56 protein-coding genes and 1 rRNA gene (1 of these 57 only partly in view) are annotated in these 55,470 nt (G+C 70.1%); 41 read left to right on the top strand and 16 right to left on the bottom strand.

Annotated elements, in window-relative coordinates:
• Positions 1–764: the 5' portion of a hypothetical protein gene (locus ABZW60_RS12115; RefSeq protein ID WP_355475998.1), read on the bottom strand. Its footprint begins 199 nt before the window's first position; the window shows 764 of its 963 coding nt (coding positions 1–764); the start codon lies at positions 762–764; the stop codon falls past the left edge of the window.
• A 61-nt stretch (positions 765–825) separates the two neighbouring features.
• Between ABZW60_RS12115 and ABZW60_RS12110 the strand changes: the two genes are divergently transcribed.
• From ABZW60_RS12110 to ABZW60_RS12100, 3 genes are all read left to right on the top strand, one after another.
• On the top strand, positions 826–1,791 hold the full coding sequence (locus ABZW60_RS12110) for a WYL domain-containing protein (protein WP_355475996.1): 966 nt from the start codon (positions 826–828) through the stop codon (positions 1,789–1,791).
• A gap of 91 nt (positions 1,792–1,882) precedes the next feature.
• Positions 1,883–2,521 carry an NAD(P)H-binding protein gene (locus tag ABZW60_RS12105; protein WP_355475994.1) on the top strand — a complete coding sequence of 213 codons (639 nt, stop codon included), beginning with the start codon at positions 1,883–1,885 and terminating at the stop codon, positions 2,519–2,521.
• Entirely contained in the window at positions 2,521–3,006 is a 486-nt protein-coding gene (locus ABZW60_RS12100; RefSeq protein ID WP_355475992.1) for an anthrone oxygenase family protein, read from the top strand. Before ABZW60_RS12105 ends, ABZW60_RS12100 begins: the two co-directional genes overlap by 1 nt.
• Here the strand turns inward: ABZW60_RS12100 and ABZW60_RS12095 are convergent.
• Positions 2,992–3,984, bottom strand: coding sequence for a P1 family peptidase (locus ABZW60_RS12095; protein ID WP_355475990.1), 993 nt, complete (start codon positions 3,982–3,984; stop codon positions 2,992–2,994). The two genes, ABZW60_RS12100 and ABZW60_RS12095, sit on opposite strands and share 15 nt — an antisense overlap.
• An 18-nt stretch (positions 3,985–4,002) precedes the next feature.
• Between ABZW60_RS12095 and ABZW60_RS12090 the strand changes: the two genes are divergently transcribed.
• The 4 genes from ABZW60_RS12090 to ABZW60_RS12075 are packed head-to-tail and all read left to right on the top strand — an operon-like array spanning position 4,003 to position 6,397.
• Complete coding sequence (locus ABZW60_RS12090; RefSeq protein WP_355475988.1) at positions 4,003–4,695, top strand: MBL fold metallo-hydrolase; 693 nt, start codon at positions 4,003–4,005, stop codon at positions 4,693–4,695.
• 49 nt (positions 4,696–4,744) lie between these two features.
• On the top strand, positions 4,745–5,008 hold the full coding sequence (locus ABZW60_RS12085; RefSeq protein WP_355475986.1) for a phosphoribosyl-ATP diphosphatase: 264 nt from the start codon (positions 4,745–4,747) through the stop codon (positions 5,006–5,008).
• Positions 5,009–5,066: 58 nt separating this feature from the next.
• Positions 5,067–5,915 (top strand): ATP phosphoribosyltransferase, encoded by an 849-nt coding sequence (hisG, locus tag ABZW60_RS12080; protein ID WP_355475984.1) that lies wholly within the window; start codon positions 5,067–5,069, stop codon positions 5,913–5,915.
• Positions 5,916–5,929: 14 nt separating this feature from the next.
• Positions 5,930–6,397: a PH domain-containing protein gene (locus ABZW60_RS12075; RefSeq protein ID WP_355475982.1), complete on the top strand. Its 468-nt coding sequence runs from the start codon at positions 5,930–5,932 to the stop codon at positions 6,395–6,397.
• Here the strand turns inward: ABZW60_RS12075 and ABZW60_RS12070 are convergent.
• Positions 6,375–7,259, bottom strand: a complete 885-nt coding sequence (locus ABZW60_RS12070; RefSeq protein ID WP_355475980.1) for an aldose 1-epimerase family protein — start codon at positions 7,257–7,259, stop codon at positions 6,375–6,377. The genes ABZW60_RS12075 and ABZW60_RS12070 overlap by 23 nt on opposite strands.
• A gap of 84 nt (positions 7,260–7,343) precedes the next feature.
• On the opposite strand from ABZW60_RS12070, the gene ABZW60_RS12065 reads away from it, so the two are divergent.
• The 3 genes from ABZW60_RS12065 to ABZW60_RS12055 are packed head-to-tail and all read left to right on the top strand — an operon-like array spanning position 7,344 to position 9,399.
• Entirely contained in the window at positions 7,344–7,679 is a 336-nt protein-coding gene (locus ABZW60_RS12065) for a YciI family protein (RefSeq protein ID WP_355477597.1), read from the top strand.
• Complete coding sequence (locus tag ABZW60_RS12060) at positions 7,679–8,905, top strand: RNA polymerase sigma factor (RefSeq protein WP_355475978.1); 1,227 nt, start codon at positions 7,679–7,681, stop codon at positions 8,903–8,905. Before ABZW60_RS12065 ends, ABZW60_RS12060 begins: the two co-directional genes overlap by 1 nt.
• Before the next feature lie 41 nt (positions 8,906–8,946).
• Positions 8,947–9,399 (top strand): group II truncated hemoglobin, encoded by a 453-nt coding sequence (locus ABZW60_RS12055; RefSeq protein WP_355475976.1) that lies wholly within the window; start codon positions 8,947–8,949, stop codon positions 9,397–9,399.
• Here ABZW60_RS12055 and ABZW60_RS12050 read toward each other — a convergent pair.
• Positions 9,378–10,052, bottom strand: coding sequence for a hypothetical protein (locus tag ABZW60_RS12050; protein WP_355475974.1), 675 nt, complete (start codon positions 10,050–10,052; stop codon positions 9,378–9,380). The two genes, ABZW60_RS12055 and ABZW60_RS12050, sit on opposite strands and share 22 nt — an antisense overlap.
• Positions 10,039–10,536 (bottom strand): hypothetical protein, encoded by a 498-nt coding sequence (locus ABZW60_RS12045; protein WP_355475972.1) that lies wholly within the window; start codon positions 10,534–10,536, stop codon positions 10,039–10,041. Before ABZW60_RS12045 ends, ABZW60_RS12050 begins: the two co-directional genes overlap by 14 nt.
• Before the next feature lie 88 nt (positions 10,537–10,624).
• On the opposite strand from ABZW60_RS12045, the gene ABZW60_RS12040 reads away from it, so the two are divergent.
• Complete coding sequence (locus ABZW60_RS12040) at positions 10,625–11,119, top strand: SseB family protein (RefSeq protein ID WP_355475970.1); 495 nt, start codon at positions 10,625–10,627, stop codon at positions 11,117–11,119.
• Between the two features lies 1 nt (position 11,120).
• On the opposite strand, the gene ABZW60_RS12035 is transcribed toward ABZW60_RS12040, so the two are convergent.
• Positions 11,121–11,546, bottom strand: coding sequence for a DUF1707 domain-containing protein (locus tag ABZW60_RS12035; RefSeq protein ID WP_355475968.1), 426 nt, complete (start codon positions 11,544–11,546; stop codon positions 11,121–11,123).
• 117 nt (positions 11,547–11,663) lie between these two features.
• On the opposite strand from ABZW60_RS12035, the gene ABZW60_RS12030 reads away from it, so the two are divergent.
• A complete protein-coding gene (locus ABZW60_RS12030; protein ID WP_355475966.1) occupies positions 11,664–12,371 on the top strand; it encodes a TetR/AcrR family transcriptional regulator in 708 nt (235 codons plus the stop codon).
• Here ABZW60_RS12030 and ABZW60_RS12025 read toward each other — a convergent pair.
• Both ABZW60_RS12025 and ABZW60_RS12020 read right to left on the bottom strand, forming a co-directional pair.
• A complete protein-coding gene (locus ABZW60_RS12025) occupies positions 12,368–13,531 on the bottom strand; it encodes a glycosyl hydrolase (RefSeq protein ID WP_355475964.1) in 1,164 nt (387 codons plus the stop codon). The genes ABZW60_RS12030 and ABZW60_RS12025 overlap by 4 nt on opposite strands.
• A gap of 167 nt (positions 13,532–13,698) precedes the next feature.
• Positions 13,699–14,715, bottom strand: coding sequence for a LacI family DNA-binding transcriptional regulator (locus tag ABZW60_RS12020; protein WP_355475962.1), 1,017 nt, complete (start codon positions 14,713–14,715; stop codon positions 13,699–13,701).
• A gap of 83 nt (positions 14,716–14,798) precedes the next feature.
• Between ABZW60_RS12020 and ABZW60_RS12015 the strand changes: the two genes are divergently transcribed.
• Genes ABZW60_RS12015 through ABZW60_RS12005 form a run of 3 tightly spaced genes read left to right on the top strand, consistent with a single transcriptional unit; the run spans position 14,799 to position 17,874 of the window.
• Positions 14,799–16,094 (top strand): sugar ABC transporter substrate-binding protein, encoded by a 1,296-nt coding sequence (locus tag ABZW60_RS12015; protein ID WP_355475960.1) that lies wholly within the window; start codon positions 14,799–14,801, stop codon positions 16,092–16,094.
• Positions 16,094–16,972, top strand: coding sequence for a sugar ABC transporter permease (locus ABZW60_RS12010; protein WP_355475958.1), 879 nt, complete (start codon positions 16,094–16,096; stop codon positions 16,970–16,972). The genes ABZW60_RS12015 and ABZW60_RS12010 overlap by 1 nt, the downstream gene beginning before the upstream one ends.
• A complete protein-coding gene (locus ABZW60_RS12005; RefSeq protein WP_355475956.1) occupies positions 16,969–17,874 on the top strand; it encodes a carbohydrate ABC transporter permease in 906 nt (301 codons plus the stop codon). The genes ABZW60_RS12010 and ABZW60_RS12005 overlap by 4 nt, the downstream gene beginning before the upstream one ends.
• Positions 17,875–17,883: 9 nt before the next feature.
• On the opposite strand, the gene ABZW60_RS12000 is transcribed toward ABZW60_RS12005, so the two are convergent.
• The gene (locus ABZW60_RS12000) at positions 17,884–18,744 is read right to left on the bottom strand and encodes a phosphotransferase (RefSeq protein ID WP_355475954.1); all 861 of its coding nucleotides are present in this window, start codon (positions 18,742–18,744) and stop codon (positions 17,884–17,886) included.
• Between the two features lie 53 nt (positions 18,745–18,797).
• Here ABZW60_RS12000 and ABZW60_RS11995 point away from each other — a divergent pair, with 53 nt between their 5' ends.
• Entirely contained in the window at positions 18,798–19,172 is a 375-nt protein-coding gene (locus tag ABZW60_RS11995) for a MerR family transcriptional regulator (protein ID WP_355475952.1), read from the top strand.
• On the opposite strand, the gene ABZW60_RS11990 is transcribed toward ABZW60_RS11995, so the two are convergent.
• On the bottom strand, positions 19,157–20,134 hold the full coding sequence (locus tag ABZW60_RS11990; RefSeq protein WP_355475950.1) for an aldo/keto reductase: 978 nt from the start codon (positions 20,132–20,134) through the stop codon (positions 19,157–19,159). The two genes, ABZW60_RS11995 and ABZW60_RS11990, sit on opposite strands and share 16 nt — an antisense overlap.
• 59 nt (positions 20,135–20,193) lie before the next feature.
• Entirely contained in the window at positions 20,194–20,574 is a 381-nt protein-coding gene (locus ABZW60_RS11985; RefSeq protein ID WP_355475948.1) for a DUF1844 domain-containing protein, read from the bottom strand.
• Positions 20,575–20,873: 299 nt separating this feature from the next.
• Here ABZW60_RS11985 and infC point away from each other — a divergent pair, with 299 nt between their 5' ends.
• The 5 genes from infC to ABZW60_RS11960 all read left to right on the top strand — a co-directional run bounded on the left by infC (position 20,874) and on the right by ABZW60_RS11960 (position 24,015).
• The gene (gene infC, locus ABZW60_RS11980; RefSeq protein WP_355475946.1) at positions 20,874–21,551 is read left to right on the top strand and encodes a translation initiation factor IF-3; all 678 of its coding nucleotides are present in this window, start codon (positions 20,874–20,876) and stop codon (positions 21,549–21,551) included.
• An 83-nt stretch (positions 21,552–21,634) separates the two neighbouring features.
• Positions 21,635–21,829 carry a 50S ribosomal protein L35 gene (gene rpmI, locus ABZW60_RS11975; protein WP_184842517.1) on the top strand — a complete coding sequence of 65 codons (195 nt, stop codon included), beginning with the start codon at positions 21,635–21,637 and terminating at the stop codon, positions 21,827–21,829.
• 79 nt (positions 21,830–21,908) lie between these two features.
• Positions 21,909–22,298: a 50S ribosomal protein L20 gene (gene rplT / locus ABZW60_RS11970; protein ID WP_131296281.1), complete on the top strand. Its 390-nt coding sequence runs from the start codon at positions 21,909–21,911 to the stop codon at positions 22,296–22,298.
• A gap of 20 nt (positions 22,299–22,318) precedes the next feature.
• On the top strand, positions 22,319–23,122 hold the full coding sequence (locus ABZW60_RS11965) for an RNA methyltransferase (protein ID WP_355475943.1): 804 nt from the start codon (positions 22,319–22,321) through the stop codon (positions 23,120–23,122).
• Positions 23,119–24,015, top strand: a complete 897-nt coding sequence (locus ABZW60_RS11960; RefSeq protein WP_355475941.1) for a CehA/McbA family metallohydrolase — start codon at positions 23,119–23,121, stop codon at positions 24,013–24,015. Before ABZW60_RS11965 ends, ABZW60_RS11960 begins: the two co-directional genes overlap by 4 nt.
• On the opposite strand, the gene ABZW60_RS11955 is transcribed toward ABZW60_RS11960, so the two are convergent.
• Entirely contained in the window at positions 24,005–24,709 is a 705-nt protein-coding gene (locus ABZW60_RS11955) for a TetR/AcrR family transcriptional regulator (protein WP_355475939.1), read from the bottom strand. The genes ABZW60_RS11960 and ABZW60_RS11955 overlap by 11 nt on opposite strands.
• A 56-nt stretch (positions 24,710–24,765) precedes the next feature.
• Between ABZW60_RS11955 and ABZW60_RS11950 the strand changes: the two genes are divergently transcribed.
• The 9 genes from ABZW60_RS11950 to ABZW60_RS11910 all read left to right on the top strand — a co-directional run bounded on the left by ABZW60_RS11950 (position 24,766) and on the right by ABZW60_RS11910 (position 41,231).
• A complete protein-coding gene (locus tag ABZW60_RS11950) occupies positions 24,766–26,280 on the top strand; it encodes an MFS transporter (RefSeq protein WP_355475937.1) in 1,515 nt (504 codons plus the stop codon).
• Positions 26,281–26,292: 12 nt separating this feature from the next.
• Complete coding sequence (locus tag ABZW60_RS11945; RefSeq protein ID WP_355475935.1) at positions 26,293–26,445, top strand: hypothetical protein; 153 nt, start codon at positions 26,293–26,295, stop codon at positions 26,443–26,445.
• The gene (locus tag ABZW60_RS11940) at positions 26,438–26,782 is read left to right on the top strand and encodes a hypothetical protein (RefSeq protein ID WP_355475933.1); all 345 of its coding nucleotides are present in this window, start codon (positions 26,438–26,440) and stop codon (positions 26,780–26,782) included. Before ABZW60_RS11945 ends, ABZW60_RS11940 begins: the two co-directional genes overlap by 8 nt.
• An 89-nt stretch (positions 26,783–26,871) precedes the next feature.
• Complete coding sequence (gene pheS, locus ABZW60_RS11935; RefSeq protein WP_355475931.1) at positions 26,872–27,981, top strand: phenylalanine--tRNA ligase subunit alpha; 1,110 nt, start codon at positions 26,872–26,874, stop codon at positions 27,979–27,981.
• Positions 27,981–30,554 carry a phenylalanine--tRNA ligase subunit beta gene (gene pheT / locus ABZW60_RS11930; protein WP_355475929.1) on the top strand — a complete coding sequence of 858 codons (2,574 nt, stop codon included), beginning with the start codon at positions 27,981–27,983 and terminating at the stop codon, positions 30,552–30,554. The genes pheS and pheT overlap by 1 nt, the downstream gene beginning before the upstream one ends.
• A gap of 67 nt (positions 30,555–30,621) precedes the next feature.
• Positions 30,622–32,163 carry a gamma-glutamyltransferase gene (locus ABZW60_RS11925; RefSeq protein WP_355475927.1) on the top strand — a complete coding sequence of 514 codons (1,542 nt, stop codon included), beginning with the start codon at positions 30,622–30,624 and terminating at the stop codon, positions 32,161–32,163.
• Between the two features lie 40 nt (positions 32,164–32,203).
• On the top strand, positions 32,204–33,190 hold the full coding sequence (locus ABZW60_RS11920) for a glycosyltransferase family 2 protein (RefSeq protein ID WP_355475925.1): 987 nt from the start codon (positions 32,204–32,206) through the stop codon (positions 33,188–33,190).
• Positions 33,187–35,397, top strand: a complete 2,211-nt coding sequence (locus ABZW60_RS11915) for a hypothetical protein (RefSeq protein WP_355475923.1) — start codon at positions 33,187–33,189, stop codon at positions 35,395–35,397. The genes ABZW60_RS11920 and ABZW60_RS11915 overlap by 4 nt, the downstream gene beginning before the upstream one ends.
• 182 nt (positions 35,398–35,579) lie before the next feature.
• Positions 35,580–41,231 carry an Ig-like domain-containing protein gene (locus tag ABZW60_RS11910; RefSeq protein ID WP_355475921.1) on the top strand — a complete coding sequence of 1,884 codons (5,652 nt, stop codon included), beginning with the start codon at positions 35,580–35,582 and terminating at the stop codon, positions 41,229–41,231.
• Between the two features lie 4 nt (positions 41,232–41,235).
• Here ABZW60_RS11910 and ABZW60_RS11905 read toward each other — a convergent pair whose 3' ends face one another.
• Genes ABZW60_RS11905 through ABZW60_RS11895 form a run of 3 tightly spaced genes read right to left on the bottom strand, consistent with a single transcriptional unit; the run spans position 41,236 to position 43,213 of the window.
• Positions 41,236–41,754: a GNAT family N-acetyltransferase gene (locus ABZW60_RS11905; RefSeq protein WP_355475919.1), complete on the bottom strand. Its 519-nt coding sequence runs from the start codon at positions 41,752–41,754 to the stop codon at positions 41,236–41,238.
• A gap of 44 nt (positions 41,755–41,798) precedes the next feature.
• Entirely contained in the window at positions 41,799–42,662 is an 864-nt protein-coding gene (locus ABZW60_RS11900; protein ID WP_355475917.1) for an RNA polymerase sigma-70 factor, read from the bottom strand.
• On the bottom strand, positions 42,659–43,213 hold the full coding sequence (locus ABZW60_RS11895) for a carboxymuconolactone decarboxylase family protein (RefSeq protein WP_355475915.1): 555 nt from the start codon (positions 43,211–43,213) through the stop codon (positions 42,659–42,661). Before ABZW60_RS11895 ends, ABZW60_RS11900 begins: the two co-directional genes overlap by 4 nt.
• Before the next feature lie 105 nt (positions 43,214–43,318).
• Between ABZW60_RS11895 and argC the strand changes: the two genes are divergently transcribed.
• From argC to ABZW60_RS11855, 8 genes are all read left to right on the top strand, one after another.
• Positions 43,319–44,350: an N-acetyl-gamma-glutamyl-phosphate reductase gene (gene argC / locus ABZW60_RS11890; RefSeq protein ID WP_355475913.1), complete on the top strand. Its 1,032-nt coding sequence runs from the start codon at positions 43,319–43,321 to the stop codon at positions 44,348–44,350.
• Positions 44,347–45,549: a bifunctional glutamate N-acetyltransferase/amino-acid acetyltransferase ArgJ gene (gene argJ, locus ABZW60_RS11885; protein WP_355475911.1), complete on the top strand. Its 1,203-nt coding sequence runs from the start codon at positions 44,347–44,349 to the stop codon at positions 45,547–45,549. The genes argC and argJ overlap by 4 nt, the downstream gene beginning before the upstream one ends.
• Positions 45,546–46,421, top strand: coding sequence for an acetylglutamate kinase (argB, locus tag ABZW60_RS11880; protein WP_355475909.1), 876 nt, complete (start codon positions 45,546–45,548; stop codon positions 46,419–46,421). The genes argJ and argB overlap by 4 nt, the downstream gene beginning before the upstream one ends.
• Positions 46,418–47,620 (top strand): acetylornithine transaminase, encoded by a 1,203-nt coding sequence (locus ABZW60_RS11875; protein WP_355475907.1) that lies wholly within the window; start codon positions 46,418–46,420, stop codon positions 47,618–47,620. The genes argB and ABZW60_RS11875 overlap by 4 nt, the downstream gene beginning before the upstream one ends.
• Entirely contained in the window at positions 47,617–48,552 is a 936-nt protein-coding gene (gene argF, locus ABZW60_RS11870; protein WP_355475905.1) for an ornithine carbamoyltransferase, read from the top strand. Before ABZW60_RS11875 ends, argF begins: the two co-directional genes overlap by 4 nt.
• Positions 48,549–49,058: an arginine repressor gene (locus ABZW60_RS11865; RefSeq protein ID WP_355475903.1), complete on the top strand. Its 510-nt coding sequence runs from the start codon at positions 48,549–48,551 to the stop codon at positions 49,056–49,058. Before argF ends, ABZW60_RS11865 begins: the two co-directional genes overlap by 4 nt.
• 10 nt (positions 49,059–49,068) lie before the next feature.
• Entirely contained in the window at positions 49,069–50,496 is a 1,428-nt protein-coding gene (gene argH / locus ABZW60_RS11860) for an argininosuccinate lyase (protein WP_355475901.1), read from the top strand.
• 168 nt (positions 50,497–50,664) lie between these two features.
• Positions 50,665–51,351 (top strand): DNA-3-methyladenine glycosylase, encoded by a 687-nt coding sequence (locus ABZW60_RS11855; protein WP_355475899.1) that lies wholly within the window; start codon positions 50,665–50,667, stop codon positions 51,349–51,351.
• Here ABZW60_RS11855 and ABZW60_RS11850 read toward each other — a convergent pair.
• Positions 51,348–52,295, bottom strand: coding sequence for an LLM class flavin-dependent oxidoreductase (locus ABZW60_RS11850; protein ID WP_355475897.1), 948 nt, complete (start codon positions 52,293–52,295; stop codon positions 51,348–51,350). The two genes, ABZW60_RS11855 and ABZW60_RS11850, sit on opposite strands and share 4 nt — an antisense overlap.
• A 109-nt stretch (positions 52,296–52,404) precedes the next feature.
• On the opposite strand from ABZW60_RS11850, the gene ABZW60_RS11845 reads away from it, so the two are divergent.
• The 3 genes from ABZW60_RS11845 to ABZW60_RS11835 all read left to right on the top strand — a co-directional run.
• The gene (locus tag ABZW60_RS11845; protein WP_355475895.1) at positions 52,405–53,442 is read left to right on the top strand and encodes a phosphatase domain-containing protein; all 1,038 of its coding nucleotides are present in this window, start codon (positions 52,405–52,407) and stop codon (positions 53,440–53,442) included.
• Positions 53,443–53,502: 60 nt separating this feature from the next.
• Positions 53,503–54,795, top strand: a complete 1,293-nt coding sequence (tyrS, locus tag ABZW60_RS11840) for a tyrosine--tRNA ligase (RefSeq protein WP_355475893.1) — start codon at positions 53,503–53,505, stop codon at positions 54,793–54,795.
• 582 nt (positions 54,796–55,377) lie between these two features.
• Positions 55,378–55,470, top strand: a 16S ribosomal RNA gene (locus ABZW60_RS11835); the annotation flags it as partial.

The raw sequence follows: 55,470 nt of genomic DNA, 5'->3' as shown, positions 1-55,470 counted from the left end.
TCGAGGCGGCCGCGTTGGCTGTTGATCCAGTGGATGGACCAGGTTTTCGCTTCGGGGTCGTACAGGCGGAACGTGGCGCCGCGGAAGCCTTCGCTCGGGAACCAGCCTTCGTCGAAGCTGATCGCGCCGTCGAAGTAGGTGGTGGCTTCCATCGTGGCGTCGTGTTCGTACCACTCGAAGGGCTCGCCGAGTACGGGGCGCCGGCGGCGGTTGTGGAAGGACCAGCGGCCGACGAGGAAGTCGAAGTCGTCGGTCAGTTTCGGGACGTCGAGGGCGGGCGGGGGCGTCGGGCGCCGGGTGAAGTCCATGATCCAGTTGGTTTCCCAGGTCTCGCCGCCGTCGTCGGAGTACGCCTGCTCCCAGTGGGCGGTGTCCGCGGTGATGTCGGACCACTCGTAGCTGCACAGGATCGGGCGCCCGTCGTGGGTGTCCTCGCCGACCAGGCGGCAGCGTGAGCCGTCGGCCGCCCAGCCGCCGTGCACCGGTGGGTACAGCTTCATCGTCGTGCTGTTGACCCACCAGATGCTCCACTGCTCGCTCACCGGGTCGAACAGCCGCAGCGACAGCCCGTACGAGCCTTTGGTCGGGAAGCGCATCTCGTCGATGCTGATCTGGCCGTCGAAGTACGTGCGCGCGGTGGTGGTCCCGTCGTACTCGAGCCACTCGTCGCACCCCGCGAACGCCTCTTTGAGCGTGCGGTGGCGGACGTCGAAGTACCCGTTGAGGAAGTCGAAATCGCCGGTCACCTTGGTCCAAGTCGTCATGCTGCCAGCCTGCGAGCAAAACCTGACAACCCATGGCAGTGATCAGGACTAACCTCGGAGTATGCGTTCGAGCCGGCTGTTGTCGATCCTGCTGTTGCTGCAGACGCGGCGGCAGCTGACCGCGCGTGAGCTCGCCGACGAGCTCGAGGTGTCGCTGCGGACGATCTACCGCGACGTCGAGGCGCTCGCCGCGGCCGGGGTCCCGGTGTACGCCGACCAGGGCCGCGCGGGTGGGTACCGGCTGGTGGAGGGCTACCGCACCCGCCTGACCGGCCTCACCGAACAAGAAGCGGCCGCGCTGTTCCTCGTCGGCATGCCGGGCGCCGCCGCGGCACTCGGGCTCACGGCAGAGACCAGTGCCGCCGAACTCAAACTGCTAGCAGCGCTGGCGCCCGACCAGCGGGACCGCGCCGGGCGGCTGAAGAACCGCTTCCACCTCGACCTGCCGGCCTGGTACCAGGAGGCCGAGGACTCGCCGCACCTGTCCGCGATCGCCGACGCCGTGCTGCACGACCGCCGGGTCAAGGTCCGGTACCGCCGGTGGGAGGAGCCGCGCGAGGTCGAGCGGATCCTGGAGCCGTACGGACTCGTCCTGAAGAACGGCAGCTGGTACGTCGTGGCCTCCACGCCCGGCGGCCTGCGCACGTATCGCGTCTCGAACATCCTCGACCTGACGCCGACCGACGAGGGGTTCGACCGCGCGAGCGACTTCAACCTCGTGGGCTTCTGGCAGCACCACCTGGAAGGGTTCGACCGCGCGCGGTTCACCGGCGATGCGGTCGTCCGCGTGTCGGCGCGGCTCGCGGGACGGATGTACGACGTCTCGTTCCCGACCCTGGTCAAGGCGGTCGCTGCGGCGACGCCGGAGGCCGACGGAAGTGTCGTGGTGACGATCCCGATCGAGTCGATCGGCAACGCCGCCGCGTCGCTGAGCCGGTTCGGCGACGCGGTCGAGGTGCTGGAACCGCCCGAGCTCCGGGCCGAGCTCGCCGATCTCGCCCGCAGAATCGTCCAGCTCTACTCCTGAGCCGCTCCCGTGGCGCGCATCACCTGATTCTGTCTTTCCCATATATTACGAATTTCGTACTATATGGATCACGGAAGAGGAGGCGATGAGCATGAGGATCACGGTGTTCGGCGCGACCGGCGGGATCGGCGGTCACGTCGTGGGGCAGGCGCTCGACGCGGGGCACAAGGTGACGGCGGTGGTGCGGGCGTCGTCGGCGTTCGAGCTGGAGCATCCGTCGCTGGAGGTGGTTCGCGTGCCGGGGCTGGACGCGGCGGAGCCGCTGCGCGAGGCGGTCGACGGCAGTACGGCGGTGATCTCCGGGGTGGGACCGCGCGGGCGCAAGGACGGGCCGGTCGCGTCCCGCAGCACGCAGTCGATCCTGGCCGCGATGGAGGCGGTCGCGGTCCGGCGGTTCGTCGCGGTGAGCGCCGCGCCGCTGGGGCCGATCCCGCCGGACGAGGGCTTCCTGAACCGGCGGCTGCTGTATCCGCTGATCAACGCGATCGCCGCCGACGTGTACGCCGACCTCCGCGTGATGGAGGCGGACATCCACGCCAGTACGACGGACTGGACGATCGTGCGCCCGCCGAAGCTCACCAACCGGGCGCTGACCGGCCGCTACCGGACGGTCGTCGGCGGCACGGTGCCGCGCAGCTACTCGATCTCGCGCGCGGACACGGCGCACCTGATGCTCGCGGTGCTCGACGACCCGGCAACCGTCGGTCAGCCGATCGGGGTGGGGTACTGATGGCGCTCCGCGGGGTGAGTCTGTTCTTCAGCGGGCTGTTCGCGGGGTTCCTCGTGTGTGTGATGGTGCTGGAGAACTCGCTGCGGTCGTTCGGCGCCGCCGTTTACACACAAGTACGACTGGTGGAGCTGGACTCGTTGGACAAACTGGCGTCGGTGACACTGATCCCGGCGCTCGTCACGACCGTCGCGCTGGCGATCTGGAGCCGCGGTAACAGTCGACGGTCGGCGTTCGTCGCGGCCGCGCTGCTGGTGGTTGTGTTCGTGACCACGTTCGCGGTGAATCTGCCGATCAACTCCGACCAGTTGTCGTGGTCGGTCCAGCAGCCGCCGGCGGACTGGGCCGCTGTTCGCGATCGGTGGCAGGCTGCGCATGCGGTCCGCACGGTCGCGGCCGTACTCGCCTTCGTCGTGCTCGTCAGCACGGCGGTACGTCGCCGCGAAGCCGCCCGTCCGCGGGTGCCGGCCGACTCAGTGGCCGGCTAGTGCGTCGGTGATCAGATGGTGGGGGAGCGCCCGGGCGGTGCGGCCTCGGAAGCCGGTGGTGGTGGTCGCCATGGTCAGTGAGTTGAGCAGGGCTTCCTCGGTTGCCTCGGTCACTGCTTGGAACGGAGCGCGCAGGTCGCGGTCGGCGTAGGACGCGGCACGGGCGGTGGTGAAGGCGATCGCGTAGTCGCCGCTGCCCGGGGCGTAGTCCGATCCGACGCGGCCCATCGCGAAGATCGCCCGCCGGGCCAGCCGTCCGAGCTGCCGGGAGTCCAGCGGCAGGTCCGTCGCCACGACGATCATGCAGGAGTTCCCGTCCGCGTCGATCCGTGGTGCCGGGATCGGCCGGCCGAGGACGGTCAGGAGCCCGGAGAAGTTGGCCTGAACCAGAACCCCGACCGCCCCAGGCACGCCGCCCACCCCGGGTGCGGGCCGAAGCGAGCGGGACGCAGTACCTATGCCGGCTTTGAAGCCAAGTGCGGTCGTGCCGGTGCCGGCTCCGACGCATCCCTCGGCGGGCAGGGCGGACGATGCCGTGTCGAGGGCGGTGTGGACGTCCGCAGAGGTGACCGGACGCCGACGGATGTCGGAGAGGTAGCCGTCATTGGTTTCGCCGACGATCGGGTTGAGGCTGGTGGCCCGCGGGTCGCGGTCCAGGAGCCAGGTGATCAGCGCGTCGGCGACGCGGAACGTGCTGAGCGTCCCGGTGAGCAGGATCGGCGTCTCGATCACCCCGAGCTCGTCCAGCTGTGTGGTCCCGACGAGCTTCCCGTACCCGTTGCCGACAGCAACCGCGGCCGGTAGCGCGTCCGCCCAGCCGTCCGGGACGATCGCGGTCACCCCGGTGTTCAGCCCGTCGCCGGTGATCGTGGTCTGGCCGACCAGGACGCCCGGGACGTCGGTGATCGCGTTGAGCGGCCCGGTGGGCAGCGTTCCGACGACGACGCCGAGCTCGCGGACTCTCCGTGGACTGTGCATCCAGCTATCGTCGGCCACATGCTGCAGCACCTGGCCGGCCGGGTCTGGATCTACCCGCACGACCCGGATCCCGACGCGATCCGCCCGTCCGTCGCCGTGATCGCCGACGACCGCGGCAGCGTCCTCGTCGACGCCGGCAACAGCCCCGAGCACGCCCGCGCCATCGGTACGGCGATCGATGCGGCCGGACTGCCCGCGCCGAGGTGGCTCGTCTACACCCACCACCACTGGGACCACACCTGGGGCGCCTGCGCCTGGCCCGAGGTCACCGTCGTCGCGCATTCCACCGCCACCGACCTGCTCGCCGCAGAGGCCGAGCGCCCGTGGAGCCACCGCTACCTGCACGACCAGGTCCAGGCCGACCCGAAGCTCGGCCCGAGCTTCCGCGCCCGGGCCCTCGCGGTCCCTGACTGGACCGGCTTCCGCGTCGTCCCGCCGGTGCAGACCTTCGACGACACCCTCACGCTGCCGACCGACGTCGTACTCCGGCATGTGGGCGGCAACCACGCACCCGACTCCGTCATCGTGGTGGCGGACGGCGTCGCCCTGCTCGGTGACGCGTTCTACCCGCCGCCGTACCACCTCCGCGGCCCCGACGACACGGCCGACTACGCCATGATCAAGCAGTTCCTGTCCGAGCAGCACGCCTGGTACGTCGACGCCCACTCGCCGCCGCGCCGCCTGTCCGAGGCGCTCAAGCAGTCCGGCTAGCGGACCTGGAGGCCGGCCGTGCGACCGCGCACCGTAGGCTGGGCGCGCGATGAAGAGTTTTGAGGAGCTGTTTGCCGAGCTGGGTGAGAAGGCGGCGACACGGCCGGAGGGTTCCGGGACCGTGGCGGCGCTGGATGCCGGCGTGCACGCGATCGGCAAGAAGCTGGTCGAGGAAGCCGCCGAGTCCTGGATGGCCGCCGAGTACGAGAGCAAGGAGCGGGCCGCGGAGGAGCTGTCACAGCTGCTCTACCACGCCCAGGTGATGATGCACGCGCTCGGCCTGGAGCTCGACGACGTGTACCGACATCTGTAGGAGCGACTCTGCGCGACTCCGTACAGATCACCGGTTCATTCATCGAAAGGGCAGTGCCATGCTGCGCGTCGCAGTACCGAACAAGGGCTCGCTGAGCGAAGCCGCCACCGAGATGCTCGTCGAGGCCGGCTACAAACAGCGCCGGACCACCAAGGACCTCACCCTCACCGACGCGGCCAACGAGGTCGAGTTCTACTACCTCCGCCCGCGCGACATCGCCGTGTACGTCGGTGAGGGCACGCTCGACGTCGGCATCTCCGGCCGTGACCTGGTGCTCGACTCGCACGCGGACGCGGACGTGATCATGGGCCTCGGATTCGGCTCGTCCACGTTCCGGTTCGCCGGCCGGCCCGGTGTCGCCGACTCGATCAAGGACCTGGCCGGCAAGCGGATCGCCACGTCGTACGCCGGGGTGCTGCAGGACCACCTGGCCGAGAACGGCGTCGACGCGGCGGTCGTGCGCCTCGACGGCGCCGTGGAGTCGGCCGTCCAGCTCGGCGTCGCGGACGTGATCGCCGACGTCGTCGAGACCGGTACGACGTTGCGCCAGGCCGGGCTCGAGGTGTTCGGGGAGCCGATCCTGCAGTCCGAGGCGGTGCTGATCAAGCGGCACGGTGTCGAGATCCCGCCGAACGGCCTGCAGCAGCTCGTCCGCCGGCTCGAAGGCGTCCTGATCGCGCGCAACTACGTGATGATGGACTACGACATCCGCGCCGAGGACGTGGACGCGGCCACCGCGGTCGCACCCGGCCTGGAGTCGCCGACCGTCTCGCCGCTGCACCGGCAGGGCTGGGTCGCCGTCCGTGTCATGGTCCAGCGGGCCGAGGCGCAGCGGCTGATGGACCAGCTCTGGGAGGTCGGCGCGCGCGCGATCCTCACCACCGACATCCACGCCTGCCGGATCTGAGACCCGCCGCCGCCATGTCCGCGTCGACCGACAGCTTGTTCGTCTTCCATCCACGGATCGTGGCGGCGATGGCGGCCGGTATGGGGTTGTCGCTGATCGCCGTGTTCGGGGTGATCTGGTTCCGGCTGTCGCCGGAGGACCGGGCCCTGTTCGACTGGTTCCAGCGGCTCACGCTGCTGGCCTTCTTCGGCGCGGTGCTCTGGATCCTGTACCGGATGTCGACGCTGCGGGTGACCGCGTACCCGGACCGGCTGCGGATCCGGAACGTGTTCAAGTCGTACACGCTGCCCTGGTCGGAGGTCACCGCGCTGCGGTTCCGGCCGGGGGACGCTTGGCTGCAGCTCTTCGATGCCGACGACAACCGGATCGGCATCCTCGCGGTCCAGGCCGCGGAGGGCGCGCGGGCGACACGGGCCGCCAAGCAACTGGCGGCGGTCGCCCGCGAGCACGGCGCGGGTCCTAGACGGACACCTGAAAACTAGTCGTGTGTGACTCGCCGGGCTGAAGTACGACGAGGTCCTGGCCGCTGCGGAACGCGTCCGGCGGGCAGGTCATCGGCTCGACCGCGAGTGCCGCACGCCCGACCGCTTCGCCGGTGAACAGCTGCATCCACGGGGTGTCGCCCGTCAGCACGGCCCGCGCGCCGCTGTCCGGATCGGTCAGCGAGACGGACCACTCGCCGTCCAGCCCGGTGAAGGCGTTGTCGATCGAGGTCGCCCCGATCAGCCGCCCGCCGTGGAAGTCGTACGGCGTACCGTCGACCGGCGTGAGGCCGACGGGAGACATCCGGTCCGCCGACACTTCCAGACGATCGGCCGCGGTGAACTCCAGGACGCACTCGTCGATCGGGCGTCCGACGGTCAGATACGGATGGGCTCCATAGCCGTACGGCGCCGACGCCCTGCCGATGTTCGTCGCGGTTGCCGTCACCGTCAGCCGGTCCGTGAGCTGGTAGGTGAGGCGGAGGTCGAGCTGTTGGGGGTAGCCGGGCTGGCCGTGCAGGCGGTGGGTGGCCACGACAACAGCCGGGTCCGAGCCGTCGTCGGCGCGGGTCCAGTTGGCCCAGCGGGTCAGGCCGTGGATCGCGTTCTGCCGGGCGGGCTCGGTCAGGGACAGCTGCTGGTCGGCGCCGTCGAACGTGTACTGCCCGTCGGTGATCCGGTTCGGCCAGGGAAACAGGTGCTGCCCGAGCCCGGCATGCGCCGACTCGTCCTCGGCGTACCCGAGCAGGACGGGCCGCCCGTCGTACGTCAGCTCGCGCAGCCCGCCGCCGACACTGACCACGACCGCCTCGTACCCGCCGCCGCGGAGGACCCACTGCTCACCGGAAGGCAAAACACTCATGACTTCATTATCGGTGTCCATCGGGGGCGACCCCATTCGTGGTGATGCTGTAGACACGCTGACAGGAGGTACGACGTGAAGTACATGCTGCTGATCAACGCCGGTGAGCTGGACCTGCAGGACGCGCCGGTGGGGTGCGAGCCGGAGGACTGGATGCGGTTCGACAAGGAGATCCAGGACGCCGGCGTGGTGGTGGCGTCCGAGTCGCTCGCCGATCTGGTCACCGCGACCCGCCTCGAGGTCGCCAACGACGGCCGGCGCACGGTCACCGACGGGCCGTTCGCGGAGACCCGGGAGGTGCTCGGCGGGTTCTACGTGATCGACGTACCGGACCTGGACGTCGCGCTCGACTGGGCCGCCAAGTGCCCGGGGTCGCGGGGCGGCGGCTCCGTGATCGTCCGACCGGTCGCCGACTTCTGATGAACCAGGTCGAGGCGGTCTTCCGGGAGGAGCGCGGCCGGCTGCTGGCCGCGCTCGCCCGGCGCTTCGGGGACCTCGACCTGGCCGAGGAGGTCACGTCGGAGGCGATCGAGGCGGCGCTGACCCGCTGGCCTGTCGACGGCGTCCCGCCGAACCCGGGCGGCTGGCTGATGACCACGGCCCGGCGGAAGGCGGTCGACCGGCTCCGGCGCGACCAGGTGTACGCCGCGAAACTCGCGATCCTCCAGGTCGAGGCGGACCGCGCCGCGCCGCAGGCCGCCGGCGACGACCTGCCCGACGAGCGGCTGCAGCTGTTCTTCACCTGCGCGCACCCCGCGCTCGCCCCGGAGGATCGCGGCGCGCTGACCCTGCGCTGCCTGGCCGGGCTGACCACGCCGGAGGTCGCGCGGGCGTTCCTGGTCCCGACCGCGACGATGGCCAAACGGATCGTCCGCGCGAAGAAGAAGATCCGGGAGGCGCGGATCCCGTTCCGGGTCCCCGGGCCGGACGAGCTGCCGGAGCGGCTGCCCGGCGTACTGCAGGTGATCTACTCGGTCTTCACCGAGGGGTACGCCGCGAGCGCCGGGCCGTACCTGCAGCGCCTGGACCTCGCCGAGGAGGCGATCCGCCTGGCCCGCATCGTGCACCGGCTGCTCCCCGACGCGCGCGAAGTCACCGGCCTGCTCGCCCTGATGCTGCTGATCCACGCCCGCCGCGACGCCCGTACCGGCCCGGACGGGAGAATCGTCCTGCTCGAGGACCAGGATCGCGGCCTCTGGGACCACGACGTGATCGCCGAGGGCCGTGACCTGGCTGTCGTCGCGCTCACCGGCGGTCCGCCCGGTCCGTACGCCGTCCAGGCTGCCGTCAACGCCCTGCACGACGAGGCGGCCGATTTCGCCGGCACCGACTGGCCGCAGATCGTCCAGCTGTACGACGTCCTGCTGGAGCTCGACCCGTCGCCGGTGGTCGCGCTGAACCGCGCCGCCGCGATCGCACTCCGCGACGGGCCCGCCGCCGGCCTCGAACTCCTCGACGAGCTGGCCGACGAGCCCCGGCTCCAGGACTACCATCCGTACGCACTGGCGCGTGCGGACCTGCTGCACCGCCTCGGCCGGGTGCCGGAGGCGTCCGCGGCCTACCAGCACGCGCTCACCCTGGCGGGCTCGGAGCCGGAGCGCGAGCACGTCCGGCGCCGGCTGGCTCAGCTCGAACCCGACGCCTGACGGTTGTCAGTGGTGCTCGGCCGCGGCCAGGATGGGGCGTCATGGAGAGCGTCTACGAAGCGGCGGGTGGGGCCGACGCCATGATGCGGCTCGCGGCCGCGTGGCACGAGCGGGTGATGGCGGACGAGATCGTCAGCCACGCCTTCCACGGCGGGGTCCGGCCGGACCACACCGAGCGGCTGGCGGCGTACTGGGGCGAGGCCCTGGGCGGCCCGCCCGTCTACACCGAGTCCTACGGCAGCGAGGCGTCAGTGCAGCGCCGCCACGCGGGCAACGGCGAGCACGACGAGATGAACCATCGCGCGATCGACTGCTTCGACGCGGCGCTGGCCGATGCCGGCATCGACGACGAGCGGGTCCGGTCGGTCATGCACGACTACTTCGCTTGGACCACCTTCAACACGATGTACCGGCACAACAGCGAGGACATCGACGACGGCCAGGCCGTCACGCGGTGGTCGTGGGACGGCCGTCAGGACGCGGCTGAGTCGTGAGGCGGTAGCGCCACCGACGTGGCAACCAGTTCGAGCGCGGGGTCGAAGGGCGTCGACGGGTTGCCGTCGACGATGACGTGGGCGCGCGAGCGGGTGGCCTGCTCGGCGAAGTGGTCGCGCTCCCAGCGCATCCACTCGAGCCAGTGGTCGCGCAGGGCCTCGCCGTCGCGGTCGATGCCGCGATCCAGCCGGACCTCGTTCGACGTCTCGACCCACACGCGCAGCGACTGCCAGTGCGCCGCATCCCGGTCGCAGGCGGTGACGCCCTCGACGATCAGCAGGTCGACGGTGTTCGGGACGACGTGCAGCTCGGCGTACGCGCCCTGGTGCCAGTCGTAGCGCCGGTACCGGCCCTCGCGGCCGTCGGCCAGCCGCTGCAGGACGTGGTCGCGGAGCAGGGCGAAGCCACGCTCGGCTCCGGTCCAGCCGTCGTACAGGTCGTCCATGTGGATGACGTACGTGTTCAGGTCGCGCAGCTTCGCGCGGGCCTCGACATGGGCGGCGACGGTGGTCTTGCCGGAGCCGGCCGGTCCGTCGATGCCGATCAGATGCGTCCGGCCCAGTCGGGGCGAGCCGGCCTGGACGTTGTCCAGCAGTGAGTCGATGGTCAGGGGCGTAGGGCCTTGGTCAAGGGCCTTGTCAGTTGATTCCATGGCGCTTCAGGATGTCCTCGATCTCGTCGAACTCCGACGATTCCTGCTGCTTCGCCTTCCCCTTTGACGGTTTCGCAGCTTTGGCGGTGGTGGCTGACGCGGGCGCTGGGCCCGTGGACGTCAGCTCTCCCGCGGGCGAGGCGGGTTTCTTCTGTGCCTTCTCTGCCTTCTGGTTCCCACCGCGGCCGCGGGCCACACCGGAGACGACGTACAGCACGACCGAGACGCCGAACAGCGCGACACCGGCCCACACGCTCGGCGAGAAGATCAGGTGGGTGACCCAGCTCACGGTGGAGCGGACCACGTCCCAGACCAGCTCCAACAGCCCGGTCAGGTACAGCGAGACCGGCAGCAGGGACCAGGCCACACCGCGTGTGCCGGCCGCCACCCCGCGGCGCCGCCAGGCGGCCCACGAGCCGATCAGACCGAGCAGCGTGAGGCCTACGCAGAACGGCAGCAGCGTCAAATCGTTGAAGTCAGGCACATACCCAGGCTCGCACAGTTGGACCGCGATCCAAGAGGGGAAGAGCCCTGACGCACCCCTGAAACCGCGGTCCGGGGACAATGGAGCCGTGCAACCACCACAGCGGAGACTGGCGTTCACCGGGTTCGACAACGACGACGGGTCGGCCGATCCGGCGCTGGCGCAGGCGCTCGCCACGCGCGACGAAGGAGCGGTGCTGGCGGCGCTCACCAAGGCGCGGCTACTGGTGCCGGTCGTGGCCATGCTCGGCGAGGTGGAGTACGACGAGAAGGGGCTCGCGCACGACAAGACGTCGGACATGGCCGTCGCGCTGCTGCAGGGACAGGACGGGCGGAACGCGCTGCTCGCGTTCACGGGCACCGAGAGTCTGGCCCGCTGGAGTCCGGACGCGCGCCCGATGCCGGCCCAGGCACAGCTGGTCGCCACCGCGGCGGTCCAGGAGGGCGCGGCCGCGATCGTGCTGGACATCGCCGGCCCGGCCGCGGGCGTGATCGAGACCGACGACGTACGGCGCCTGGCCGCCGGCCTCCAGGTCGTGCGGCTGGAGGACGGCAGCTACGCCTGGATCGAGGTCACCGAGTAGTTCACCGGGTGACCAGCACGTCGGACTTGCGGTGGTACGACTCGTTCGTCCACCACAGGATCGCGACGACCGCACCCAGACCCAGGTCCGACCACAGCCACCACGGGCTGTCGAAGTGGCCGAACATCGCCAACGACGCCCAGACCACGAACTGCACCACACAGGTGACCAGCCAGACGCCGGTCACGACCCGGAGCGCCGTGGTCAGCCCGCGCGGCGGGATCGCGTCCGCGACGCCGGCGAGGATCATCCGGAGCTCGCCGCGGGTCCGGGCGGCGAGCACGCGGTCCTGCCGGTCGCTCGCCTGGGACGGGGTCAGCGCGGCCTGCCGTACGGCGCTTTCCAGTTTGGAGATCGCCGCGCGCCGGTCGGCGTCGGTGAGCGTGACCTGGTCGGGGGTCAGCAGGGGCTCGAGCAGCGTGTTCATGGTCGTGGTCCTTTCAGCGGGTTCCGATAGCTAAAAGCGTAGGGATTGCACAGTTAGGCCGCCCGGTGCTCAGGACCCGTTCCCGGGTGGTGCTACCACCCCTGTCACGATGAACGTATGACCGACCCTCTGCCGCCCGGGCTCGAGCTGTCCTGGGGCGTCCTGCCGGGGCAGCGGCGCGGGCCGAAGCCGGCGCTGTCGATCGAGCAGATCGTGGCCACCGGCATCGAGTTCGGCGACCGCTACGGGTTCGAGGCGGTCTCGCTGCAGCGGATCGCGGCGCACCTCGGCGTCACCACGAACGCGATGTACCGCTACCTGCGGTCCAAGGAAGAGCTGATCGTGCTCGTCCACGACAAGGCCGTGGGCCTGCCGCCCGAGCTACCGGCCGGCTGGCGCGCGGCGGCGATCGCGTGGGTCGACGCGCAGGTCGAGCTGTACGCCGAGCGCCCGTGGCTGCTCGACATCCCGATCCGGGGCGCGCCCGTCACTCCGAACCTGCTGCGTTGGGTCGAGGCGATGCTCGCGGCGCTCGCCGAGACAGGACTCAGCCAGCATGACAACCTCGGCTGCTTGGTGCTCCTGGACGGCTGGGCGCGGAACTACGCGGCCATGGCCCGTCAGCTCGGCGCGAGCGACAACACGCCGGTCCAGGCCGAGCAGGTCGGCAAGTTCCTCGTGCCGCGGCTGATCGAGGGCGGCTACCCGACGCTGACCGCGTTGTACCTCGACCACGAGTACGAGGACGAGCTCGACGACGACCTCGAATTCGGGCTGGCCAGGATCCTCGACGGTATCGAGGTCCTGATCACGCGGACCGGCTAGGGCAGGGCGATGCGGACCGGCCCGTCGGCGCGGGCCGCGACCCAGCGCAGGTGGAATTCGCTGCCGGGGGCAACTTCCGCGCGGCGGCCGGGTTCGGCGCGGAGGTCGATCGGCGCGGTCAGCGTGGTCACGGCGGGTTGCTCTGGTACGCCGTTCGCCCTGACGTCTGCGATCACGTCCGCGAGCGCCTGGGCGGCCGGCTTGCGCTGGTGGCCGACGGTGAACAGGCCGAGGTCGTACTCGCGGTCCGGGAAGTCGAGCAGGCGGCGGTCGATGTCGTGCGAGGACCACCACGTCACGCCGTACAGCGCCGGGTTCGGGAGGACGAGCTCGACGGTCCGGCGGGTGAACTCCGCCTGCAGGTCGACCGGGATGTCGGGCCCCGGTACGCCGATCTCCTGCAGCCAGACCGGCCGCTGCGGAGCGAGCGACTTCGCGAGCTCGATCAGGTAGTCCGCGTGCGTCAGCGTGGCCGGACCGAGGGGACCGTCCACTCGTGAGACCCCGTTGAAAACCCACGAGTGGACAGTGGTCAGATCCCCGAGGTCCACCGCGTCGGCCGGGTGGAACGGATGGTCGCCCTGGTACCAGGCGTCATCGAAGACCGAGTGCAGCGCGAGGACCTCGGGCGCCGCCTTCTTCAGCGTGGCCAGCAGCTCCTGCGCCCAGGCGGTCGAGGCCGCCGGCGTGGTCGGGCTGTCCGGCCAGAGGTTGTTGACCTCGTTGCCGAGCGTTATCGCGAAGACGTTCGGCTTCGCGGCGACCGCGCGGGCCACGACGTCGACGTACGCCGTGAGTCCGTCGCGGACCGTGCTGTCCTCGAAGAGGCTGCTCTTGTGCCAGGTCAGCACCCACGACGGGAGGAAGTCGAAGCTGGACAGGTGGCCCTGGATCAGGTCGACCGCGACACCCAGCCCGTGCTCGGCGGCCGCGTCGATCGTGTCCAGCAGGTCGGCGATCGCCCGCTCGCGGATGATCGCCCGGTTCGGCTGGATCCACGGCCAGACCGGGAACACCCGGACGTGGTCGAGGCCGATCGCGGCCAGGTCGGCGAAGTCCCGCCGGACCGCGTCGCCGTCGTAGTCCAGCCAGCTGTAGAACCATCCCGCCGACGGAACGTAGTTCGCACCGAACCTGGGCACGACGGTCTCCAAAGCCATGAGGAGGATGCTAAATCGGTTTAGGCTCGAACAGCAACTGCACCCCCCGTTGCCTCTTGAGTTGGAGGGTTGCCTACCAAGAATCTGAGGGGGCAACCCTCCGGCTGAGTGGGCATGCCCTGAGTTGGGGGGGTTGCCCCAGGCGGGGGTGCGGGGGACCGGAGGGGTCAGCTGGGGGGTGCGGTGGATTCGCGGACGGTGAGGACGGGATCGGCGGTCCGGCGGTTGATCACCGTGCCGGGCTCCGCGATGGTCTCGAGCAGCACCTCGGCCGCCTGCCGGCCGAAGTCGAAGGTGTCGCGGGACAGCGCCGTCAGCGCGGGGTGCATCAGCTGGGTGAGGATCGAGTCGTCGAACGCGACGATCGACAGGTCACCCGGGACCGACACGCCCATCTCCATCGCGACCCCGAGCCCGGCCACCGCCATCACGTCACTGTCGTAGACGATCGCCGTCGGGCGGCCCGGCTGGGACAGCAGCTTGCGGGTGATCGCAGCGCCCTCCGCGTCGCTGAAGTCCGTGGTCAGCGAGGGCGCGTCGAGCAGTCCGAGCCGGGGCGCGGCGTCGCGGACGGCGCGGATCCGGCGCTGGGTGTGCTGGAAGTTCGGCGTCCCGGCCACGTGGGCGATCCGGCGATGGCCGAGCGCGGCCAGGTACTCCACGATCGACAGCATCGCGTCGCGGTCGTCGGCCCAGACCGAGGCGAGCGCGCCCTTGCCGCCGCGGCCGCCGATCACCACGGCCGGCAGCTCGAGCGCCTTCAGCTCGTCGACCCGCGGGTCCTTCACGGTCAGGTCGACCAGGATCACGCCGTCGACCCGGTGCTCCGAGGCCCACCGCCGGTACACCTCGATCTCGGCCGCGGTGTCCTCGACGATCAGCAGCTGCAGCGAGATCGACTCCGCGGACAGCCCCGACTGGACGCCGGACAGCAGATGCGCGAAGAACGGCTCGACGCCGAGCGTGCGGGCCGGCCGCGCGATCACCATGCCGACCGAGTCCACCCGGGACGCGCCGAGCGCTCGCGCCGCACTGTGCGGCCGCCAGCTCATCTGCTCGGCGATCTTCAGGATCCGCTCGCGGGTCGCGTCGCTGACCCCGGGCCGTCCGTTCAGCGCGAACGACACCGCGCCCTTGGACACCCCGGCCCTGGTCGCGATGTCCGCGATCGTAGGTCTCGCCATCTCGTACCTCCTGCCCTTGACAGCGGATTCTACGATGTGGATAGTTCGGGAGCTATACCGGTTTATCAAATCCAGGAGATCCCATGCGTAGACGCCGTTCGGCGCTCGTGGTCAGTCTTGCCGCGGCCGCTCTCACCCTCGCCGGATGCGGCCTCGGTTCCGAGGACTCCGGCGGCAGCGGCGGCGCCAAGCCGACCGTCGACGCGAACGCCCAGGTGACCGGTGAGGTCAGCTTCCAGACCTGGGCGCTGAAGCCCAAGTTCACCTCGTACGTCGAAGGCGTGATCAAGGCGTTCGAGGCGAAGTACCCGGGCACCCACGTCACCTGGCTGGACCAGCCCGGCGACGGCTACGACAAGAAGGTGCTGAGCCAGGCGTCGGCCGGCCAGCTCCCGGACGTCACGAACCTCCCGCCGGACTTCGCGCTGTCGCTGGCCAAGCAGAACATGCTGCTCGACGTCGCCGCCGCGGACCCCAAGATCACCGAGGAGTACGTCGAGGGCGGCGTGCAGGCGTACCAGTACCAGGGCATGGACGGCACCTTCGGCTACCCGTGGTACCTGAACACCGACATCGACTACTGGAACGCGACCAAGTTCGCCGCGGCCGGCCTGGACGCGAAGAACCCGCCGAAGACCTTCGACGAGCTGCTCGCCGCCGCGAAGACGATGCACGACAAGACCGGCGGCAAGGAATACCTGATGAGCCGGCTGCCGGGCATCGGCGACTTCACCAACGCCGGGGTCAAGATCCTGTCCGACGACGGCAAGAAGTTCGTCTTCAACACCCCCGAGGCCGCCGCGCTGCTGGACAAGTACCGCGACGCCTACAAGGCCGGGTACATGCCGCGCGACATCCTGACCAACGAGTACCTGGGCAACTCCAAGCTCTTCACCCAGGGCAAGGTCGCCTGGACCACCGGCGGCGGCAACGCCATCCAGGACTTCAACAAGGACAACCCGTCGCTGAAGGGCAAGGTCGTTCCCTCGCCGGCGCTGGACACCCCGCCGCTGTACGTGCAGGGGCTGTCGGTCTCGTCCAAGACCAAGAACCAGGCCGCGGCGATCGCGCTCGCCCGGTTCGTCACCAACGCCGAGAACCAGGCCGCGTTCGCGAAGATCGTGAACATCTTCCCGTCCACCAAGGCGTCCGCGTCCGACCCGTACTTCTCGAAGTCCGACGGCACGCCGGAGAGTGACGCGAAGGTGCTGGCGTTCGAGTCGCTGGCCAAGGCCAAGGTGCTGCAGCCGCCGGTGATCAGCGGTGCGACCAACGACTTCATCGGGCAGCAGATCTCGCTGGCGATCTCCGGCAAGATCTCCTCGCAGGCCGCACTCGACGCCGCAGTGGCCAAGGCCAACCAGCTGCTCACCCAGTGATGCGTTCCAACCGGTGGTTCACCCCGTGGGTGCTGGTGATCCCAGCACTCACGTGGTTGCTGGTCTTCAACCTCTGGCCGTCGATCAACACCGTCATCCTGTCGTTCACCAACGCCAAGCCGCTGGGTGGCGGGACCTTCGTCGGCCTGAAGAACTTCGAGACCCTGCTGCACGACGAGCAGCTGCGGTGGGCGCTGCTGAACAGCGTGATCTACATGGTGGTCTGCCTGCCGTTCCTGACCGTCCTGCCGCTGCTGCTGGCCGTGCTGGTGGAGAAGAAGCTGCCCGGGATCACGTTCTTCCGGACCGCGTTCTACACGCCGGTGGTGGCGTCGGCGGTCGTGGTGGCGCTGATCTGGCAGTGGATCCTGGACGACCGCGGCCTGGTCAACGGGCTGGCCGAGAAGCTCGGCGTCATCTCCGGGCCGCTGCCGTTCCTGTCCGACCAGTGGCTGTTGCTGCTCAGTGCCATCAGCCTGACGATCTGGAAGGGGCTCGGGTACTACATGATCATTTATCTGGCCGCTCTCGGGAACGTCGGGCGGGAGCTGCACGAGGCGGCCGCGGTCGACGGCGCCGGGCCGCTGCGGCGGTTCCTGCACGTGACCGTGCCGGGCGTCCGCGGGACGATGATCCTGATCTCGATCCTGATCTCGGTGTCCGCGCTGCGGGTCTTCTCGGAGCTGTTCATCCTGAGCGGCGGCAAGGGCGGACCGGGCGGCCGGGACAACTCGGTGGTGATGCTGATCCAGCAGTACAGCCAGGGCTTCGAGGGCAACCTCGGGTACGCGTCCGCGTTGTCGATCGTGCTGTTCTTCGTCACGGTCGTGCCGATGCTGGTGCTGGCCCGTCTCAACCGCCGGGGAGCGGAAGCATGACCACAGTAACCGAGCGGCCGACGCAGGCCCCGAAGACCGACCCGGCGCCGCGCCGGAAGGGATCGTTCGGGTTCAACTCGGTCTCGCCGCGGGAGAAGGTCGCACGGTACGTCCTGCTGGTGTTCGTACTGCTGATCACGATCGGGCCGTTCCTGTGGCAACTGTCGACGTCGCTGAAGGGATCCGGGGAGGACATCTACACCCGGATCCCGCGGCTGCTGCCGGCGCAACCGACGTTCGACCACTACAAGGCGGTCACCGACACCATCCCGGTCTGGGACTACGCGCGGAACTCGCTCGTGGTCGCGTTCCTGGTGGTCGGCGGCAACATCGTCGGCGCGTCACTGGCCGGGTTCGCGATCTCCCGGCTGCAGTTCCGCGGCCGCAAGATCGTCCTCGGCCTGTTCCTCGCGACACTGGTCCTGCCGGGCGAGGTCACGATCATCTCGCAGTACGTCACGGTCCGGGAGTTCGGGCTGGCGAACACGTTGTTCGGGGTGGCGTTACCGGGCATGATCGGCGCGCTGAACGTGCTGCTGATGTACAACGCGTTCCGGGCGCTGCCGCTCGAGGTCGACCAGGCCGCGATCGTGGACGGCGCGAACGCGTGGCAGCGGTTCGTGTACATCGGCCTGCCGTCGGTGCGCGGGACGATCAGCGTGATCGCGATCTTCGCGTTCATCGGCGCCTGGGACGACTTCCTCTGGCCGCTGATCGTGCTGACCGACCCGGACAAGTACACGCTGACCGTCGGCCTGCAGTACCTGTCCGGCACCTTCAGCAACAACCCGCGGCTGATCGCGGCGGGCACGATGATCGCGTTCATCCCGATCGTGATCGTCTTCGCCACCCTCCAGCGCTTCTTCTTCAAGGGCGTCGAGGAAGGTGCCGTCAAGGGCTGACCGGGGTGCTCACGCCACCCGCGGCTCGGCGAAGTCGAGCCAGCGGGTGGTGTCGGCGGGCGTGTGGTGGCGGATGGACCAGTCGACCAGGCGGAGCGTCATGTGGGCCCAGTAGAGCCGCAGGACGGCTGGTTCGAGCCTGGTCTCCAGGAGGTCGTCGAACCAGGTCAGGTCCGCGCCGGGGAGCCGTACGTGCGCGTCGAACCGCAGCGTGACCAGGGCGAACCGGCGGTCGCCGCGGCCGATCCCGTCCCAGTCGACGATCCCGGTGATCCGCCCGGCGTCGGTCAGCACGTTGCCGGTGTGGAAGTCGAGATGCACGAGGTCGTCGCCGGCCATGCCGCCCGGCTCGTCGCGCCCGACCTCGCGGATGCGGTCCAGCAGTTTCCGCGTGCGGTCGTCGTACCGCTGGAGTGACTCGTGCAGGCAGAAGCCGGGGCCGCTCTCCAGCAGGTACATCGACGGGACCGGCAGGTCGCCGCCCCGGCCGGTGAACTCGTCGGTCAGCGCGATCATCGACTCCAGCAGCGCCCGGTCGACGGTCTGCGGCACCCGCCCGGGCAGGCGCTCCTGCACGACGCCCACGCAGTCCGGCAGCTCGGCCAGCAGTTCGTACTGCGGGACGGGCAGCCCATCCCGCCGCGCCGCGTCGAGGGCGTCCGCCGTACGCCGTAGGTCGGCCGCCGAGCCGAAGCCGCGGGTGAGTACGCCGTCCCGCCCGTCCGGCCAGCGCACGAACGCGGCCCCGACCTCGCCCGCCGCAGCCTGCCCGCGGAACTCGAGTCCCGCGCCGGTGGCGTCGTTGACGTCTCGCAGCAACTGCTGTGCGTCGAGCTTCGCCACTGGAGCAGGTACGCCGTCGAGAGTCACGACACCTGACCGTAGTTGACCTGGAGTGCACTCCGGGGCAGAGGATGGAAGGCATGACTACGTACGCACCGGCCGAGGCGTCCGAGCGCACCGGTCTGAGCCTGGACACTCTCCGCTACTACGAACGCCTGGGACTGTTCGGTCCGGTACGGCGGACCACCACGGGCCACCGGGTCTACAGCGACCACGACGTCGCCTGGGTCGGGCTCCTGGTCTGCCTGCGCAACGCCGGACTGGGGATCAGCGACCTGCAGCAGTTCATGGGCCGAATGCGGGACCGCTCGAGCGGCCCGACCGGCTTGGTCGAGCTGCTCGAGGAGCACCGTTCCCGGCTGCGCGACGAGGTTGCGAAGATGAACCTCGCGCTCGGCGTGCTGGACGACAAGATCGCCTACTACAGCGCCCAAGACGGTCAGTCGAAGAAGTAGGGATAAGGCACCGGCTCCGGCCGGCTGGCGGTGTCGAGACGCTCCTGGTGCTCCGGGGCCAGGGTGAACTCCGCGGCGCCCAGCAGGTCGTCCAGGTACTCCGGTGTCCGCGGACCGATGATCGGTGCGGTCACATCGGGGCGCTGCAGCAGCCAGCGGACCGCGACCTGGGGAAGCGTCCGGCCGGTCTCGGCTGCCACGGCGGTCAGCTCGTCGATGACGTGCCAGGTGTGCTCGTTGGCGTACCGGTCCCAGTCGTGCGTACCGGGGGTGGCCACCTTGCTGTTCGCGGGCGGAGCGGTCATGCCGCGCTTGAACGCTCCGGACAGCCAGCCTGAGCGCAGGGGTGACCAGGTGATCACGCCGAGGCCTTCGTTCCGGCAGACCGGCAGCAGCTCCCACTCGGGGGAGCGGTCCAGCAACGTGTAGAGCGGCTGGAGGCTGGCCAGCGGCTGCCAGCCGTTCTGCGCGCACAGGTCGACCGCCTTCTGCAGCTGCCAGCCCCTGAAGTTGCTGACGCCGATGTAGCGGACCCTGCCGGCCTGTACGAGGCCGTCCAGCGTCGACAAGGTCTCGCCGAGGGGAGTGCTGTCGTCCCAGCGGTGGAGCTGGTACAGGTCGATGTAGTCCGTGCCGAGACGGCGCAGGCTCGCGTCGACCGCGTCGAGAACGTGCTTACGGGACAGGCCCTGCTCCGTCGGCCGCGGGCCCATCCGCCCGAAGACCTTGGTCGCGATGACGTAGTCCTCGCGGCGCTGGGTCTTCAGCCAGCGTCCGAGCACTTCCTCGGACGCGCCCGCGCCGTACACGTCGGCGGTGTCGATGAACGTGCCGCCGGCGTCGGTGAACGTCTGCAGGATCTTCCGGCTGTCCTGCTCGTCGGTCCGGTCGCCGAACATCATCGCGCCCAGGCAGAGCTCGCTGACCTTCAGGCCGGTTGTTCCGAGGTTCCTGTAGTCCATCTCCCCGACGCTAGGAGCTGGACCGCGCTCAAGCTCAAGACCTTTGCGTCACCCTTCGGTCATCTGTGTGTCGCCGAGGGGAAGACCGCGCCGGTGTACTTCTCGCCGGGGCCCTGGCCGGGCTCGTCCGGGATGCTGCTGGCCTCGCGGAACGCGAGCTGGAGGGAGCGCAGGCCGTCGCGCAGCGGAGCGGCGTGGTGGTGGCCGAGTGCGGGTGCGGCCGCGTCCAGCAGGCCGGCCAGCGAGTCGATCAGCGAGCGGGCCTCGTCCAGGTCCTTGTGGTCGGGCAGGTCCGCGGCAAGGCCCAGGTTGACGGCGGCGGCGCTCATCAGGTGCAGCGCGGCGGTGGAGATGATCTCCACGGCGGGGACCTCGGCGATGTCGCGGGAGGCGGTCGCGAGCGGGTCGGGGGACGGTGAAGTGGCATCTGCGTCGGTCATGCTGCTACTCTTGCACGGCGACCGACTCGGTCTGTTGGTGACCCCTGAGCGGAATACTTCAGGGCCGCCGGCCGTTCGAGTCCAAGCGGAGGGCCACCTCCCACCCAGTCGATGAACAGTCGGCGGGTCCCGGTCAACAGTACGGCGTACCAGCCCGCCAGGGTGGGGACGTCGTACCTCTGGGAATTGGGCCTTCGTGTGATCGCACGAGGGCCTTTCGCGTTTCCCGGGAAGGTTCGCGGCGATCGCGAGGTGGCATCCAGTACGAGTTCAACCCAGGAGGACCCATCACCACTGATTTGCGCGTCAACGAGCGCATCCGCGTTCCCGAGGTGCGGCTGGTCGGACCGAACGGTGAGCAGGTAGGCATCGTCCGGATCGAGGACGCACTGCGGCTGGCCCAGGAGGCCGACCTCGACCTGGTCGAGGTCGCGGCGACCGCACGGCCTCCGGTCTGCAAGTTGATGGATTTCGGCAAGTACAAGTACGAGACCGCGCAGAAGGCGCGCGAGTCCCGCCGGAACCAGACCAACACCATCATCAAAGAGATGAAGCTGCGGCCGAAGATCGACCCGCACGACTACGAGACCAAGAAGGGTCACGTGGTGCGGTTCCTGAAGGCCGGGGACAAGGTCAAGATCACCATCATGTTCCGCGGTCGTGAGCAGTCCCGGCCGGAGCTCGGCTTCCGGCTGCTGCAGCGGCTGGCCGAGGACGTGAGCGAGCTCGGCTTCGTCGAGTCCTCGCCGCGGCAGGACGGCCGGAACATGATCATGGTGCTCGGACCGCACAAGAAGAAGTCCGAAGCGCGCGTGGACGTGGAAGCCGAGAAGGCGCAGCGGAAGGCCGAGCGTGAGGCCGAGGAGCAGGCGGAGCGCCAGGAGCGCGCCGAGCAGGCTCAGGCCCACGAGGCCCAGCGTGCCGCCGGTGTCACCAAGAAGCCGAAGGGTCCGGCCGACAACCTCGACCCGGAGTGACGTTCCGCTCCGGCTCGTGAGGGCCGGAGCCTGTCACACCGAAGTTCGAGTCAACGAAGAAACAATCAGGAGCTGAAACAGCCATGCCGAAGATGAAGACCCACTCGGGGATGAAGAAGCGGGTCCGGGTGACCGGGTCGGGCAAGATCCGTCGTGAGCAGACGGGTGTCCGCCACCTCGCCGAGGCGAAGACCTCGAAGCGCAAGCGCCGCCTGTCCGGCACCGTCGAGGTCGCCCCGGCGTACGTGAAGAAGGCCAAGAAGCTTCTCGGCATCTGAGCACCCCAAACCCCCCGAACATCCCCCGCCGAGTGGACTCCGTCCGGCTCCGGCGCAGAAATACAAGGAGTAACACCTCATGGCACGCGTGAAGCGGGCAGTCAACGCCCACAAGAAGCGCCGGGTCGTACTCGAGCAGGCCAGCGGCTACCGCGGCCAGCGCTCGCGGCTGTACCGCAAGGCCAAGGAGCAGGTCACCCACTCGCTCGTCTACGCCTACCGTGACCGCAAGGCGCGCAAGGGCGACTTCCGGAAGCTGTGGATCCAGCGCATCAACGCCGCGGTCCGCGCCGAGGACCTGACCTACAACCGCTTCATCCAGGGCCTGCGGCTGGCCGAGGTCGAGGTGGACCGCAAGATCCTCGCCGACCTGGCCGTCAACGACCCGGCCGCGTTCTCCGCGCTCGTGCAGGTGGCCAAGGCCGCCCTGCCGGCGGACGTGAACGCGCCGAAGACCGACGCGGCCTGAGCAACACCCGTAGCTGCGACGTGGCGAGTCCCGGTCTGTTGACCGCGCAATCCGCGCGGATCAAGCAGGCTCGGCGGCTCGCCACTCGTGCGTTCCGGCGCAAGACCGGACGCTTCCTGGTCGAAGGCCCGCAGGCCGTCCGCGAAGCGCTCGAGCACCGCGAGCTCGTCGTCGAGGTGTACGCCGAGCCGGCCGTCGCGGCCCGGCATCGCGACCTCCACGACCTCGCCGTGACCGCCGGGGTCCCGTGGTTCGAGGTCGATCGCGCCGCCGTCGAGGCGTTGAGCGAGACCGTCACCTCGCAGGGCGTCGTCGCGGTCTGTTCCCTGGTGACCGTTCCGCTGCCGGCCGGCTCCCTGCAGCTCGTCGCCGCCGGCGTCCAGGTCCGCGACCCGGGCAACGTCGGCACCTTGATCCGGACGGCGGACGCGGCCGGCGCCGACGCCGTCGTCCTGACGTCGGAGTCCGTCGACCCGCACAACCCGAAGGCGGTCCGGGCCAGCGTCGGCAGCATCTTCCACGTGCCGATCAGCACGGACGTCGACCTCGTCGAGGCTGTGCGCACCTGGCGCGAGCAGGGGCTGCAGGTGCTCGCCGCCGACGGGTACGGCGCGACCGACCTGGACACCTGCATCGACGACGGCACCCTCGCGAAACCCACCGTGTGGCTGTTCGGGAACGAGGCCCACGGCCTGCCGGACGGCATCGACGCGCTGGTCGACCACTCGGTCAAGGTCCCGATCTACGGCCGCGCCGAGTCCCTCAACCTGGCAACCGCCGCGGCCATCTGCCTGTACGCGTCGGCCCGGGCCCAACGTCGATGACCTTCCATCTCCCGGGCCGGTTCTGGCGAGGCAACCTGCACACGCATACGAACGTGTCGGACGGGGGACTGTCGCCGGCGGAGACGGTGCAGGTGTACCGCGAGGCCAGGTACGACTTCGTCGCGATCACCGACCATTTCCGCCCGGAGTACGGGTTCCCGGTGACCGACACCCGGGACTTGCGGTCGGAGGGTTTCACGACACTGATCGGCGCCGAGCTGCACGCGCCGCGCACCGAGGCCGGGCAGGCCTGGCACATCGTCGCCGCCGGGCTGCCGTTGGACTTCGCGGCGCCGACGCCGACCGAAACCGGGCCGGAGCTGGCCCGCCGAGCACGGGCTGCCGGTGCCTTCGTCGGTATGGCCCACCCAGCAGCCTCACTCCTGACCGCCGCGGACGCCGAGAGCCTGGATGCTGCGCACTCGATCGAGGTCTACAACGCCCTGTCCGACCGCGAGCACCGCGGCGACAGCTGGCACCTCGCCGACGTCCTGCTGAACCGCGGCCACCGCCTCACGACGTACGCCGCCGACGACGCCCACCTACAACCCCAGGACCCGCCACCGTGCCAGGCCTGGGTCCACGTCCGCGCCGAAACCCTCGAACCGGACACCCTCTTGACCGCCCTCAAGGCCGGCCACTTCTACTCGAGCACCGGCCCCGAGTTGCACGACGTACGCGTCGAAGGCGACACGATCACCGTCCACTGCTCACCCGCCACCAAGATCCTCCTGACCGGCGGCCACCCCAGCGCCGAATACGTCGAGGGCACCGACCTCACCGAGGCCACCTTCCCCCTGACCTTCTTCCGCACCACCCACCACCGCATCACAGTCGAAGACGCGACCGGCCGCCGAGCCTGGACGAACCCGATCTACCCGGTCAGCGTTTGACGCGGGACTCAAGGCCGTCGAGGAGGGCGTCGAGGCCGAAGACGAAGTTCTCGGTGAGGCTCGTGTCGAGGGTGGCCGACGTACGGCGGCGGACCGACTCCTGCATGCTCGGGTAGTCGTTCGCGACGGCCTGCGCCTGTTCCAGCATCTCGCTGACCCAGGTCTCCTCCGAGCGGCCGGACTTCCGGACCATCTCGCGGGTCGCGACCTCGGCGCTGACCGTGCCGAGCACGTACGACATCACGCTGCCCATCGCCAGGTCGATCTCGTGGTCGGAGAACCCGGCGGCGCCGAACAGCACCAGGCCGCGCTCGCCGAGGGACATCGCGTTCGGGCCGATGCTCGGGCGGGTGTACATCACCTCGGGCAGCCAGGGGTGCCGCAGGACGGCGGACCGCAGGCTGTGCCCGAACAGCAACGCCCCGGCCCGCCAGCCGGCCAGCTCGGGTTCGGGGACGTCGATCTCGCCCCAGACCTCGTCGATCAGCAGGTCGACGAGGTCGTCCTTGGTCGGCACGTGCCAGTACAGGCTGGTCGCGCCGGCATCGAGCTTCGCGGCCAGCTTGCGCATGCTCAGCCCGGAGACGCCGTCGGTGTCGAGGATCGCCATCGCGGCGGTCACGATCTGCTCCCGGCTGAGCGTCTCCCGGGCGGGGGAGGCCTTGCGCTCCCGGGTCCAGATCCAGTCCTTCATGCCGACCATCCTACAAAGGACTCGCACACCGTTCGAGATAGTCGTACAGTGTGCGAGTGACTAGTACACCGTTCGAGTCCACCACCGAGGGGCACCCTCGTCGCTGGTGGATCCTGTTGATCCTGTGCTTGAGCCTGATGGTGCTGGTCGTCGACAACACCGTCCTGAACCTGGCGATCCCGTCCCTGATGCGCGACCTGGGCGCGACGCCCGCGGACATCCAGTGGGTGATCGACGCGTACATCCTGGCCTTCGCCGGGCTGCTGCTGACCGCCGGAAGCCTGTCCGACCGCTTCGGCCGCCGGAAGATGCTGCTGCTCGGACTGGTCGTCTTCGGCGTGGCGTCGCTGCTGGCGACGCTCGCGCAGAACCCGTGGCAGCTGATCGCCTGCCGCGGCCTGATGGGTGTCGGCGGCTCGCTGCTGATGCCGAGCACGCTGTCGCTGCTGTTCACGGTGTTCCCGCCGGACGAGCAGCGCAAGGCGATGGCGGGCTGGTCGATGGTGGCGATGGTGGGCGTGGTGGCCGGCCCGACGGTCGGCGGCGTGCTGCTGAACCACTTCTGGTGGGGCTCGATCTTCTGGCTGAACGTGCCGATCGCGATGCTGGCAATCATCGGCACGCTGGCGCTGATCCCGGAGTCGAAGGGCCCGGCCCGCGACGTCGACCCGGTGGGCGCGGTGCTGACCATCGTCGGGATGGCGTCCGTCGTGTGGGCGATCGTGTCGATCCCGCTGCACGGCTGGGGATCCGCCCGGGTGCTCGGCGCGCTGGTGGTCGGTGTGGTCGCGCTGACCGGGTTCGCCCTGTGGGAGAAGCGGAGCGCGCACCCGATGGTGCCGCTGGCGTTGTTCAAGGACCGGCGGTTCAGCGGGACGAGTCTGTCGATCGTGCTGCTGTCGTTCACCGCGGGCGGGTTGCTGCTGGCGCTGACGCAGTACCTGCAGTTCGCGCTCGGGTACTCGCCGCTGAAGGCTGGGCTCGCGCTGATCCCGTACGCCGTGTCCGCGGCGCTCTTCAACGGTCTGGGCGCGACGCTCGGGAAGAAGATCGCCGACCGGACGCTGATCGCGCTGGGTCTGCTGATCATCGCGGGCAGCTTCGCGATCCTGACGCAGGTGTCCGACTCGACCGGGTACGGGCTGTTGATCGTCGGCCTGCTGGTGATGGGCGTCGGCGGCGGCCTGGCCGGCCCGGCGGCGTACACGCTGTTGATGCAGGCCGTTCCGCCGGACCACCGCGGTGTCGGCTCGGCGATGAACGACACCGTCCAGCAGACGGGCGCGGCGCTGTCGGTCGCGGTCCTGGGCAGCGTGCTCGCCGCGGCGTACTCCTCGGCCCTGCCGGACTCCGTCCCGGAGGAAGCGCGCAAGTCGATCGCGGACACGCTCGCGCTCGGCCCGGACTTCCTCGCCGCCGCCAAGCACGCCTTCGTCGACGCCATGTCGATCGCGATGACCGTCGGCGCGATCGGCGCGGTCGCCGGGGCGGTCGTCGCCCTCGCGATCCTTCCGAAGGGCGAGAAGAAGGTGCCGGACGCCGTCCAGCCGGTGGACGACCCAGTTCACTGACAGCATGCGGGTATGACGCGACGGTGGCTGATCGACCTGCCGACCCGGATCCACCTGTGGTCGGCGGACCTCCAGATCCGCCACCGTCCGTCTTTTCATCCTGTGGTGGGCCTGCTCACCCTCGCCTGGTCGGTGCGCTCGATCCACCAGGAGAGTCGTGCCTGACTACCAGATGCTCGCCAACGTCACCGTGACGTGCCTGTTCCTGCTACCTCCCCTGGCCCTCGGCGCCATGCTGGCGGGACGGTCGCGGGGGAATCGCTTCGTCCTCAAATGGGCCCGGGCCCTCGCGATCGCGACGCTCGTCCTGGCGGTCGTGTACGACCTGGCCGGCGCAGTCTTCCTCCTCCGCGCCGAACCCCGCGCAGGCCAGCCCGACTGGCTCCCCCCACCCGGCGCCGTCAACGACCCGTCCTTCTACCTCCCCATCGGCGTAGGCGCGTTCCTGGCCGCCCTCACCATCCTGATCGGAGTGGGCCGCGCGCGGCATCGGCTGGGCTGACCGAGCGGGGTTGTGGACGGCCGATTCACGGTCTTGGGGCTGGGGTTTCTAGACTGCAATCCGCAGACGTACCAACCCGAGAGCGAGCCATGTCCGGTCCCAACACTGATTACGACCCGGTCGAAGTGACGCCGCTGCACGCCGAAGAGGTGGAGCGGACCCGCGACGAGGCGCTGACGGCGTTTACCGGGGCGGCCGATCTGGCCGCCTTGCAGGAGGCCAAGTCCACCCATCTCGGCGACAAGTCGCCGATCGTGCTGGCCAACCGGGAGATCGGCGCGCTGCCGCCGCAGGCCCGCAAGGAGGCCGGGCAGCGGATCGGCGCGGCCCGGAAGGCGATCAACGAGGCGTTCGCGTCCCGGCTCGCGGTGCTCGAGGCCGAGCACGAGGAGCGGATGCTGGACACCGAGCGTGTCGACGTGACGCTGCCGTGGCACACCCCGGAGCTCGGCGCGCGGCACCCGCTGTCGCTGATCTCCGAGCAGGTCGCGGACGTGTTCACCGCGCTCGGCTGGGACGTCGCCGAGGGTCCCGAGGTCGAGGCCGAGTGGCTGAACTTCGACGCCCTGAACTTCCAGCCCGACCACCCGGCGCGGCAGATGCAGGACACCTTCTTCGTCGAGCCGGCCGGCTCCGGCAAGGTGCTGCGCACGCACACGTCGCCGGTGCAGGCGCGCTCGATGCTGACCCGCAAGCCGCCGATCTACGTGATCTGCCCGGGCCGGGTGTTCCGCACCGACGAGCTGGACGCGACCCACACGCCGGTCTTCTACCAGGTCGAGGGCCTGGTGGTGGACGAGGGCATCACGCTCGCGCACCTGAAGGGCACCCTCGACCACTTCGTCGTCTCGATGTTCGGCGAGGGCCTCGAGGCCCGGCTGCGGCCGAACTTCTTCCCGTTCACCGAGCCGTCGGCCGAGGTGGACCTGAAGTGCTTCGTCTGCCGCGGCGCGTCCGTCGGCAACCCGGACCGCCCGTGCCGGACCTGTGGCAGCGAGGGCTGGATCGAGTGGGGCGGCTGCGGCGTGGTCAACCCGCGGGTCCTGCAGGCCTGCGGCATCGACACCGACCGGTATTCCGGTTTCGCCTTCGGCATGGGCCTGGAGCGGACGCTGATGTTTCGCAACGGCGTCGAGGACATGCGGGACATGGTCGAGGGTGACGTGCGGTTCAGCCGCCAGTTCGGGATGGAGATCTGATGCGGGTCCCACTGTCATGGCTTCGTGAGTACGTCGACCTGCCGGGTGACGTCACCGGCCGCCAGGTCGCGGAGCAGCTGATCCGGGCCGGTCTCGAGGTGGAGACCGTCGAGGAGTCCGAGCTGACCGGTCCGCTCGTCGTCGGCAGGGTCCTGACGTACGAGAACGAGCCGCAGAAGAACGGCAAGACCATCCGCTGGTGCTCGCTCGACATCGGCAAGGACGAGCCGCAGTGGGTCGTCTGCGGTGCGCACAACTTCGAGGTCGGCGACCTCGTGGTGGTCGTGCTGCCGGGCGCGGTGCTGCCCGGCGGGTTCGCGATCTCGGCGCGCAAGACGTACGGGCACGTCTCCAACGGCATGATCTGCTCGAGCGCCGAGCTCGGTCTGGGCGACGACGGCACGCACGGCATCGTCGTGCTGGAGCCGGGCGAGGCCACCCCGGGCGACGACGCGATCGAGTTGCTCTCGCTGAGCGACGACGTGCTCGACATCGCGGTGACGCCGGACCGTGGGTACTGCTTGTCGATCCGCGGTGTCGCGCGCGAGGCCGCGACGGCGTACGGCGTGCCGCTGAAGGACCCGGCGGCGCTGGAGCTGACCGGGTCGGGCTCGGGCGGTTATCCGGTGCGGGTGGACGACGCGGCCGCGTGCAGCGTGTTCGTCACGCGGACCGTGACCGGAATCGACGCGAAGGCGCTGTCGCCGCGGTGGATGCAGAAGCGGCTGCTCGCGTCCGGGATGCGGCCGATCTCGATCGGGGTCGACGTCACGAACTACGTGATGCTCGAGCTCGGCCAGCCGATCCACGGGTACGACAAGGCGCGGCTGTCCGGCGAGATCGTGGTCCGGCGGGCGACCGCCGGCGAGAAGCTGATGACGCTGGACGACCAGACGCGCGAGCTGGACGCCGAGGACCTGCTGATCACCGACGACTCGGGCCCGATCGGTGTCGCCGGCGTGATGGGTGGCGCGTCGACCGAGATCTCCGAGGCGACCACGGACGTGGTGATCGAGGCCGCGCACTTCGACCCGATCGTGATCGCGCGGGCGTCGCGCCGGCACAAGCTGTCGTCGGAGGCGTCGCGCCGGTTCGAGCGCGAGGTCGACCCGGACCTGCCGCGGTACGCCGCCCAGCGCGTCGCCGACCTGCTGTCCGAGTACGCCGGCGGCACGACTGTCCCCGACGAAACCGTCGTCGACACCCACGCCCGGCCCGAGCCGGTCACCCTGCGCGCCGACCACGCGGCACGCGTCGCCGGCGCCCCCATCACCATCGAGGAGACCGTGCGCCACCTGCGCTCGGTCGGCTGCGCTGTCGAGGCCGCGGCGACCGACGCGGTTGCGGCTCCGTTGGCAGCTGGTGCGCACGCTCCCTCGCTGACCGAGGTCGGTACCGCGACACTCGGGAGCACGGAGCTCGCCGGCGATGACCTGCTGACCGTCACCCCGCCGTCGTGGCGGCCTGATCTGCGGGACCCCAACGACTTTGCTGAAGAGGTTATTCGGCTGTTCGGGTTCGACAATGTGCCGTCCGTACTGCCGCCCGCGCCGGGTGGGCAGGGGCTGACGGTTTCGCAGAAGCGTCGGCGGAAGGTGGCGACGGCGCTGGTCGGTGCGGGGCTGACCGAGGTGGTGTCGTACCCGTTCACCGGGGCGGCCGACTTCGACGCCATGGGCATCCCGGCCGACGACACCCGGCGTACGACGGTGAAGCTCGTCAACCCGCTGTCCGACGAAGAGCCGTCGATGCAGACCACCCTGCTCGCGACGCTGCTCCGGACCGCCGAGCGCAACGTCGGCCGCGGCGCGAACGACCTGGCGATCTTCCAGACCGGCCTGGTCTTCCACCCGAAGCCGGAGACGAAGCCCGCGCCGCTTCCGTCGGTCGCGCACCGGCCGAGCGACGCCGAGGTCCAGTCGCTGTACGACGCGCTCCCGGACCAGCCGCTGCACGTCGGCGTGGTGCTGACCGGATCCATTACCCCGACCGGCTGGTGGGGCAAGGGCCGGCCGGCCGGCTGGGCCGACGCTGTCCAGATCGCGCGGCTGATCGCGTCGGCGGTCGGCGTCGAGCCGGCCGTGAAGAACACCGAGCTGGCGCCGTGGCACCCGGGCCGGTGCGCGGAGTTCTCGGTCGGCGGCACGGTGGTCGGTCACGCCGGTGAGCTGCACCCGAAGGTCTGCCAGGCGTTCGGCCTGCCGGCCCGGTCGAGTGCGCTCGAGCTGGATCTGGACGCGCTGATCGCAGCGGGCCCGGAGTCGGTCACGGCGCACCCCTTCTCGTCGTACCCGGTGGCCAAGGAGGATGTCGCGCTGATCGTCCCGGCCGAGGTCGCGGCGGCCGACGTGCAGGCGGCGCTGACCGAGGGCGCGGGCGATCTGCTGGAGTCGGTGCGGCTGTTCGACGTGTACACCGGCGAGCAGATCGGCGAGGGCAAGAAGTCGCTGGCGTTCGCGCTGCGCTTCCGGGCGCCCGACCGGACGCTCAAGGAGAACGAGGTCGCCGACGCCCGGCAGGCCGCGGTCCAGGTCACGGTCGACCGCTTCGGCGCCGTCCAGCGAGTCGGCTGAGGCTCATGCCCACGCGCATCCGCTCGAGTCGCCCGGCCTCCGCAGGCCGGGCGCACGGGGGATCGCGATGAGCGGGAGACATCCGCGCGTTGCCGTGGCGGCGCCCAACCGGGCGGCGGCCGACGCCGGAGTGCGGGTGGCTGCCGAGGGCGGCAACGCGGTCGACGCCGCGATCGCCGCCACGCTCGTCACGATGGTGAACGAGCTCGGCATCGTGTCGCCGGCCTCGGGCGGATTCGTCACGCTGCAGGTCGCCGGTGGTGACCCGGTCACCATCGACGGCTGGGTGGAGATGCCCGGCCGCGGCCTGTCGGCCGACCGGTTCGGTCGCAGCGTCTGGGACATCACCACCGACTACGGCGGCGGGACCACGACGACCGTCGGCCACGGCTCCGTCGCCACGCCCGGCGGCATGAAGGCTCTCGACCTCGCGCACCGCCGCTCCGGCAAGGCGCCGTGGCACGAGGTCGTCCAGCCCGCGATCGACGTCGCCCGGAACGGTTTCGCGCTGAGCCGGACCTCGGGCTACTACCTGGGCTTCACCCACGAGATCATCTTCGGCTGGCACCCGCCGAGTCACGGGGTCGTGCACGACGGCGACGGCGAGGTGATCAAGGCCGGCAGCACGGTCGTGATCCCGGAGCTCGCGGAGGCGCTCGAGCTGATCGCCCGCGACGGCGCCGAGACGATGTACACCGGTGAGCTCGCGCAGTTGCTGATCCGCGACATGGCCGCGAACGACGGCATCCTCACGGCCGAGGACCTGGCCGCGTACGAGGCCGTCGTCCGCCCGGCGCTCGTCGTCGAGCAGAACGGCTGGCGCCTGGCGACCAACCCGCCGCCCGCGGTCGGGGGAGTGGCCGTGGCGGCGATGCTCGCGCTGCTCGACGGCGTGCCGGCCGACGGCAGCTGGGGCCATTCCGAGCTGGAGCGGCTCGTCGACGTCCAGCATGCCGTGCTCGGCCGCCGGCTGGCCGAGCTGGACAAGGAGGACGTGCGCAAGCTGGAGGGCCAGAAGCTGCTCGACCTCGCCGCGGCCGGCGACCTCCGCGCGCTGACCTCGCCGAGTACGGCGACCGTTTCGGTGGTCGACGACGAGGGCGACGCGTGTGCGATCACGGTCTCGTCCGGGTACGGCTCCGGCGTCCTCACGCCCGGCACCGGCATCTGGCTGAACAACGCCCTCGGTGAGCAGGAGCTGCTGCACGGCGGACCGCACAGCCTCGCCCCGGGCACCCGCCTCACCTCGAACATGGCCCCGAGCGTGGCCCGCCGCGAGAGCGACGGCGCGGTGCTGGCGATCAGCTCACCCGGCTCGGACCGGATCCCGACCGCGCTCGCCCAGGTCTATGCGCTCTACACCCACGGCGGTCTCCCGCTCCGCGAGGCCGTCGAGCACCCGCGGCTGCACGTCCGCGTCCGCGAGGACGTCGTCGTCGACTACGAGGACGACCTGCCGGTGTCCGGGACGACCGCGCTGCCGGCCCGTCCGATGCCGCCGCACTCGATGTACTTCGGCGGCGTCGCGGCCGCGTTCTGGGATCCGGCCGACGGCCTGCTGGCGGTCGGCGACCCGCGCCGGACCGGAGCCGTGGCGATCTCACCCTGACCGGTAAGGTCACCCCACAGACAGATCCGAAAGGCAGCCGATGCGGGACACCCACCCCGAGCTCTCCGTCGTCGTACCGATGTACGACGAGGAAGAGGTGCTGCCGATCTTCTTCGAGCGGATGCACCCGCTGCTCGACGGCCTGGGCATCACCTACGAGCTGCTGGTCGTCGACGACGGCAGCCGGGACCGGACCGCGGCGCTGCTGCTGGAGGCCGCCAAGGACTGGCCGCAGCTCCGGGTGGTCCGCCTGCTCCGCAACAGCGGTCACCAGGCCGCCCAGTCGGCCGGCTTCCGGCGTGCCCGCGGCCGCTACGTGGTCACGATCGACGCTGACCTCCAGGACCCGCCGGAGGTCATCGCCGAGTTCCTGCAGGCCGTCCGCGAACAGGACGTCGACGTCGTGTACGGCGTGCGCTCGGACCGCTCGAGCGACTCCTGGGCGAAACGTACGTCGGCCCGGCTGTACTACCGGTTGATGTGCCGCCTGGTCGGCAAGGACATCCCGTTCGACGCGGCCGACTTCCGGCTGGTGACGCGGCGCGTGGTGGACGCGGTCAACGCGCTGCCCGACGACGGCCGCGTCTTCCGGCTGGTGATCCCGTGGCTCGGCTTCCCGAGCACCGAGGTCAAGTACGTCCGGGCGGAGCGGGCGGCGGGCTCCACGAAGTACAGCGTCTCCAAGATGGTCCGGCTTGCGTTCGACAGCGTGACCGCGTTCTCGGCGGCCCCGCTGCGGCTGGCGACCTGGCTCGGGCTGCTCGGTGGCGCGATGTCCGGGCTGTTCGTCGTCGGCGCGCTCGTGATCAAGCTGACCGGCCGCAGCATCCCCGGCTGGACGTCGACGGTGCTCGCGGTCAGCGTGATCGGCGCGATCCAGCTGCTCTGCCTGGGCCTCCTGGGCGAGTATGTCGCGCGCCTGTTCCAGTCCAGCCAACGCAGACCGCAGTTCCTCGTCGGCTACGACAGCCTCGAGGACCACGGGCACCAGGAGCCCGTCCACGAAAGCACACCGACCACCAGATGAAGCGGGCCGTCCCGTGGCTGCTGCCGATCCTGGTGGCGGTCGGTGGGTTCGTATCGCTCGGCGACGTCGGCGCCGGTCCGCTGGTCAAGTACGTGGGGTACTTCGCGGGGGCGATCGCGCTGCCCGGGACGCTGCTGCTGCGGGCCGTGTGGCGCAGTACGGGGAACTGGGCGGAGGACCTCGGACTCGGCTCGGTCGTCGGCGCGACGTGGCAGCTGATCGGCTGGGCGATCTTCACCGCGCTCGGTTGGCAGGACTGGTTGATCGTGTGGCCGGCGCTCGTGCTGATCGGCTTCGCGGTCGCGGGGCGGCAGCATTTCCGGATCGCCGAGCCCAGTCCGCTGCCGGTCGCGTGGACGGTCGGGCTGGCGGTGTCCGCGGCGGTGATGGTCGGTGCGGCGACGTTCGGCGTGATGGCGTACCACCCGATGCCGCCGCACGGCGAGGCGTACTACCCCGACCTCCTGTACCACCTGTCGATGGTGCACGAGCTGACCCGCGCGGTGCCGCCGGAGATCCCCCAGGTCGTCGGCGAGCGGCTCGAGTACCACTGGTTCGCGAACGCCGATATGGCCGCGGCGGTCGACGTCACGCGGCTCACCCCGCTGGTCGTGCTGTTCCGTCTCTGGGTCCTGCCGTGGCTGGTCGTGTCACTGCTCGTCTGCGCCACGCTCGCCCGGGTCGTCAGCCGCACCTGGTGGACCGGCGTACTGGCCGCACTCGCGCTGGCCGCGCCACAGCTGTTCCTGCTCGTCGACACGAGCGTGAACCTCGCGCCACCGGTCAGCCTCCTCAGCCCGTCGCAGACCTTCGGCATGGTCGCGGCCGTCACCACAGCCGTCCTCCTGATCGAGCAGCTGTTCAAGGACGGCAGCCACCGGCTCTGGCTGCTCATCGTGCCGATCGCCGTTGTCGGTGGCGGCTCCAAGCCAACCGTGCTGCCCTTGTTGGTCGGGGCTGTCGCTCTCGCCGCGCTGTACCTACTAGTGACAACGCGACGGCTCCCGTGGCGCCTGATCGGCACGGCGGCGGTCCTACTCGTTGCCGGCGCCGTGACCTTCCTGACCGTTGCCGGGAGCACCAGCGGCTCGCGGTTGCAGTTCCTCGCCGTACTGAAGTCGCTGCCCGTCTACACCGCGGCCACTGGTGACAAGACGCAGCCTGGTGACGGCGGGTTGATCCTGCCGGCGCTGGCGCACGGCGAGGTGATCGGGACGCTCAGTCTGCTGCTGGGTCTGTTGCTCACACTGCAGGCGATGGCCTGGGCCGGCTTCGGCGTGGTCGGACGCAAAGACCCGGTCGCCTGGTTCCTGCTCGGCGCGATGGTCGCGGGCTGGGCCGGCTATCTGCTGATCGACCACCCGTCGGTGAGTGAGTCGTACTTCGTCTACACCGCCGCACCGTTCAGCCTGGCCGGAGCGGGATGGTTCGCCGCGACCAGTGCGCGCGCCTCCGGCCGGCCGGTGCCGATCGCGGTTGCCGCGTTCGTGCTCTCGGTCGGGTACGCCGGTCTGCTGGTCTGGGCTCGTGGCGTCCCCGCGGCCTCGACCGGTCGGCAGCTGTGGCTCAGCACCCGGATGCTGCTTGTCGTCCTCGGCATCACGCTGTTCCTGCTGCTCGTGTGGCGGCTGACGTTACGACAAGCCGGCGGCGGCATGTTCGTCGTACTTGCGCTGCTCTCGACCGCTCCGATCAGCTCGTTCGTGCAGAGTGCGATCCGCGGCGACACGGAGAAGGCGCCGACGTACCGTGCGGCGCGGTGGTGGGTGTACCCGGACGAGGCCGAGGCGGCGCTGTGGCTCGGGAAGAACTCCGCACTGACCGACGTGGTGGCCACCAACACCTGGTGCCGTCCGGCGGGTCCGTCCAGGCCGGGCTGTGACGCCCGCGGTTATCTCGTCAGCGGTATCGCCGGCCGCCGCACGCTGATCGAGGGCTGGGCGTACACGAACCAGGCGATGGCCCGGCAGGGCGACGGCGGCCGCCGCTACACCGAGCAGCCGTCGCCGTGGCCCGACCGCGTCGCCCTCACCAACCAGGCCCTCACCGCCCCGACGGCCGACGTACTGCGCACGATGCGCGACGAGTACGGCGTTCGCTGGCTGTACGCCGACACGCGCAACGGCCCGGTGTCGCCGGCGCTCGACCAGCTCGCCGTCCGCCGACACAGCGTCGGCAAGGTCCGGATCTACGACCTCGGAGAGTGATTTGCCCGTAACATGGAGTCCGCGTAGACCGTTACGTCTACGCAGGCCCGCCCGCCACGCGGCCGCAGCAGTGCACCTGATTGCTCGGGAGGGCGGGACTGATGCGGGCAACCCGACCGGGGGCCATTCTTGTTGCCACCGGCCTGTTGAGCCTCGGCACTGCGACAGCGACTGCTTACGAGGTGCCGACCACTCCGTTCACCGAGGCGACCACGGTGATGCCGGGGTCGGGGCTGCGGCAGACGATCACCGCGAGCGGGTCGACCGAGCTCGGCGATCCGGCGACCGCCGGCTTCCGCGGCATCGGCCCGACCACCTACCAGCCCGCGATCGCGACGAGCACCCCGGCGCAGGACGTGGTGGTGAACACCGGGGACTGCGCATCCACCGGCGGTTGCGGCGATCGCGGCACCCTGACGATCGCGTTCTCCCAACCGGTACGGAACCCGGTCCTGCACCTCGGCGGCCTCGGCGGATCGGTCACCCGGACCGTGAGCGGCCGGACGACCGCGCAGTCCGAGCTGCACGCCGTCCTCAAGCTCAACACCGCGGGCCTCAGCCTCACGAAGCTCGGCCAGGGCAACAACCTCGCGGTCACCAGCGACACGATCACCGCTGCCAACCACGACACCGGGCCGAACTGCGTCAACACGAAGTCCCCGTCCGGACTCGACACGTCCGCGACCGCCGCCTGCGGATCGGTCCGCGTGAACGGCATCGTCACCAAGGTCAGCTTCGACGTGACGGCGCTGTTCACCAAGCACCCGAAGCTGCCCGCGTTGAACAACGGCTCGTCGGGCGACGCGTTCTCGATCGTCGCGTCCGCTCCCGAGGACTTCGGCGACGCACCGGCGTCGTACGGCGCGGCGTGGTCCGCGCTGAGCGACGTACAACTCGGTGAGGACGTCACCGAGGACAACGCCGCCGTCGCGAACAGCACGACCGGCCAGGCGACACCGGATCTGGCCGACGACGGCACTGTCTTCAAGCCGCTGCGCACCAGCCAGACGTCGTACACGACCGACCTGCGGCTGGCCGGTGCGTCCAAGGCCGGCCGGGCCTGCGCCTGGATCGACGTCAACGTCGACGGAAAGTTCGAGCCGGGGGAGCGGGCCTGCGCAGCCTTCGCTGCCGGACAGACGACGGTCACGCTGCGCTGGTCCGAGCTCGCCCCGAAGGCCGGAGCGTCGTACGCGCGGGTGCGCGTCGGGTACACCGATGCGCAGGTCGAGAAGCCGACCGGCGCGGCCGATGCCGGTGAGGTCGAGGACCACCCGTTCGCGATCACGCCGCCGCCACCGCCGTTCCTCGCCGACGACACCGCGACGACCGCCTTCAACACGGCAGCCGTCGTCAAGGTGCTCGCCAACGACAAGCCGGGTGATCCGGGGACGCCGCTGGCGCCCGGGACGCTCTGTCTCGTCGACGGCAGCAAGTGCGTGCAGATGGTGAACGTCGTCGGCCAGGCGAAGTACGTCGCCAGGCCCGACGGCACTGTCCGCGTCGAACCGGTGCCCGGCTTCGTCGGACAGGGCAAGCCGGTCACGTACCGCGTTGCCGACAGCAACGGTACGGCGGCCACCGCGAAGCTGACCGTGACCGTCTCGCTCCCGGACCGCCCGGTCGCGAGCCCCGACACCGCGACCACCCCGCAGAACGTCAGCGTGTCCGTCCGGCCGCTCGCCAACGACCGCGCCGCCGCGGGCGTGCAACTCGTGCCCGGCTCCGTCGTCCTGCGTGACCCGGCCGACGCGACGTTCAAGAAGAAGGTGGTGATCGCGGGCGAGGGCGAGTACGTCGTGAAGCCTGGCGGCGGCGTGGACTTCGTCCCGCAGCCACGGTTCACCGGCGTCGGTACGTCGATCGGCTACCGCGTCACCGACACCACCCATCAGACGGCGGAGTCGACGCTGACCGTCACGGTCACGCCGGTGACGCCGACCGCGAACGGCGACTCGGTGTCGACCGCGTTCGACACGGACATCGTCGTACCCGTGCTCGACAACGACCTGCCCGGCTCTCCCGACGCACCGCTCGTGCCGGCCACGCTCCGGCTGGTGGATCCGGTCAGCAAGAAACTCGTCGACCACGTGACGATCGCCCGGCAGGGCACGTACCTGGCTGCTGCCGGCAGCGTGACGTTCCAGCCCCTGCACGGCTTCACCGGAGTCGGTATGCCGGTGACCTACCAAGTCCTCGACAAGAACGGTACGGCGGCCCGCGCCGAGCTGACCGTCTCGGTCGCCGCACCCGGCCCACCGGTCGCGAACCCGGACACTATCGCCACGTTACAGGGCCGATCCGTGATCGCCGCCGTCCTCGCCAACGACAAGCCGGGACCGACGGGTGCAGCGCTGAAGCCGGGCAGCGTGCGGCTGCTGACACCGACACAGCCGGTGCTGTCGCTCGTCGTCGCAGGCCAGGGCAAGTACTCGGTCCGGGCCGACGGCCGCGTCCTGTTCGAGCCGTTGCCGACCTTCAGCGGTACTGCGACCGCGGTCGGCTACCAGGTCGCCGACAGCAACAACGCGATCGGGAAGTCGACGCTGACCGCCCGGGTGACCAAGGTCGTCCCGGACGCGTCCGACGACACCGCGGGTACGGCGTACGACACGAACGTGACGGTGCCGGTGCTCGCGAACGACACGGCCGGCGATCTGTCGGTCCCGCTGGTGCCGAACTCCGTGCGACTGATCGACCCGACCACGAAGCTGCCGGCCGCGACGCTGCTCGTCCCCGGGCAGGCGGCCTACACCACGACGGCGGACGGGACGGTGGACGTCAACCCGCTGCCGAACTTCACCGGAGCCGCGACGCCGGTCACCTACCGCGTCGCGGACGTGAACGGTTCGACGGCCACGGCAACGCTGACCGTCACGGTCGCCAAGCCGCCCGCACCGACGGCCGCGCCCGACACCGCGACCACCAAGCAGAACCTCGCCGTGCGCGTCCCGCCGCTCCTCAACGACCTCGCCGGACAGGGGACCGCGCTCGATCCGCGCAGCCTCACGCTCGTCGACCCGGCCGACGGTTCGCCGAAGAAGCTCGTGAAGATCGCGGGGCAGGCCGACTACCAGGTCAACCCGGACGGCACGGTGACCGTCGATCCGCTGCCGGGCTTCCGGGGCGTGGCGAGTCCGGTCGGCTATCGAGTCGCGGACCTGTTCGGCCAGACTGCACGCTCCACGATCACGGTCACGATCACGCCGATCACGCCCGTCGCGGCCGATGACACCGCGCGGACGCCGTACGACAAGGACGTCACGGTCTCCGTGCTCGCCAACGACAAGGCGGGTGACCCGACGGCGCCGCTGGTCCCGGCCAGCCTGCTGCTCGTCGATCCGGCCGACGGAGCCCCGAAGGCAACCGTGCGAATCCCCAATGAAGGCGTGTACACGGCCGCCGGGGGAGTGGTGCGCTTCGATCCTGGCGCCACCTTCCGCGGTCCCGGCACGGCGGTGACGTATCAGGTGGCCGACGCCAACGGGACGAGGACGACGGCTCGGTTGACCGTCACCGTCGGCCGGCCGCCGGTCGCGGTCGCCGACATCGCGTCGACCCTGCAGAACGTGACCGTGACGGTGAACGTGCTGTCCAACGACCGGCCGGGCACCGACGCCACGCTCGATCGCGCTTCGGTCGGGCTGAACGGGTCCGCGAAGAAGGTGACGATCGCCGGCCAGGGCACGTACACGGTGGTGCCGAATGGCTCGATCGAGTTCGACCCGCTGCCGGGCTTCCGGGGCAAGGCGAGTCCGATCCGCTACCGGGTCGCTGACTCCGACGGCAACTCCGCGGCCTCGACGTTGAGCATGACCGTGACAGCGGTCAACCCCGTCGCGGTCAACGACTCGGCGATCACGCCGTACGGCCGAGCGATCACCGTCAAGGTGGCGGCGAACGACAAGTCCGGTGACGCGTCGGCGCCGCTGCGGCCGGCGAGCGTGGTCGTGAAGGACGCGGCGGGGCGCTTCGGCAAGACGATGACGCGGGCGGGCGAAGGAACGTATGCGGTCGATGCCCACGGCGCGGTGACGTTCACGCCGGTCAAGGGATTCCAGGGCGTGACGACCCCGACGACGTACCGCATCGCCGACGCCAACGGCACGACCGCGGACGGCCTGCTGTTGCTGACGGTCGGCAAGGGACCGACGGCGGTGGCAGATCCGGTCGCGACCAAGCAGAACGTGACGGTCGCCGTCGATCCGCTCGCGAACGACGAGCCGGGGACAGGTGCGCAGCTCGACCGGAAGTCGCTGCAGGTGTTCGGCGGGACCTGGGGGCCGCGGGTGACGGTCCCCGGGCAAGGCGTGTTCACCGTGAAGTCCGGCAAGATCACGTTCGACCCGGAGCCTGCGTACCGCGGTGTCGTCTCGGTCGCCTATCGGGTCAGCGACACGACCGGGAACCAGGCGAGCGCGTCCGTCACGGTCACGGTCGCGCCCGTCGTCCCTGTGGTCGAGAACGACGTCGCGGCGACGCCGTACGAGGCCGCGGTCACGGTCGACGTCCTGGCCAACGACAGGCCGGGTGATGCGAGTGCGCCGCTGGTCGCGGGTGGCGTGCGGCTGATCGCCCCGGCGACCGGGGATCCGCTGCAGTCCCTCGTCATGCCGGGGGAGGGGACGTTCACGGTCCAGCCGTCCGGGGCGATCCGGTTCGCGCCGGTCGACGGGTTCGTGGGTGTGGCGGTCCCGGTCGGGTACCAGGTGGCCGACCGCAACGGCACGGTCGGATCCGGCACGCTGACGATCACGGTGCAGGCCCGACCGGTCGCCGTACCGGACGAGGCGCGGACCAAGCAGCACGTCGCGGTGACGGTCGACCCGCTCGCCAACGACAAGCCGGGGCCGGGCGCGACGCTCGATCCGGCGTCGGTGCTGCTGGTCGGGCCTGGCGGTGCGCTGGTCGACCGCGTGACGATCGCCGGGCAGGGGACGTACGTCGTTGCCGGCGGCAAGGTCACGTTCACCCCTGACGCGGCGTTCACGGGCACCGCGCGACCGGCGGCGTACGACGTGAAGGACAGCAACCGCAACTCGGCCCGCTCGACCGTCACCGTCACGGTCCTGTCGGTCCGGCCGGTGGTCGCCGACGACAGCGCGAAGACGTCGTTCGGTACGACGGTCACGGTGAACCTGCTCGCCAACGACAAACCCGGTGACGCGTCCGCACCGCTCCGCCCGGACTCGATCGTCCTGCGCGATCCGGCGGACGGCCGTGAGAAGAAGACGGTGACCGTGCCGCACGAGGGCACCTTCGTCGTCAGCGCAGGCGCTGTGGCGTACACGCCGGTGAAGGGCTTCGTCGGTACGACGGGGGCGCTGGCCTACCGGGTCACCGACGCGAACGGCACGTCGGGCACCGCGCTCGTCGACGTCACGGTCGCCGGACCGCTGCTGGCCAAGGCGGCGCCCGACACGGCCACCGGTACGCCGGGCAACCCGGTCGCGGTCAACCCGCTGCTCAACGACAGCGGGGCACCACAGCCGAGCTCGGTCTGTCTCCGGACGCCGGGCGGCGCGTGCGCGAAGCAGGTCACGAGCGGCGCGGGCACCTGGTCGGTCGGCGCGGACGGCACGGTCACCCTCAAACCGGTGGCCTCGTTCACGGGGACGGCGAAGGTGACCTACGAGCGGACCGACGACACCGGCGCGACGGTCACCGCGCCGGTCAAGTTCACCGTCGGCGCCGAGCCCGCCGAGGACCTCCGCACCCTCGACCGCGCCGAACTCCCGCCGACCGGCGGACCGCCGCCCATCGTCCTCACCCTCGGCACCCTCTTCGCAGCCCTCGGCGCAACGCTGGTCCTGCTGGCCCGCACCCGCCGGTGAATCGCTAGAGATCCAGGACGAGCATGATCTCGTCGCGGTAGTCGTCGGGGGCCACGCGGACGGCGCGCGGATGCCGGCCGACGACGCGGTAGCCGAGCGGGCCGTAGAACTTCTCCAGGCCGAGGCCGTCGCGGATCGTCAGCTGCAGCTGCTCGAGACCGAGGTCGACGGCGGATCCGCGCAGCCCTTCCATCAGCATCCGGCCCGCGCCGGTGCCCTGGCTGTCCGGGTGCACCATCACCCGGAGCACGGTGCGCCAGTGCGCCTGGAGGTCGCTGCCGCGGCTGACCAGCATGCCCATCCCGACGTACCGCTCGCCGTCGTGCAGGACACCGAGCAGGTCCAGCCCGGCCGCGACCCGCCCGAGCGCGCCGTCGAGGTTCTCCGCGATCTTCCCGACCGGAGCCGGCGCGGTGTATCCCACCGCGCCGCCCGCGTTCGTCGCCGCCACCCACGTGTCCAGCAGGTCCGCCCGCAAGCCCGGTCCGAGCGCCTCGTCCGGGTCCGCCACCAGGTACTTCACCGCACCTCCATCTGCGACTGAGTTGCAGATAGTCTACGGCGCGATCACCGCACCTGGCGCAGCTTGTCCGGGTTCCGAATCAGGTACAGGTCGCTGATCAGGCCGTCGGTGACCTCCAGGAACGCGACCGTGTCCGGCTCGTCGCCGTCGTAGGCGATGTACGCGACCTCGCCGTTCAGCGTGCCCATCCGGATCTCGAACCCCGGGTTCTCCGCGATCACCGCGAACAGCCAGCGGGCGATCTTCTCCGCGCCCTGGATCGGCCGCAGCGCGGCCCGCTTCTTGCCGCCGCCGTCGCTGATCAGGACCGCGTCCGGCGCGAGCAGCGCGACCACCTGGTCGAAGTCGCCCGACCCGGCGGCCTGCATGAACCGCATCGTCAGCTCGTCGTGGCTCGCCTTGTCCACGTGGTGCCGCGGCTGCCGTGCGTGCACATGGTTGCGGGCCCGGTGGGCGAGCTGCCGGACGGCGGCCTCCGAGCGGCCGAGCGTGTCCGCGATCTCGTCGTACGGCAGGTCGAAGACCTCGCGCAGCACGAACGTGGCGCGCTCGAGCGGCGAGAGTGTCTCGAGGACGACGAGCATCGCCATGCTGACCGAGTCCGCGAGTTCCGCCGCGGCCGCCGGGTCGTCCTCGTCGGTCGCCAGCGGCTCGGGCAGCCACGGTCCGACGTACTGCTCGCGGCGCGCCTTCTGTTCTCGCAGCCGGTTCAGCGCGAGCCGGGTGGTGATCCGGATCAGGTACGCCCGGACGTCGCGGATGTCGTCGTGCTCGATCGCGGACCAGCGCAGCCACGCCTCCTGGACCACGTCCTCGGCGTCGGACACGCTGCCCACGACCCGGTACGCCGCGCCGACCAGCACGGCGCGGTGCTCGGCGAACTCCTGGGCGAGTTGGTCGTCGGTCACCGGGCCGGCCTCAGTTCGCAGTACTCCTTGAAGCCCTGGCTGGTGAGTCCCAGCGCGGAATTGACCCGGGAGCGGTAGTTCTCCAGCGCGACGATCGCGGTGAGCTCGACCAGCTGCTCCTCGCTCAGGTCCTGCCGCAGCCGCTCGACCTGCTCGTCGGTGACTTCCGGCGGGGTCGCCGTCATCGCCTCGGTGTAGTCCATCACCGCGCGCTCCAGATCCGTGTAGACGTCGCTGTCGCGCCACCTTGGCACATCGTGCAGCTTCGCCGGGTCGACGCCCTGGTGGTGGAACTCCCAGTAGCCGAAGTCCATGCACCAGCTGCACCCGATCCGCGCCGACGCCACCATCACGGCGAGCGCCTTCAGCTCCGGGGCGAGCGCCTTCCACCGGGCCGCCGTACTCTCCAGCAGCGTCGTCGACAGCAATACCCGCCGGTTGTGCAACGCCACCTTCACCGGATCCGGCACCTTCCGGAACTTCCGCCGGCTCACCCACTCCACCATCCGCACCGTCAGCGACCTTCGATGCACCATCCCGACCCGCGCCATGTCACCCTCCGGAGTTCGTCGTCATACCCTGGACACGCCCCGGCAGGTCAGATGTGACATCACCAGCTGTTGGATATTCATGCGGAACCTGGCATACTCATTCACATGAGTGTGACGGTGGCGGTGGCCGGAGCCAGTGGGTATGCGGGGGGTGAGCTGCTCCGGTTGCTGAGTGGCCATCCGGACGTGGAGATCGGCGCCCTGACCGCCGGCGGGAACGCCGGTACGGCGCTGGGCGTGCACCATCCGCACCTCGTGCCGCTGGCCGGGCGTGTCCTGGTCGAGACCACGGCGGAGAATCTCGCCGGTCACGACGTGGTGTTCCTGGCCCTGCCGCACGGACAGTCCGCCGCCATCGCCGAGCAACTCGGCGCTGACGTCACCGTGATCGACTGCGGCGCGGACTTCCGGCTGACCGAGGCCGAGGTGTGGACCGAGTTCTACGGCGGCGAGCACGCCGGCTCGTGGCCGTACGGACTGCCGGAGCTCCCAGGACAGCGGGACAAGCTCCGCGGCTCGAACCGGGTCGCCGTACCCGGCTGTTACCCCACCGTCTCCACGCTGGCCATGCTGCCGGCGGTGCAGAGCAAGCTCGTCGACCCCACCCAGCTGGTCGTGGTCGCCGTCAGCGGTACGTCGGGCGCGGGCAAGGCCCCGAAGACGCACCTCCTCGGCGCCGAGGTGATGGGATCCGCGTCGGCGTACGGGGTCGGCGGCGTCCACCGGCACACGCCGGAGATCGAGCAGAACCTCTCGCCGTACGCGGACCAGCCGGTGAGCGTCTCGTTCACGCCGGTGCTCGCGCCGATGGCCCGCGGCATCCTCGCCACCTGCAGCGCACCAATTGCCGACGGCAGCGACTACGCGTCGCTCCGGAAGGCCTACGAGGACGCGTACGCCGACGAGCCGTTCATCCACCTCCTGCCCGAGGGGCAGTGGCCGCAGACGCAAGCCACCCTCGGCGCGAACACCGTGCAGCTGCAGGTCGCCCTCGACCAGCGCACCGGCCGCGCCGTCGTCGTGGCCGCGATGGACAACCTCACCAAGGGCACCGCCGGCGCCGCCGTGCAGTGCATGAACCTGGCCACCGGTCTCGACGAGACCACGGCCCTGCCTCTCGTAGGAGTAGCCCCGTGACCGTCGCAGTGACGCCGGACACCCAGGTCGATCGGAGCGCCGGTGTCACCGCGCCGGCCGGCTTCCGCGCGGCCGGGGTGATCGCCGGGATCAAACCCGCAGGTACGCCGGACCTCACCGTCGTGGTCAACGACGGCCCGCACGACGTCGCCGCCGGCGTCTTCACCACCAACAAGGTGAAGGCCGCGCCGGTGCTCTGGTCGCAGCAGGTCCTGACCGCCGGTGTTCTGAAGGCCGTCGTCCTGAACTCCGGCGGCGCGAACGCCTGCACCGGGCCGGAGGGTTTCCAGGACACGCACAAGACCGCGGAGAAGCTGGCCGAGGTGCTCGGCGTCGGTGCCGCCCAGATCGGTGTGTGCTCGACCGGCCTGATCGGCGAACGCCTCCCGATGGACAAGCTGATCCCGGGGATCGAGACCGCGGTCGGAGCCCTCGGCGCGACGACCGGCCACGACCTGTCGGCCGCAACCGCCGTGATGACGACCGACAACGTGCCGAAGCTGGGCGTCCTGCGGCACCCGGACGGCTGGAGCATCGGCGGGTTCGCGAAGGGCGCGGGCATGTGTGCGCCGAACATGGCGACGATGCTGAGCGTGATCACCACCGACGCCGTCCTCGACCAGCCGCACCTCGACCACGCGCTGCGGAACGCGGTCGACAAGACCTTCAACCGGCTCGACGTCGACGGCGGTACGTCGACGAACGACACCGTCCTGCTGCTCAGCTCGGGTGCGTCCGGCGTCCCGGTGACGCCCGAGGCGTTCGAGGCCGCGCTCACGGACCTGGCTGCTGACCTGGTGAAGCAGTTGCAGGCCGACGCCGAGGGCGTCACGAAGCACGTGAGCATCACGGTGCAGGGCGCCGCGACCGAGGCGGAGGCGCTGGCCGCCGCCAAGATGGTCGCCGAGGACAATCTGTGCAAGACAGCGTTCTTCGCCTCCGATCCGAACTGGGGACGGATCGCGATGGCGGTCGGCAACGCGCCCACGGCGTTCGACCCGGCGCTGCTCGACATCACGCTGAACGGCGCCGCCATCTGTGTCGCCGGCGGCAAGGGCGTCGACCGGTCCGAGGCGGATCTCAGCGGTCTCGAGATCGACGTGGTGATCGACCTGCACGCCGGCGAGGCGTCCGCGACGGTCCTCACCACGGACCTCTCGCACGCATACGTCGAAGAGAACTCGGCGTACAGCTCATGATCTTCCCGGAAGCGGTCGAGAAGGCCGCCGTACTGACCGAAGCGCTGCCCTGGCTGAAGCAGTTCCACGGCAAGACCGTCGTGGTGAAGTACGGCGGGAACGCGATGGTCGACGAGAAGCTCAAGCGCGCGTTCGCCGAGGACATCGTGTTCCTGCGGTACGCCGGTGTGCGGGTCGTCGTCGTGCACGGCGGCGGGCCGCAGATTAGCGACATGCTCGGCCGGCTCGGCATCGACAGCGAGTTCCGCGGCGGGCTGCGGGTCACCACGCCCGAGGCGATGGACGTCGTCGGGATGGTGCTGGTCGGCAAGGTCGGCCGGGAGCTGGTCGGGCTGCTGAACGCGCACGGCCCGTTCGCGGTCGGGATGTCCGGCGAGGACGCGGGCCTGTTCACCGCCGAACGCCGTACGGCGCTGGTGGACGGCGAGCAGGTCGACATCGGCCTGGTCGGCGACGTGGTCGAGGTCCGGCCCGAGGCGGTGATCGACCTGATCGACGCCGGCCGGATCCCGGTGGTGTCGACGATCGCCCCGGACGAGGACGGCCAGGCGCACAACGTGAACGCGGACACCGCGGCCGCGGCACTGGCCACGGCGCTCGGTGCGGAGAAACTCGTCGTGCTGACCGACGTCGCCGGGCTGTACCGGAACTGGCCGGACAGCGACGAGATCATCACCCAGATCGACACCGCCGAGCTGGCCCGGCTGCTGCCGTCGCTGGCCTCCGGCATGGTGCCGAAGATGGAGGCCTGCCTGCGCGCGGTCGAGTCCGGGGTCTCCCGGGCGACCGTGATCGACGGCCGCGTGCCGCACTCCTTGCTGCTCGAGATCTTCACCGACGCCGGAAGTGGAACCCAGGTGATCCCGTCATGACCGAACTGCTCACCGTCGACGGCACGCAGGCGGCTTTGACGTCTCGCTACTCCGGCGCCCTGATGAACACCTTCGGCGCGCCGAAGCGGGTGCTGGTCCGCGGCGAGGGCGCGTACCTGTGGGATGCCGACGGCAACAAGTACCTCGACCTGCTCGGCGGTCTCGCGGTGAACTGCCTCGGCCACGCGCACCCGTTCGTCGTGTCCGCGGTGACATCGCAGCTCGCCACCCTCGGCCACGTGTCGAACTTCTTCGCCTCCGCACCGCAGATCGCGCTGGCCGAGAAGCTGCTCGGCCTGTTCGACGTCCCGGGCAAGGTGTTCTTCACCAACTCCGGCACCGAGGCGAACGAGGCGGCGTTCAAGATCACCCGGCGCACCGGCCGGACCAAGATCGTCTCCACCGTCGGGGCGTTCCACGGGCGGTCGATGGGCGCGCTCGCGGTGACCTGGAAGCCCGCCTACCGGGAGGCTTTCGCGCCGCTGCCGGGCGACGTCGAGTTCGTCCCGTACGGCGACGCCGACGCGCTGGCCGCCGCGGTCGACGACGAGACCGCGGCTGTGGTGCTGGAGCCGATCCAGGGCGAGAACGGCGTCGTCGTCCCGCCGGCCGGCTACCTGCAGGCGGCGCGGCGGATCACCTCCGAGCACGGCGCGCTGCTGTGGCTCGACGAGATCCAGACCGGCATCGGGCGGACCGGGACCTGGTTCGCCTACGAGACCGAGGGGATCACGCCGGACCTGGTGACGGTGGCGAAGGGTCTGGGCGCCGGGATCCCGATCGGCGCGTGCATCGGCCTCGGGGCGGCCGCCGACCTGCTCCAGCCCGGGAACCACGGGACCACGTTCGGCGGCAACCCGGTCGCGGCGATCGCCGGGCTGGCGGTGCTGACCGTGATCGAGCGGGACGGCCTGCTCGCCCAGGTGAATGCCGTCGGCAACCACCTCGCGTCGTCGATCATCGCGCTCGACCACCCGCTGATCGCCGGTGTCCGCGGCCGCGGACTGCTGCTCGCGATCCAGCTGACCGCGCCGGTGTCGGACCAGGTGGCGGCGCTCGCGCTGGACGCCGGTTTCGTGATCAACAACCCGGTCCCGGACGCGTTGCGGCTGGCGCCGCCGTACATCCTCGGCAAGGCTGATGCCGACAGCTTCGTCGCGGCCCTCCCGGGGCTGCTCGACCAGGTGGAGGTTCCGTGACGGTCAGACACTTCCTGCGGGACGACGACCTGTCGCCGGTCGAGCAGGACGAGGTGCTGACGCTGGCCGCGCAGCTGGCGGCGGACCGGCACGGGCACCAGCCGCTCGCGGGTCCGAAGACCGTCGCGGTGATCTTCGACAAGTCGTCGACCCGGACGCGGATCTCGTTCGCGGTCGGGATCTCCGAGCTGGGCGGCGTACCGCTGGTCATCGACGCGCAGACCTCGCAGCTCGGTCGCGGCGAGCCGATCGCCGACACCGCGCGGGTGCTGGACCGGCAGGTCGAGGCGATCGTGTGGCGGACGTCCGGCCAGTCGCGGATCGAGGAGATGGCGGCCGCCTCGGCGGTGCCGGTGATCAACGCGCTGACCGACGAGTTCCACCCGTGCCAGATCCTCGCCGACCTGCAGACCGTGCGGCAGCACAAGGGGTCGACAGCGGGGCTGAAGCTGGTCTACCTCGGCGACGGCGCCAACAACATGGCTCACTCGTATCTGCTCGGCGGCGCGACCGCGGGCATGGACGTCGTGATCGGGTCCCCCGAGGACTACCAGCCGGACCCGGACGTCCTCGTGCGCGCGGCAGCGATTGCGGAGACCACTGGCGGATCGGTCGGCTGGAGCTCGGATGCTGTCGCGGCCGTCGACGGAGCCGATGTCGTCGCTACCGACACCTGGGTGTCGATGGGCCAGGAGGCGGAGGCGGCCGACCGTGAGGCGCCGTTCGTGCCGTACGCCGTGACGGCGGAGCTGCTCGGCAAGGCGAAGCCGGACGCGATCGTGTTGCACTGCCTGCCCGCCTATCGTGGCAAGGAGATCGAGGCGGCCGTGATCGACGGGCCGCAGTCGGTCGTCTGGGACGAAGCCGAGAACCGGCTGCACGCGCAGAAGGCGCTGCTGTCGTGGTTGCTGGCAAGGAGTTTCTCGTCGTGAGCATCGCGGTACCCACCACCAAGACGGCCCGTCAACAGCGGATCGTCGACCTGCTCGGGCGGCAGCCGGTGCGGTCGCAGACCGAGCTGGCCGACCTGCTCGCCGCGTCCGGGCTGGTCGTCGGGCAGGCGACGCTGTCCCGCGACCTGGTCGAGATCGGTGCGGTGAAGGTCCGCGACGCGTCCGGCCAGCTCGTGTACGCCGTACCGGGTGAAGGTGGTGACCGCACGCCGCGCGCCGGTGAGGCCGCCGCGTTCGAGGCCCGGCTGGCGAGAGTGGCGTCCGAGCTGCTCGTGTCCGCCGAGGGCAGCGCCAACCTCGTCATCCTGCGCACGCCGCCGGGAGCGGCCCAGTACTTCGCGTCGGCGATCGACCACGTGGGACTGGACGACGTCCTCGGCACCATCGCCGGCGACGACACCGTGATGGTCGTCTCCCGCAACCCCACCGGCGGCCCGGAGCTGGCCGCCCGTTTCCTGTCCCTCGCCGCCCGCGAACCGAAGTAGAGGAAGTGTCTTGAGTACTGGAGAGAGCGGCGCCCGGGAGTCGGCCTTGTGGGGAGCCCGGTTCTCGGGCGGACCTGCCGATGCGCTCGCGGCGCTGAGCAAGTCGACGGACTTCGACTGGCGCCTGGCGCCGTACGACATCGCCGGCTCGAAGGCGCACGCCAAGGTGCTACACCGCGCGGGTTTGCTGACGGACGAGGACCTGGCCGCGATGCTGGCCGGTCTCGACGGGCTGCTGGCCGACGTACTGTCCGGCGAGTTCCTGCCCGCCGCGGAGGACGAGGACGTGCACACCGCGCTGGAGCACGGTCTGCTCGTCCGCCTCGGCGCCGAGCTGGGCGGACGGCTGCGTGCGGGGCGGTCGCGGAACGACCAAGTCGCCACGCTGTTCAAGAGCTACCTGCGCGAACACGGCCGGATCATCGGGCGGTTGCTGCTGGAGCAGGTGAACACGCTGGCGGACCAGGCTTCACGGCATCTCGGTGTCGCGATGCCGGGGCGTACGCATCTGCAGCACGCGCAGCCGGTGCTGCTCTCGCATCATCTGCTCGCCCACGCCTGGCCGCTGATCCGGGATTTGGACCGGCTGGCCGACTGGGACGCGCGGGTCGCGGCGGATTCGCCGTACGGCTCGGGCGCGCTGGCCGGGAGCTCGCTCGGGCTCGACCCGGTCTTCGTCGCGCACGAGCTGGGCTTCACGAACTCGTCCGCGAACTCGATCGACGGGACGTCGGCGCGGGACTTCGTCGCGGAGTTCGCGTTCGTCACCGCGCAGATCGGCGTCGACCTGTCCCGGCAGGCCGAGGAGGTGATCATCTGGGCGACGAAGGAGTTCGGGTTCGTCGAACTGGACGACGCGTTCTCGACCGGGTCGAGCATCATGCCGCAGAAGAAGAACCCCGACATCGCGGAGCTCGCCCGCGGCAAGGCGGGCCGGCTGATCGGGAACCTGAGCGGCCTGCTGGCGACGCTGAAGGCGCAGCCGCTCGCGTACAACCGGGACCTGCAGGAGGACAAGGAGCCGGTCTTCGACTCCATCGACACCCTCGAGGTGCTGCTGCCGGCCTTCACCGGCATGATCCGCACCCTCCGCTTCAACGCCGACCGCCTGGAAGAACTGGCCCCCCAAGGCTTCTCCCTGGCCACCGACATCGCCGAATGGCTGGTCCGCCAGAAGGTCCCCTTCCGCGTCGCCCACGAACTCGCCGGCGCCTGCGTCCAGGAATGCGAAAAACGCGGCATCGAACTCTGGGACCTCACCGACGACGACCTGGCCGGCATTTCCCCCCACCTCACCCCCGAGGTCCGCAGCGTCCTCACCGTCGACGGCTCCCTCGCGTCCCGCAACACCCGAGGCGGCACCGCCCAACCCCGCGTAGCCGAACAACTGAAAGAACTCCGCGCCCGCACCTCCGAACACACCACCCGCCTGGCCTGACGGCAGGCACCGGCGGTTCGCCGGCGATTCGGGGCGACCTGAGACAGGTAATGGGGTCTGGAGACCTGCTATTCCCTGTCCCAGGTCACCAGGTCCGGTCTCCGGTCGGTGCTCTCGCCCACCCGGCCGAGGGGCCGGCCTGCCTAGCGGTCGCCTAAGGTGCTGCGCATGCGTCGTTCTCAGCTGGCGGGTCCTGTGTTGGAGGTGGCGCCGCGGCTGTTGGGGATGGTGCTGCGCAGCACCACCGACGAGGGCACGGTTGCTGTCCGCCTGACCGAGGTCGAGGCGTACGACGGCCCGAACGACCCCGGCTCGCACGCCTACCGCGGTGAGACCCCGCGGAATGCGGTCATGTTCGGCCCGCCCGGCTTCCTCTACGTGTACTTCACCTACGGCATGCACTTCTGCATGAACGTCGTCGCCGGCCCCGACGGCGTCCCCTCCGCTGTCCTGCTCCGCGCCGGCGAGGTGATCGAAGGCCTCGACCTCGCCCGCGCCCGCCGCGGCCACCCGGCCGAGCAGAAGATCGCCGTCAACCAAGCAACCGGACTCCGCCCGGGCGTCCGCAAAGGCCCACTCCCCAAACGCCCGACAAGCAATCCTGACCGCGACCTCGCCCGCGGTCCGGCTCGTCTCTGTGTTGCCCTCGGCATCGGACGCGAGGGCAACGGCGCCGACCTGCTGGCCGAGACCTCGTCCATCCAGCTTCTCGACGGCCCCGGCTTCGACGGCGAACCCGCCACCGGCCCCCGCGTCGGCCTCCGCGAAGCACCCGACCACCCGTGGCGTTTCTGGATCCCGAACGACCCGACGGTCTCGCCCTACCGCCCGCACGTCCCGAAGAAGCGCGCCTAGCGGTTCGCCAGCTCGAGCACGTAGTCCAGCTGCGGCAACCCGTGCTCGACCTCCGGATCCGGGAACAGCCCGACGTGGTGCACCCCGGCCGCCTCCAACCCGGCGATGTGCGCGGCCGCGTCGTCGAGCGTGCCGATCGCCCCGATCGCGGTCCACCAGTCCGCCGGCATCCCGACCAGCCCCGCCTCGCCGGACGCGTCGTACAGCGCCTTCATCTCGTCGAAGAACGGCAGCGCGGTCAGCTGCGGCGGCCGGTCGCCGATCCGCGACCCCAGCCACGGCGCCGTCCACTCGTACGCCGTCTTGCGGTCCTCGCGCACGCACATCGACGTGAACACAGCGACCACGAACCCCTCGGGCGACCCGGCCTGCTCCACCGACTGACGCACGTACGCCGCGGTCGCGGGCTCCGCGAGCACGACGCCCCCGGCCACCCGCCCCGCCAGCGCCATCGACTTCGGCCCCTGCACGCCGAGCAGGATGGGTGGTACGTCGGCCGGCGGCGCGTCCAGCTTCACCTTGTCGAGGAAGACGGTCGTGCCCTCGACGCTGACCTCCTCGCCACGCAACAACCGGGTGACGCTGGTCGTCACCTCGTCGAGCGCCGTCAACGGCGACTTCGGCCGGACTCCCATCTGCCCCATCCACGCCTGCACGCCGTGACCGATGCCCGGCAGGAACCGCCCCGGCCCCAGAGCCTCCAGCGTCGCGAACTCCATCGCCGTCACCGCGGCCGTGCGGGCCACGGCCGGGACGATCCCGAGCCCGACCGTCAGCCGCTCGGTCGACGTCAGCGCGGCCGACACCAGCGACGGTCCGGCGGTGAAGAAGCAGTCCTCGATGATCCACAGCTCGTCCGCACCACCGCGGTCGAGCCGTCGGGCCACGTCGGTCACGAGCGCGGCCGGGTACGTACGCGGGAAGCACATTCCGAGAGCGGTCATGCAGAGACGGTAGGCGACGCGACCGACAGTTCGTGAAGGACGCGTGAAAGCTGTCCGCGGACCGCGAGGCAGGGCGACTAGCGGCCCGTGCGACGGGTAGGTTTCTGGTATGGCCCGTCCGCACTACTCGTCCCGTCTCGAGGACTGGTTCAACGTCGGGGTGCAGGCGGTGCTTCGGCGTCGTGGCTGGCAGGAGCGGATCATCCCGCAGGTCGGCTACGGCACCACCGAGTTCGTCCGGGTGCTGGCGCGCGTGGTGCTCGGCCGCGATCCGCGCAACCAGCCGCGGTACGACGAGGACCAGGTGGTGCGTGGCTGGCGCGTGTTCGTGACCGCGCCGGCGACCAAGGTGCCGGTCACCGTGACGGTCAGCGGGCAGACGTTCGAGACGGTGACCGATCGCGGCGGCTTCATCGACCTGAATGTGCCGGTGGTGCTGCCCCCGGGGTGGCACGAGGTCGTGCTGGGGGTGCGCGGCGACCGGCAGGCACGGGCGCGGATCTTCGTCCCGGACCCGGAGGCCACGTTCGGACTCGTCAGCGACATCGACGACACGGTGATCCTGACGATGCTGCCGCGTCCGCTGATCGCGGCCTGGAACACGTTCGTCCGCGACGAGCAGGCGCGACGCGTCGTACCGGGAATGGCCGGTCTGTACGAGGAGCTGCTGGCGGACCACCCCGGCGCGCCGATGTTCTACCTGTCCACCGGGGCGTGGAACACCGCGCCGACGTTGACCCGTTTCCTGGCCCGGCACGGGTACCCACTGGGGCCTTTGCTGATGACGGACTGGGGGCCGACGAACACCGGCTGGTTCCGCAGCGGCCAGGAGCACAAGCGGACCGCACTGCGCCGGCTGGCCCGTGAGTTCCCCAACGTGCGGTGGGTGCTGGTCGGAGACGACGGCCAGCACGACCCCCAGTTGTACGGCGACTTCGCGCAGACACACCCGGACCACGTGCTGGCCATCGGCATCCGCCAGCTGACCCCGGCCGAGCAGGTCCTGTCGCACGGTCTCCCGGTGCCGAACACGGACCCCGGCGCGCACGACCCGCACAGGCCGACCGCGGTCACGGTGCAGGGACCGGACGGACACGCGCTGCGCCCTCAGCTCCGGTCGGTGCTGACTCGTCCTGAACCCACCTGAGTCGCGGCAGGCCGCCGTACAGGACACTGGTAGCGACCGACGTACTCGAGGAGAGAACTAGTGACCGAACGCCGCACTCAGGTGCTTGACGACCTGGAGAGCCGTGGCCTGATCGCCCACTCCACCGATCCGGATGCCCTGCGGGCGTCGATGGCGGCGGGACCGATCACCTCCTATGTCGGGTTCGACCCCACCGCGCCCAGCCTGCACATGGGCAACCTGCTGCAGTTGCTGACGCTGCGGCGGCTCCAGCTGGCCGGTCACAACCCGATCGGGCTCGTCGGCGGCGCCACCGGCCTGATCGGTGACCCCAAGGAGACGTCCGAGCGGGTGCTGAACCCGAAGGACGTCGTCCACGAGTGGGTCGAGAAGGTCCGCGCCCAGGTGGAGAAGTTCGTCGACTTCGATCCGTCGCTGCCGAACCCGGCCCGGATCGTCAACAACTACGAGTGGACCAAGGACCTCAACACCCTCGACTTCCTGCGGGACATCGGGAAGCACTTCCCGGTGAACCGGATGCTCGGCCGTGAAGTGGTGAAGGCCCGGCTGGAGCAGGGGATCAGCTACACCGAGTTCAGCTACGTGCTGCTGCAGTCCCTGGACTTCCTGGAGCTGTACCGGCGGCACAACTGCACGCTGCAGACCGGTGGCAGCGACCAGTGGGGGAACCTGACGGCGGGTGTGGAGCTCATCCGTCGTACCGAGGCCGGCAAGGCACATGCGTTGGCGACACCACTGGTGACCAAGGCGGACGGCACCAAGTTCGGCAAGACGGAGTCCGGCACCGTGTGGCTGGACCGGGAGCTGACGACGCCGTACGCGTTCTACCAGTTCTGGTTCAACAGCGACGACCGCGACGTTATGCAGCTCGTGCGGTTCTACACCTTCCGTACGGCGGAGGAGCTGGCCGCTCTCGAAGAGGCCACCGCGGAACGGCCACAGGCCCGGGAAGCGCAGCGGGCACTCGCGGAGGAGCTGACGACCCTGGTGCACGGGGCCGAGGAGACCCGGCGCGTGCAGGAGGCGTCGAAGGCGCTGTTCGGCCAAGGGGAGCTGGGGTCGCTCGATGGCTCGACTCTGGTGGCGGCACTCCGCGAAGCACCGCACGTGGAGCTGGGCGCCGGCGAACCCATGCCGACGTACGGCGACCTGCTGGTGAAGGCGGGACTGGTGGCGAGCAAGTCGGCCGCGCGGCGCACGGTCGCCGAAGGTGGCGCGTACCTGAACAACGAGAAGGTGAAGGACGCGGAGTACGTGCCGGCCGCGGAGGATCTGCTGCCCGGTGGCGTGCTGGTGCTGCGTCGCGGGAAGCGTTCGTTCGCAGGGGTTCTCGCCGCGCGGACGCAGGGCTGACGGTGCTTGTGTGGGAGTGGCCTCCACTCCCACATCGGGTTGCCGGAGGCAAATTACAGGCCTGTGATTCAGCGCACCGGAAGCCGATTTGACCGGCCACCTGCGGGCCACGTAATCTTCATCTTGTTGGAGCGAGGCGCGGGACGCGAAAGCGGCCGGTCGCTCCGAACCCCCCAAGGCTAGCTGAGCCGAACCGGGTTGTCTGACTCGGGGCGGTAGCTTGGATGCGGGTGGAGGGGTCAGAAAAACTGGGTCTTGACTTGGTGGATCTGCTCCGGTAAAGTACTGCAGGTTGCCCCGGGAGCCTGGCCGAGAGGTCAGTCTGCGGTGTGCGTCCGATTCTTGAGAACTCAACAGCGTGCCGAAAGTCAATGCCGAAAGATGCATTAACCCTGTTCACAGGCGTTGAACGATTTCCCTTGCCCTGGGTCTTTGATCTTGGGGTGTGGGTTGTTGTTTGTCTGTGGATGGATTCCTTTGAAATTATTACGGATGACAAGCCAGTTAAATGGTTTTGTTTCTGATTCAAAGGATCGCTTTTCGATTGTCGACTCTCCAGTTTCGGCTGGTTTGTCATATTTTTCAACGGAGAGTTTGATCCTGGCTCAGGACGAACGCTGGCGGCGTGCTTAACACATGCAAGTCGAGCGGTAAGGCCCCTTCGGGGGTACACGA

It is taken from the genome of Kribbella sp. NPDC003557 (assembly GCF_040610805.1).
Lineage (GTDB): Bacteria > Actinomycetota > Actinomycetes > Propionibacteriales > Kribbellaceae > Kribbella.
The sequence above is the reverse complement of the archived record's forward strand: the minus strand, read 5'-3'. Positions and strand labels throughout refer to the sequence as shown.

Coding starts and splice junctions, on each gene's coding strand:
- ABZW60_RS11960 (WP_355475941.1), top strand. CDS start 23,119: ATGACCTTCCATCTCCCGGGCCGGTTCTGGCGAGGCAACCTGCACACG.
- argC (WP_355475913.1), top strand. CDS start 43,319: ATGAGTGTGACGGTGGCGGTGGCCGGAGCCAGTGGGTATGCGGGGGGT.
- ABZW60_RS12070 (WP_355475980.1), bottom strand. CDS start 7,259: ATGAGTGTTTTGCCTTCCGGTGAGCAGTGGGTCCTCCGCGGCGGCGGG.
- ABZW60_RS12010 (WP_355475958.1), top strand. CDS start 16,094: ATGCGTTCCAACCGGTGGTTCACCCCGTGGGTGCTGGTGATCCCAGCA.
- ABZW60_RS11945 (WP_355475935.1), top strand. CDS start 26,293: ATGACGCGACGGTGGCTGATCGACCTGCCGACCCGGATCCACCTGTGG.
- ABZW60_RS12075 (WP_355475982.1), top strand. CDS start 5,930: ATGTCCGCGTCGACCGACAGCTTGTTCGTCTTCCATCCACGGATCGTG.
- ABZW60_RS12100 (WP_355475992.1), top strand. CDS start 2,521: ATGGCGCTCCGCGGGGTGAGTCTGTTCTTCAGCGGGCTGTTCGCGGGG.
- rpmI (WP_184842517.1), top strand. CDS start 21,635: ATGCCGAAGATGAAGACCCACTCGGGGATGAAGAAGCGGGTCCGGGTG.
- ABZW60_RS11895 (WP_355475915.1), bottom strand. CDS start 43,213: ATGGCGCGGGTCGGGATGGTGCATCGAAGGTCGCTGACGGTGCGGATG.
- ABZW60_RS12090 (WP_355475988.1), top strand. CDS start 4,003: ATGCTGCAGCACCTGGCCGGCCGGGTCTGGATCTACCCGCACGACCCG.
- ABZW60_RS12030 (WP_355475966.1), top strand. CDS start 11,664: ATGACCGACCCTCTGCCGCCCGGGCTCGAGCTGTCCTGGGGCGTCCTG.
- pheT (WP_355475929.1), top strand. CDS start 27,981: ATGCGGGTCCCACTGTCATGGCTTCGTGAGTACGTCGACCTGCCGGGT.
- ABZW60_RS12065 (WP_355477597.1), top strand. CDS start 7,344: ATGCTGCTGATCAACGCCGGTGAGCTGGACCTGCAGGACGCGCCGGTG.
- ABZW60_RS12015 (WP_355475960.1), top strand. CDS start 14,799: ATGCGTAGACGCCGTTCGGCGCTCGTGGTCAGTCTTGCCGCGGCCGCT.
- ABZW60_RS12035 (WP_355475968.1), bottom strand. CDS start 11,546: ATGAACACGCTGCTCGAGCCCCTGCTGACCCCCGACCAGGTCACGCTC.
- pheS (WP_355475931.1), top strand. CDS start 26,872: ATGTCCGGTCCCAACACTGATTACGACCCGGTCGAAGTGACGCCGCTG.
- hisG (WP_355475984.1), top strand. CDS start 5,067: ATGCTGCGCGTCGCAGTACCGAACAAGGGCTCGCTGAGCGAAGCCGCC.
- ABZW60_RS11855 (WP_355475899.1), top strand. CDS start 50,665: ATGCGTCGTTCTCAGCTGGCGGGTCCTGTGTTGGAGGTGGCGCCGCGG.
- argB (WP_355475909.1), top strand. CDS start 45,546: ATGATCTTCCCGGAAGCGGTCGAGAAGGCCGCCGTACTGACCGAAGCG.
- ABZW60_RS12060 (WP_355475978.1), top strand. CDS start 7,679: ATGAACCAGGTCGAGGCGGTCTTCCGGGAGGAGCGCGGCCGGCTGCTG.
- ABZW60_RS12110 (WP_355475996.1), top strand. CDS start 826: ATGCGTTCGAGCCGGCTGTTGTCGATCCTGCTGTTGCTGCAGACGCGG.
- ABZW60_RS11915 (WP_355475923.1), top strand. CDS start 33,187: ATGAAGCGGGCCGTCCCGTGGCTGCTGCCGATCCTGGTGGCGGTCGGT.
- ABZW60_RS12085 (WP_355475986.1), top strand. CDS start 4,745: ATGAAGAGTTTTGAGGAGCTGTTTGCCGAGCTGGGTGAGAAGGCGGCG.
- ABZW60_RS11845 (WP_355475895.1), top strand. CDS start 52,405: ATGGCCCGTCCGCACTACTCGTCCCGTCTCGAGGACTGGTTCAACGTC.
- ABZW60_RS12020 (WP_355475962.1), bottom strand. CDS start 14,715: ATGGCGAGACCTACGATCGCGGACATCGCGACCAGGGCCGGGGTGTCC.
- ABZW60_RS11995 (WP_355475952.1), top strand. CDS start 18,798: ATGACTACGTACGCACCGGCCGAGGCGTCCGAGCGCACCGGTCTGAGC.
- ABZW60_RS12055 (WP_355475976.1), top strand. CDS start 8,947: ATGGAGAGCGTCTACGAAGCGGCGGGTGGGGCCGACGCCATGATGCGG.
- ABZW60_RS11875 (WP_355475907.1), top strand. CDS start 46,418: ATGACCGAACTGCTCACCGTCGACGGCACGCAGGCGGCTTTGACGTCT.
- ABZW60_RS12105 (WP_355475994.1), top strand. CDS start 1,883: ATGAGGATCACGGTGTTCGGCGCGACCGGCGGGATCGGCGGTCACGTC.
- ABZW60_RS12050 (WP_355475974.1), bottom strand. CDS start 10,052: ATGGAATCAACTGACAAGGCCCTTGACCAAGGCCCTACGCCCCTGACC.
- ABZW60_RS12025 (WP_355475964.1), bottom strand. CDS start 13,531: ATGGCTTTGGAGACCGTCGTGCCCAGGTTCGGTGCGAACTACGTTCCG.
- ABZW60_RS11955 (WP_355475939.1), bottom strand. CDS start 24,709: ATGAAGGACTGGATCTGGACCCGGGAGCGCAAGGCCTCCCCCGCCCGG.
- ABZW60_RS11850 (WP_355475897.1), bottom strand. CDS start 52,295: ATGACCGCTCTCGGAATGTGCTTCCCGCGTACGTACCCGGCCGCGCTC.
- ABZW60_RS11985 (WP_355475948.1), bottom strand. CDS start 20,574: ATGACCGACGCAGATGCCACTTCACCGTCCCCCGACCCGCTCGCGACC.
- ABZW60_RS11925 (WP_355475927.1), top strand. CDS start 30,622: ATGAGCGGGAGACATCCGCGCGTTGCCGTGGCGGCGCCCAACCGGGCG.
- ABZW60_RS12095 (WP_355475990.1), bottom strand. CDS start 3,984: ATGCACAGTCCACGGAGAGTCCGCGAGCTCGGCGTCGTCGTCGGAACG.
- ABZW60_RS11920 (WP_355475925.1), top strand. CDS start 32,204: ATGCGGGACACCCACCCCGAGCTCTCCGTCGTCGTACCGATGTACGAC.
- rplT (WP_131296281.1), top strand. CDS start 21,909: ATGGCACGCGTGAAGCGGGCAGTCAACGCCCACAAGAAGCGCCGGGTC.
- ABZW60_RS12005 (WP_355475956.1), top strand. CDS start 16,969: ATGACCACAGTAACCGAGCGGCCGACGCAGGCCCCGAAGACCGACCCG.
- ABZW60_RS11990 (WP_355475950.1), bottom strand. CDS start 20,134: ATGGACTACAGGAACCTCGGAACAACCGGCCTGAAGGTCAGCGAGCTC.